Raw genomic sequence first — 56,768 nt, forward strand, 5'->3', positions numbered from 1 at the left:
GGCGGCCATAGCGAGAGGGAAACGCCCGGTCACATTCCGAACCCGGAAGCTAAGACTCTCTGCGCCGATGGTACTGCAAGGGGGACCTTGTGGGAGAGTAGGACACCGCCGGACTTCTTTGTGAAATGGCCGCCCAGCAATGGGCGGCCATTTTTCTTTAACACCACAGGAGGAACTCGTGAGCGAGTCAGATGACGAGAAGCGACCGGAGCGCTCGACTCCGCCTTCATCGCGTCCGCACGGCAATCGGCCGGCGCGATCCGGTGCCGACAAGCGGCCGTTCACCCCTCGCCGCGACTCGAACTCGCGTCCCGACCGCGGGGACAAGGGCGGTCGATCTGATCGAGGTCGCCCCGAGCGGGCGAACTCCGATCGCGGCGGACGCGCTCCCGGCGGTAAGCCGAACGAGCGTCGTCTGTGGACCAAAGACGGGAAGCCTGCGCGCAACGACGCCGCTGCGTCGCGATTCGAGCGTCCGCCCCTTACCGAGGAGGAGTTGCGCGCTCGCGAGCTGCGTTCGGTGCGGACGCGTCACGATGATCCCGAGATCCCGGATGACGTGACGCCCCGCGATCTCGACAAGGTGGCTCGCAATGAGCTGAAGACCCTGAACAAGGAGAACGCCGACGAGGTCGCGCGCCACCTGGTCATGACCGCGCGGCTCATCGACGAGCAGCCCGAGCTGGCCCATGAACACGCGGTCTCGGCATCCCGTCGAGCCGGGCGAATCGCCGTCGTGCGGGAGACCCTCGCGATCACGGCCTACCGCACCGGTGACTTCGCACTCGCTCTGCGCGAGCTGCGAACGTTCCGGCGTATCTCCGGTTCGAACGAGCAACTCGCCCTCATGATCGACAGCGAGCGGGGACTCGGCCGGCCGGAGAAGGCCCTCGAGGTGGGGCGTTCCGTCGAGCGCGGAACACTCTCTGTGGCGACACAGGTGGGGGTGGCGATCGCCATGTCGGGCGCGCGGCTCGACCTCGGCCAGCCCGAGGCGGCGTTGGCCGAGCTCGAGATCCCACAGCTGGATCCGGATGTCGCCTACTCCTACAGCCCCGAGCTGTTCGACGCTTATGCCGAGGTGCTCGAAGAACTGGGTCACGACGAGGAGTCGGCCCTCTGGCGTGACCGTGCCGCTCGCGCGGACCTCGCGCTCAACGGCGACGACGACACCATCGAGGTGATCGCACTCGAAGACGATGACGACACTGCCGACGTGGACGACGAGGAGGATGTCGATGGGACTGTTCCGGGCCAGTAAGGGCGATTTCGTGCAGCCGCTCGACGGGGTCGACGCTGTTCTGGCCGACCTCGACGGAGTCGTCTACCAGGGGCCTCACCCCATTGCGCACGCCGTCGAATCCCTCACTCGCGTCGTCGAGTCGGGTCGCCGCACCGGGTACATCACCAACAACGCCTCGCGCACCGACGTGCAGGTGGCGGAGCACCTCAGCAGCTTCGGGCTTTCCGTGGCGCCGGAGGATGTCGTCACCTCTCCCCAGGCGGCCATGCGTCTTCTGGTGGATCTGGTGTCTCCCGGCGCGACGATTCTCGTCGTGGGGGGCATCGGTCTCGTGAGCGAGGTCGAGAAGGCCGGATTCACCGTGACCCGATCGGCCGCCGACAAGCCGGCAGCCGTGGTGCAGGGGTTCGCGCCCGAGGTGGGGTGGACCCAGTTGGCCGAGGCGAGCTTCGCTCTGAGCGACCCCGATGTGGTGTGGGTGGCCACGAACACCGACTGGACCATTCCCGTCGCCGGCGGCATCGCGCCGGGCAACGGCACCCTGGTCTCCGCCGTTCACACCGCGGTCGGACGGCTTCCCGTGGTGGCCGGCAAGCCCGAGGTGCCGATTTTCGAGGTGGCCAAGGAGCGCTTCGGCGCGCAGAACACCGCCTTCATCGGCGACCGCCTCGACACCGACACTCTCGGGGCCGTGCGGGCCGGCCTCCGGGCCATCCACGTGCTGACCGGCATCGACCGGGCGAAGCAACTGCTCGCGGCTCCGGTGGGGTCACGGCCCGACTTCATCCTCCAGGACCTCCGGCAGCTGTTCGAGCCCTATCCGGTGGCACGGGTGTCGAAAGACGGCTCGGAGACCACCGTGGGGACAGCCGTCGTGAGGATGTCGGGTCACGTGGTGAAGCTCGTCGCGGCAGGGGAGAACCCGGTCGACGTGGTGCGTGCCGGCAGCACCGCGATCTGGAACTCCGGGCTCTCGATCCACGCGCTCGACGTCGATCCGGCGCTCTACAGCTGAGTGACGGTACCCGTGCGGCGTCAGCAGGCCGGGGTACGCTTGACCGGTGAACACCGACGAGCAGGACAACGACGAGGCGCTCGTTCCGCGACTCCGCGTGATCGAGGCTCAGCCGCTCGACCAGCGTGCTGCTGCCTACGCACAGGTGCATGACGAACTGAAGTCCCGCCTCGAGGGTGGGGACGGCACCGCCACGGATGGATAGCATCCGTCTCGATGCCGCCGTGGCCGCACGCGGTCTGGCGCGCTCACGCACCCACGCGGCCCGGCTCATCTCCAACGGGTACGTGCGGGTCGACGGCACTCCTGTGGTGAAGGCGTCGTTTCCCGTGGCCGAGGGCCAGGCGGTGACGGTCGACGCGGTCGACCGCTACGTGAGCCGCGGCGCGAACAAGTTGATCGCCGCCCTCGACGCGTTCAGCGGCGTGCGCGTCGACGGCCGACTCGCGCTCGACGCCGGAGCATCGACGGGCGGCTTCACGCAGGTGCTGCTCGAGCGTGGCGCTCGTCAGGTGATCGCCGCGGATGTGGGGCACGGGCAGCTCGACCCGATCATCGCCCGCGAGGAGCGGGTGGTGAAGGTGGAGGGGTTCAATCTGCGCTACGCCACGCCCGAGACGATGGCCGGCGCATCCGGGATCTCCGAACCCGTCGAGCTCGTGGTGGCCGATCTCTCGTTCATCTCGCTCGGCTTCGTTCTGGAGCCGCTGCAGTCGTTGGCCACGCCCGACGCCGACTTCGTGTACCTCGTGAAACCGCAGTTCGAAGTGGGCCGCACGGGAGTGAAGGAGGGGATCGTGAAGAACCCCGCTCTGCGCGCCGACTCTATCACCAACGTGCTGTGGGCCGCCTACGATCTCGGTTTGTCCACAGCCGGCATCATCCCGTCTCCCATCGCAGGCAACGCGGGTAACCTCGAGTACCTCGTCTGGTTCAACCGGAACGTCGGCCAGCATCCGACAGAATGGTTGGAACGGGTGACCGAGATGACAGGAGCGTGAGGCGTGTCCGCTGAGCGATACATGCTGGTCGTTCTGCACACCGGGCGCCGTGACTCCGTCGTGGCCGCCCAGAGTGTGTGTCAGCAGCTGAGCGATGCCGGGGTGATCCCCGTGATCGCGCCGTTCGACGACGAAGACGGGTTCGAGGCGCTGATCGAGCTGGGGCCGCATGCGGTTCTCGGCGGCGACGTGCAGGCCGACCAGTTGGAGCTCGTGATCGTGCTGGGAGGCGACGGCACGATCCTGCGCGCCGCCGAGGTCGTGCGCGGCACATCCGTTCCGCTGCTCGGCGTGAACCTCGGGCACGTGGGCTTTCTCGCCGAAAGCGATCGCGAAGACCTCACCGAGACGGTGAACCGTGCCCTCGCCCGTGACTACGTGGTGGAGGAGCGGATGACCCTCTCGGTGCGGGTCAAGGTCGACAACGAGGTGGTCTACGAGAGCTGGGCGCTCAACGAGGCCACGGTGGAGAAGGCCAGCCGGGAACGGATGCTCGAGGTCGTCGTGGAGGTCGATGGCCGGCCGCTGTCGAGCTTCGGTTGCGACGGCGTGGTGATGTCGACGCCCACCGGTTCGACCGCCTACTCGTTCTCTGCGGGCGGCCCCGTGGTGTGGCCGAGCCTCGACGCCCTTCTGATGGTGCCATTGAGCCCGCACGCGCTGTTCGCCCGCCCGCTCGTGGTGGGCCCCGACTCGGCGCTCGCGGTGGAGGTGCTCGACCGCACCCAGGGCGGGGCGGTGCTGTGGAGCGACGGCCGGCGCATGTGGGATCTGCCGAAGGGAGCGCGTGTCGTCGTACGCCGCTCGCCGACGCCCGTTCGGCTCGCCCGTCTGCACCAGGCGCCCTTCACCGATCGGCTCGTACGCAAGTTCAACCTCCCGGTCAACGGATGGAGGGGGCCGAGCAACCGTGATTGAGGAACTGTCGATCCGTGACCTCGGAGTGATCGGCGAGGCCGTGCTTCCCCTCGGCCCTGGCTTCACCGCCGTGACGGGGGAGACCGGCGCCGGCAAGACGATGGTGGTCTCCGCCCTCGGGCTGCTCTTCGGTGAGCGCGCCGACACGGGTGCCGTGCGCTCGAGCGCCTCGCAGGCGTGGGTGGAGGGGCGGCTCGTGATCGCCGACGGCGGTGCGGTCGCCGAGCGTGTCCGTGAGCTCGGGGGCGACCTCGACCCCGCGGGTGCCGGAGCGCAGGAGGTCATCCTGTCGCGGTCGGTGTCGACCGAAGGGCGCAGCCGTGCGGTCGTGGGCGGGCGCTCGGCTCCCATCAGCGTGCTCTCCGAGCTGGGCGATCACCTGATCGCGGTGCACGGGCAGTCGGATCAATTGAGGTTGAAGGGTCAGTCTGCTCAGCGCGGCGCCCTGGACAGCTATGCCGGTGCTGAGCTGGCCGCACGGGCCGGCGAGTACCGCAGCCTCTACGATTCGTGGCAGGCGCACGCCGCCGAGCTGGATGCGCTGGTGACGGAGCGCACCGCACGCATCCGCGAGGCGGAGCAATTGCGTGCGGCGATCGACGAGATCACCGCGGTTGCACCCACCGCCGGCGAAGACGAGGAGCTCGCCGAGGTGGCCGGCCGCCTCACGAACCTCGAAGACCTCCGGATCGCGGCCGCTGAGGCGCGCGAGAGCATGTCGAGCGAATCGGGCGACGGGCCCGACACGGTCGGCCTCATCGACCAAGCGCGCCGCAGCCTCGAGCGGGTCGCCCATCACGATGCGGCGCTTGCTCCCATCGTCGAGGCGCTCGCCGAGGCGAGCTTTCTGGTCTCCGACATCTCGACCCAGCTGGCGAGTTACGGCGCTGCTCTCGAGAGCGACGAGCCGGGCGAACTCGACCGGGTGCAGGAACGCCGTGCCTCTCTCACCGTGCTGACACGCAAGTACGGGCCCGAACTGGCCGACGTTCTCGCATTCGCGGCCGAGGCCGAGCCGCGCCTGCTCGAACTCGACTCCGACTCCGACCGCATCGAGCAGCTGTCGGCGTTGCTCGACGACGAGCGCTCCGAGCTCGAACGGCTCGCCGACGTGCTGGGGGAGCTGCGGCGCACGGCCGCCGTGACGCTCGCCGCCGCGGTGAGCGACGAACTCGCCGCCCTGGCCATGCCGAATGCCCGCTTCGTGGTGGATGTCAGCGACCGCGACGAACTCGGATCGAGTGGTCGCGATGTGGTGCAGTTCCTGCTGCGCCCGCACGAGGGCTCCGAGCCCCGTCCGCTCAACAAGGGTGCGTCGGGTGGTGAGCTCTCGCGCGTGATGCTCGCCATCGAGGTGGTGCTCGCGGCAGCGGATCCGGTGCCCACCTTCGTGTTCGACGAGGTCGACGCGGGTGTGGGCGGAGCGTCCGCCATCGAGATCGGCCGGCGGCTCGCGTCGCTCGCCCGCACCTCTCAGGTGATCGTCGTGACTCACCTCGCGCAGGTCGCCGCGTTCGCCACGAACCACCTCCGGGTCGAGAAAGACCTCGACGGACCCGTGACGGCATCGAACGTGGTGCAGCTCACAGGTGACGAGCGTCTCGCCGAGATGGCGCGGCTTCTGTCAGGGCTGCCCGATTCCGAGTCGGGGCTCGCACACGCGGCCGAACTGCTCGCCACGGCGCAGTCGCTCGCCGTTCCACACTGACGCTTCGCGACGTCTTCTCGGGCCGAGACCCGTTGTGCCAGACTGTGGCAACGGGACTCCGCCGAGGAGGGCCCCGGGGGACCTAGGGGCGCACGATGGCACGGATGACGAACAGTCAGCTCCTCGCGTTGGTGGAGCAGCTGCAGGCCGAGAACGAGCAACTGCGCACGGAGGCCCGGAGCGCGGACACGGTGCCCCTGCCCGACCTGGACACGGGAGACGGATCCGCCGCCGCGCCGCTGCGCCGTCGCCGCGGCCGCGGTCGCACCGTGGCTGCCGTGGCCCTCGTAGTGATCGGTCTGCTCCTCACCCCCGTCGCCGTGATGGGCAACTGGGCGAAGAACCAGCTCGCCGACACCGACACCTTCGTGGCGACCTTCGCGCCGCTCGCCCACGACCCGGCGGTCAAGGCCTTCGTGGTGAGCGAGGTGATGACGGTGATCGAGCAGCAGGTGGACTTCGAGACCACGACCAGCGAGGTGTTCGACGCCGTCAGCGACCTCGGCCTGCCGCCCGCGGCCACCACGGCGTTGCAAGCGCTCAAGCGCCCAGCCGCTCTGGGGCTGCAATCGCTCGCCACCACGGTGGTGACGAATTTCGTCGACTCCGAGGCGTTCGAGAACATCTGGGCGCAGGCACTGCGGCTCAGCCACCAGCAACTCGTCGCCGCGATGACGGGCGACCCGGCATCCGCGATCGCCATCTCGGGATCGGGGGAGCTGTCGGTGCAGCTCGGGCCGATCCTCGACGCAGTCAAGTCGGCACTCGCCGACCAGGGGTTCGGGTTCGCCGACGCCATCCCCTCGGTGAACGTGAGCATCACGGTCGCCCAGTCGGACGGCATCGGGCAGCTCACGCTGGTGTACGCCCTCGCCGTCGGGGTGGGCTCGTGGCTGCCCTGGATCGCACTCGCGTTCCTCGCGGCCGGTGTGGCCGTGGCCAAGCGCCGCAAGGTGGCGCTGTTCTGGACCGGTCTGACCCTCGGTGTTCTGATGGTTCTGCTCGGCATCGCCCTACGGATCGGCAACATCGTGACGGTGGCCTCGATCGCGCCCCGGTACGTTCCGATCGACGCCGCAGGGGTGATCTACGATGCCGTGACCGCGCTGATCGCGAGCACGGTGGTGGCGCTGGCCGTGCTCGCGTTCACCGTGATGGTGATCAGCTGGGCGGTCGGCCCGTATCGCCCGGCACCCGCCATCCGTGCTGCCTTCGCCGAAGGGGCTGCTCGACTCCGCCGTGCCGGCGACGAACGGGGGATCGGCACCGGGCGCTTCGGAGCCCGGCTCGCGAAGTACCGCATCGTGGTGCAGGTTCTGGTCGGGGTCGGGGCCGCCGCGGTCATCCTGTTCGTGCGGCCGCTCTCGACGGGACAGATCATCTGGACCGCGGTCGTGGCCGTGGTCGTGCTCCTCCTCGTGGAGCTGCTGCAGCGCCCTGCGCCGGTGGACGTGATCGTGATCGAAGCCGGTGCGGCCTTCGAGGAACCGGATGACTCGGTGCCGATCGACGAGCGCGACCAGCCGACCCGACTCCTCGCCGACGACTCGTTCGCGCGCTGAGCGACACACCGGCTCAGACCACTGTTAGGATGGAATTCCGTGGATGATGCTCATGACGCGGACCGATTCGAATCAACAACTAGCGACACGAAACTGACGAAGCACATCTTCGTCACCGGGGGTGTCGTCTCCTCTCTCGGCAAGGGCCTCACCGCTGCCAGCCTGGGAAACCTGCTCACCGCGCGAGGCCTGCGCGTCGTGATGCAGAAGCTGGATCCCTATCTGAACGTGGATCCGGGAACGATGAACCCGTTCCAGCACGGCGAGGTGTTCGTCACCGACGACGGGGCGGAGACCGACCTCGACATCGGGCACTACGAGCGCTTCCTGGACATCAACCTGAACCAGGCGGCGAACGTCACCACGGGCCAGATCTACTCGAGCGTGATAGCCAAGGAGCGCCGCGGCGAGTACCTCGGCGACACCGTGCAGGTCATCCCGCACATCACCGACGAGATCAAGCGCCGGATGCGGCTTCAAGCGCACGACGCGTCGCGCCCTGACGTCATCATCACCGAGATCGGCGGCACCGTCGGTGACATCGAGTCGCAGCCCTTCATCGAGTCGGCACGCCAGGTGCGTCACGAGCTCGGCCGCAAGAACGTGTTCTTCGTGCACGTCTCCCTGGTGCCGTTCATGAACGCGTCCGGCGAGCAGAAGACGAAGCCCACGCAGCACTCCGTGGCCGCCCTCCGCTCGATCGGTATCCAGCCGGATGCGCTGGTGCTGCGCAGCGACCGTCCCGTCTCCGAAGGCAACAAGCGCAAGATCGCGCTGATGTGCGACGTCGACGAGGGGGCCGTGGTGAACGCGATCGATGTTCCCTCGATCTACGACATCCCCACGATGCTGCACGAGCAGGGTCTCGACGACTACATCATCGACCACCTCGGCCTCGACACGAACGAGGTGGACTGGTCGGGCTGGCAGCCCATTCTCGACGCGGTGCACGAGCCGAAGCACGAGGTGACCATCGGGCTCGTGGGCAAGTACATCGACCTGCCCGACGCCTACCTCTCGGTCACCGAGGCCCTGCGCGCCGGCGGCTTCGCACACCGCGCCAAGGTGACGCTCAAGTGGATCCCTTCCGATGACTGCGAGACCTACGAGGGCGCGGGCCGAGCGCTCTCCGAGGTCGATGGCATCTGCGTGCCCGGCGGCTTCGGGGTGCGTGGCATCGAGGGCAAGCTCGGCGCCCTGCGCTACGCCCGCGAGAACGGCATCCCCGCCCTCGGCCTGTGCCTCGGCCTGCAGTGCATGGTGATCGAATACGCCCGTAACGTGGTGGGCCTGCCGGGCGCCTCGTCGAGCGAGTTCGACCCCGACACCGAGTTCCCGGTGATCGCCACGATGGCCGAGCAGGTCGACATCATCGCCGGGGGAGACCTCGGCGGCACGATGCGCCTCGGTCTCTACGAGGCCGAGCTGGCCGAAGGATCGATCGCCGCAGAGGTCTACGGATCCACGAGCGCCTCCGAGCGGCACCGTCACCGCTACGAGGTGAACAACAAGTACCGTGAGCAGATCGCCGAGGCCGGACTGTGGTTCTCCGGGCTCTCGCCGAACGGGCACCTCGTGGAGTACGTCGAGCTGCCGCGCGACGTGCACCCGTACTACATCGCGACCCAGGCGCACCCGGAGCTGCGCTCGCGGCCCAGTCGCCCGCATCCGCTGTTCAAGGGACTCGTGGGTGCCGCCCTCGACCGCCAGGAAGCCACCCGCCTCTTCCCCGTTCAGGACGCGGACGCCTGACGTGCTCGAGGACGAGGCGGTGCCGGTCGACGTCGACTCCAGCGAGGTGATGTTCGACGGCTACGTGTGGGATGTGCGGCGCGAGTCGTTCGCCTACGGCGGGTCGACATTGCGGCGCGACTTCGTCGACCACCCGGGCGCCGTGGCCGTGTTCGCGATGGACGACGACGACCGCGTTCTGCTGATCAAGCAGTATCGTCATCCGGTGCGCCGTCGTGAGTGGGAACCACCGGCGGGACTGCTCGACATGGAGGCCGAATCGCCCCTCGAGGCCGCGAAGCGCGAGCTGGCCGAGGAGGTGGACCTCGAGGCGGATGACTGGGCGGTGCTGAGCGACTACCTCACGACCCCGGGCGGCAACAACGAGGCCATCCGCATCTACCTCGCCCGAGGGGTGCGCGCCACCGGGTCGACCTTCGACCGCGAGGGCGAGGAGGCCGACATGGAGTCGCGCTGGGTGCCGCTCGACGAGATCGTGGATGCGGTGCTCGCCAGCCGGGTGCAGAACCCGTCGCTCGTGATCGGAGCGCTGGCCGCTCACGTCTCGCGTGCGCGAGGGTGGACGACGCTGCGCGCCGCCGACGATCCGTGGCCGGCCCACCCGAACGGATGACCGAGCCACCGGTGGTGGCCGCGGGGACGCCAGAGGGCGACTCCGAGCAGGGTGGCGCGGTCGCCGCTCCGGATGCGCTCTCCCGCACCATCGACGGCTTCCTGCGCCACATCACCGTGGAGCGAGGGCTCGCCGCGAACACCGTGGCGGCCTACCGGCGCGATCTGCGGCGCTACTCGACGTGGCTGCGGGAGCGGGGGATCACGGATGCGGCGGCCGTGAGCGAGGCCGATATCAGCGGTTTCACGCAGGCGGCTCGGGCTGCCGGGGACACGAGCCTCTCGGCGTCGTCGATCGCGCGCATCCTGTCGACCGTGCGGAGCTTTCACCGGTACCTCGCCGAGGAGGGGCTCGTCGACACGGATGCCGCTCGCGAGGTGAAGCCGCCGAAACTCGGGTTGAGGCTGCCCAAGGCGATCTCGATCGGCGAGATGGAGAGGCTGCTGACCTCGACCGGGGGCGAGGAGCCGATCGCGCTGCGCGACCGTGCGCTGCTCGAGATGCTCTACGCCACGGGCGCGCGCATCTCGGAGCTCGTGGGGCTGAACGTCGACGACGTGCAGGACGGCGACATGATCCGGGTGACGGGAAAGGGCAGCAAGCAGCGCATCGTGCCCGTGGGAAGCTACGCGCGCACGGCGCTCGACGCCTACCTCGTGCGGGTGAGGCCGTTGTTCTCCGCGCGGGGGCGGGCGACGCCGGCGCTGTTCCTCGGCAGCCGGGGGCAGCGGCTCAGCAGGCAGGGCGCGTGGCTCGTGATCCAGGCCGCGGTCGAGCGCGCGGGGCTCACGACGCACATCTCGCCGCACACCTTCCGGCATTCCTTCGCCACCCATCTGCTTCAGGGCGGCGCCGACGTGCGGGTCGTGCAGGATCTACTCGGCCATTCGTCGGTGGCCACCACGCAGCTCTACACGCACGTGACCGCCGACGCCCTCATCGACGTCTACCAGACGGCGCACCCCCGAGCCCGCTGAATCACCGTGTGACATCGCTGTGAGCCCGCCGTACGGCCGGTACAATCAATCAGGTTCGCCGGGATGGCGACCAGGAACGAGGAGTGCTTCGGTGCCGACCAAGGACACGAGAACGGCGAAGAAGAACGTGGCTGAGGAATTGGCCGGGATCGACGTGCCGAAGAACGGTCCCACGGGCCGGCCCCTCCGCGAGTTCCCCGAGCCGGCACCCTTGAAGTCGCACGGGCCGGCGCGCATCATCTCCCTCTGCAATCAGAAGGGCGGCGTGGGCAAGACCACGACCAGCGTGAACGTGGGTGCGGCGCTCGCCGAGTACGGCCGCCGCGTGCTCGCCATCGACTTCGACCCGCAAGGCGCCCTCTCGGCCGGACTCGGCGTGCTCACCCACGACGCGCCCACGATCTACGACCTGCTGATCGGCTCGATCAAGGATCCGGCGGAGGCCATCCAGCACACGAGCACGCCCGGCCTCGACATCATCCCCGCGAACATCGACCTCTCGGCCGCCGAGGTGCACCTCGTGAGCGAGGTGGCCCGTGAGTCGATCCTCGCGCGGGTGCTCCGCAAGGTGAGCGACGACTACGACGTCATCCTGATCGACTGCCAGCCGTCGCTCGGCCTCCTCACCGTGAACGCGCTCACCGCCAGCCACGGCGTGCTGATCCCGCTCGAGTGCGAGTACTTCGCGCTGCGCGGAGTGGCGCTGCTCGTCGAGACGATCGACAAGGTGCGCGACCGGCTCAACCCGGCGCTGGTGCTCGACGGCATCCTGGCCACCATGTACGACCCGCGCACGCTGCACTCGCGTGAGGTGCTCGAGCGCGTGGTGGACACCTTCGGCGACAAGGTCTTCGAGACCGTGATCGGGCGTACCGTGAAGTTCCCGGATGCGACCGTGGCCGGCAAGCCGATCACGCAGTTCGCCCCCGAGCACTCGTCGGCCAAGGCGTACAAGCAGCTGGCCAGAGAACTGGTCGCCCGTGGCGCGATCGCCTGAGCCCGACCTCGTCGCGGTCACGGCCGAGGGCGGCGAGACCGCACCCGGCTTCTCGCTGAGCCTCGACAACTTCGAGGGACCGTTCGACCTGCTGCTCTCGCTCATCACGAAGCACGAGCTCGACATCACCGACATCTCGCTCAGCCGGGTGACGGATGAGTTCATCGGCTACCTCAAGGGGCTCGACTCGGCCGAGGAGCTCGACCGGGCATCCGAGTTCCTCGTGGTGGCGGCGACCTTGCTCGACCTCAAGATCGTGGGGCTGCTGCCCCAGGGTGAACTGGTCGACGCCGAGGATGTCGCCCTGCTCGAAGCCCGTGACCTGCTGTTCGCGCGACTGCTGCAGTACCGCGCCTTCAAAGAGGTGTCGGCCTGGCTCGCCTCGCGCTTCGACGAGGAGTCGACCCGGCGGCCCCGCTCGGTGCGGCTCGAGGAGAAGTACCGGCAGCGCACACCGGAGCTGGTGTGGACACTGACGCCACACGACTTCGCGGCGCTCGCCGCCTTCGCGCTGGCGCCGCGGGAACTGCCCGTGGTGGGGCTGGAGCATCTGCACGCACCGCTCGTGAGCATCCGGGAGCAGGCGGCTCACGTGGTGACCGTGCTGAGGTCGGCGGCCGCGGCGGGCACTCCGGTGACCTTCCGGCAGCTCATCGCGGGGATCGCGGAGAAGGGTGTGGTGATCGCACGCTTTCTCGCCGTGCTCGAGCTGTATCGGCACGCGTCGATCTCGTTCGAGCAGCTGGAGCCGCTGGGAGAGCTCAGCCTCGCGTGGACTGCGGAGCACTGGAGCGAAGAGCAGCTTTCGAGTCTTGGAGCGGATTATGACAACTGAAGCAGAGACGGATGCCCCTCCGATGGAGCACGCATCGACGATGAACGTCGACCGCGCGCTCGAGGCGATCTTCATGATCGCGGACGAGCCGCAGAGCCTCGTGGCCCTCGCCACCGCGCTGGGGCGCCCCGTCGCCGTGGTGCGGCAGGGCATCGAGCGTCTGGTGGAGGACTACGACGGCGTGGCATCCGGGAGTGTGCGGCGCGGCTTCGAGCTGCGCGAGGTGGCCGGCGGATGGCGCCTGTACGTGCGCGGCGAGTGGGACGAGCTGGTGCGCGACTTCGTGCTCACCCAGAACCCCTCGAAGCTCTCGCAGGCGGCTCTCGAGACGCTCTCGGTGATCGCCTACAAGCAGCCGATCTCGCGCGGTGCCGTGGCGAGCATCCGTGCGGTGAACGTGGACTCGGTGGTGCGCACGCTGCTCAGCCGCGGGCTCATCACGGAGGTGTCGACGCAGGCGGAGACCGGCGCCATCCTCTACGGCACCACCGACATGCTGCTCACCCAGCTCGGCATCAACTCGCTCGACGAGCTGCCGAAGATCTCTCCGCTGCTCGAAGACGGTAGCGACGGATTCGACGAGATAGGAACCACCCGATGACCCCTTTCGAGATCCCGCCGTGGGACGACGCTGACAAATCGAACTCCGGCGAGCCGCAGGGCATCCGCCTGCAGAAGGTGATGGCCGCCGCCGGCGTGGCCTCGCGCCGCGTCTCCGAGCAGTTGATCGAGGCCGGGCGCGTGGAGGTGAATGGCGAGGTCGTGACCGAGCTCGGCCGGCGCATCGATCCCGAGACCGACCTCGTGTCGGTCGACGGCACGGCGGTTCAGCTCGATCCCGGCAAGCGCTACGTGATGCTCAACAAGCCCGTGGGCATCGTGAGCTCCCTGGCCGACCAGTACGGCCGGCCCGATCTGCGCCGCTACACCGAGCAGTACGAGGAGCGGCTCTTCAACGTGGGGCGGCTCGATGCCGAGACGAGCGGGCTGCTCATCCTCACCAACGACGGCGACCTCGCGCACGTGCTCGCGCATCCGTCGTTCGGGGTGCTGAAGACCTACATCGCGAAGGTCGAGGGGCGCGTGTCGCCGCAGACCATCTCGACCCTCACCAAGGGGATCGAGCTCGAAGACGGGCCGATCGCCGCCGACAAGGCGCGCCTGCTCGACGTGGAGCGCGAGACCTCGATCGTGGAGATCACGCTGCACTCGGGCCGCAACCGCATCGTGCGGCGCATGCTCGACGAGGTGGGTCACCCTGTGATCGATCTCGTGCGGCGGTCGTTCGGGCCACTCAACCTCGGCACCCTCAAAGCGGGCGGCCTGCGCGACTTGACTAAGGTTGAACTCGGTCAATTGCTGACGCTGTCGCGCGATGCGACGCCCGCCCCGGGAGCTGAGCCGTCGGGCGAGCCAGGAGACGAGCCGGGCGCCGACCCGGCCGAAGACGAGGAGTGAGCGTGGGGGAGAGCCGCCTGACGGGCCCGGTGCGCGTGGTCGGCGTCGGCCTTCTCGGCACCAGCATCGCGTTGGGGCTGCGAGCCCGCGGTGTCGACGTCATCCTCTCCGACGCCTCGCCCACCAATGTGTCGATCGCCATCGACTACGGTGCCGGGCGCTGGGCGGGCGACGCCGACGAGCCGCAGCTGATCGTGGTGTGTGTGCCGCCGGATGTCACGGCCGACGTGATCGTGCGCGAGCTCTCCGCCTACCCGCGAGCGGTGGTGACGGATGTCGCGAGCGTGAAGAAGCCCGTGCTCGACGCCGTCGTGGCCGGCGGAGGCGACGTCACCCGCTATGTGGGGTCGCATCCGCTCGCCGGTCGGGAGAAGGGCGGCCCGATGTCGGGCCGTGCCGACCTCTTCGTGGGGCGGCCATGGGTGGTGGCCGGGCACTCCGGCATCTCGTACCAGACGGCCGCGGCCGTCGACGACCTCATCCTCGATCTCGGCGCGACGCTCGTGGAGATGACCGCGGAGGAGCACGACTCGAGCGTGGCTCTCGTGTCGCACGTGCCCCAGGTGATCTCGACGCTCATGGCCCGACGGCTGACGGATGCGCCCGAGTCCGCCGTGGGGCTCGCCGGCGGCGGCCTGCGCGATGTGACGCGCATCGCGGCGAGCGATCCGGCGCTCTGGGTGCAGATCCTCGGGGCCAACGCCGCGCCCGTCGCCTCCGTGCTGAAGGACTTCCGCGCCGACCTCGACGACTTCATCGCGGCCCTCGACGAACCGGCCGCACCCGGATCTCGCCGCGCGATCGCCGAGGAGCTGAGCGGCGGCAACGCCGGAGTCGCCCGCATCCCGGGCAAGCACGGACAGGACAAGCGCTACACGCAGCTGGTGGTCATGGTCGACGACCGACCGGGCGAACTCGCCCGGCTGCTGGCCGAGATGGGGGAGGAGGGCGTGAACCTCGAAGACCTGCGTCTCGAGCACTCGCCCGGTGCCCAGATCGGCCTCGCCGAGATCGCCGTGCTGCCCGAGGTGGCCGAGAAGCTGGAGGCCGCGCTGGCGGCCCGTGGATGGAGAGTCGCCGGATGAACGCCCCCGCAGATCAAGAACCCACCGCGATGGCGAAGGCCATGGCGGCGGCGAAGGCCGAGGCGGAGTCGGAGGGGCGTGCGCCTGCCGTGCCGATCGTGGTGGCGATCGACGGGCCGGCCGGCAGCGGCAAGTCGAGCGTGTCGCGGGCGGCGGCACGCGCCCTGGGCTTCGCCTACCTCGACACCGGGGCCGCCTACCGCGCCCTCTCGTGGGATCTGCTCGATCGTGGCGTGGATGCATCCGATTCCGCCGCCGTTCTCGCCGCGATCGACGACTTCGACTTCGGCATCGGAACCGACCCCGACGACTACTGGGTGGGAGTGGGCGAGGCCGACGTCACGGAGGCCATCCGGGAGCCCCGTGTGACGGCCGTCGTGAGCCTGGTGGCCCGGGTGCCCGAGGTGCGCGAGTGGCTGAACGACCGGTTCCGCGGTGTGATGGCCACCACCCCGTTCCCGGGCATCGTGGCCGAGGGCCGGGACATCACCACCGTGGTGGCGCCCGGTGCTCCCGTGCGCATCCTGCTCACCGCCTCGGAAGAGGCTAGAATGGGCAGGCGTTCCAAGGAACTGACCGGTGAATCGGCTGCCGACGTCGGACAGGCACTCCGCTCGCGTGACAAGGCTGATTCCCGTGTGGTCGACTTCATGAACGCCGCAGACGGTGTTCTCACCGTCGACTCCACAGAACTCGACTTCGACCAGACCGTCGCCGCGGTGGTGGAGGTCGTCACTTCACGAACTTCACGAACAGCGAGGACATCGCATGGCTGACAGCCAAAATCCCACGGGCCGATCCGACAACGAGCCCGACGACTTCGACGCGCCCGACGACGACCTCGCGGCGCGCCTCGCCGATGTGGATGAGGATCTCGCCGAGCAGCGCGCATCCACTCTGCGTTCCGGGCTCTCCGACTACGAGCTCGACGAGGGCGACCTCGACCTGCTCGAGCTCTCCGACGACTACCCCGACGGGGTGTTCTACATGCCGGCGCTGCCGGTGCTCGCAATCGTGGGCCGGCCGAACGTGGGCAAGTCCGCGCTCGTGAACCGAATCCTCGGCCGCCGTGAGGCCGTGGTGGAGGACAAGCCCGGCGTCACGCGCGACCGCGTCGCCTACAAGGCGGAGTGGGCCGGCCGCCGCTTCACCCTCGTCGACACGGGCGGGTGGGAGCCTGATGCCTCCGGTATCAACGCTGCCGTCGCCGCTCAGGCCGAGGTGGCGATCGACCTCGCCGACGTGGTGCTGTTCGTGGTCGACTCCAACGTGGGCGCCACCGCCACCGACGAGCACGTGGTGAAGCTGCTGCGCCGGGCGAATCGGCCCGTGTTCCTCGCCGCGAACAAGGTGGATGACGCGCGGCAGGAGCCCGCAGCATCCGCTCTCTGGTCGCTCGGTCTCGGCGAGCCCTACCCGGTCTCCGCCCTGCACGGGCGCGGCGTGGCCGACCTGCTCGACCTCATCATGCAGAAGATGCCCGAGGTGTCGAACGTCGCCAAGCAGGAAGTGGGCGGGCCTCGGCGCGTGGCTATCCTGGGTCGGCCGAACGTGGGCAAGTCGTCGCTGCTCAACAAGGCCGCGGGCGAGGAGCGCGTCGTCGTGAACGAGCTCGCGGGCACCACGCGCGACCCGGTCGACGAGCAGATCGAGCTGGGCGGCAAGGTGTGGACGTTCGTCGACACCGCCGGCATCCGCAAACGGGTGCATCTGTCGCAGGGCGCCGACTTCTACGCCTCGCTGCGCACGTCGGCCGCGCTCGAGAAGGCCGAAGTGGCCGTGGTGGTGCTGGATGTCACCGAGCCGATCTCCGTGCAAGACCTGCGCATCATCGATCTCGTGCTCGAATCGGGCCGCGCGCTCGTGCTGGCCTTCAACAAGTGGGATCTGCTCGACGACGAGCGTCGTCGCTACCTCGAGCGGGAGATCGAACAGGATCTCGCGCACGTCACGTGGGCGCCGCGCGTGAACATCTCGGCGCGCACCGGGCGGCACCTCGAGAAGCTGGTTCCGGCGCTCGAGCTGGCGCTGGATTCGTGGGATACGCGCATCCCCACCGGCAAGTTCAACGCGTTCCTGGCCGAGCTCACGGCGGCGCATCCGCACCCCGTGCGCGGTGGCAAGCAGCCGCGCATCCTGTTCGGAACGCAGGCGGCCTCTCGTCCGCCGACCTTCGTGCTGTTCACCACCGGGTTCCTCGACCCGGGCTACCGGCGCTACGTGCAGCGGCGGCTGCGCGAGATCTACGGCTTCGAAGGGTCACCGATCGTGGTCAACATGCGGGTGCGCGAGAAGCGCAAGCGCTGACGAAGGGGCGGGGCGACCAGCCTTCGGGTTGCCGGCCGCCCCGCGTCTGCGTGCGCAGGGTCAGGCCTGCGACTCCGCCAGCCGGCGGGACTCGAGCCACGCCTCTGTGGTGCCGACGATGTCGGCGGCTGCGCGGTCTACATCGGTGGCGTTGCTCAATGCCCACTGTTCGAGCACGCCGACCGATCCTCCGGCGATGAACGCGGCGGCGGATTCGGGATCGACATCCTGGGCCAGACCGAATCGGCGCCAGTTCGCAACGGCGACATCCGCGTGACGGAGCAGGCGCTGGTGGAGTTCACGTCGGAAGCCGGCATCCACCCTCGTGCTGAACATCATGCGGTAGGCGCGGCGGTGCTCGAGGATGTGGGCGAGGATCGCGCGCACCGAGTCGTAGTAGGAGGCGGTGATGGCTTCGACCGATGCACTCTGCTGGCCCGCGTCGAGCTGGTCGAGGTCGGCCAGCTGATCGAGGATGCTGCCGAAGGAGTCTCCGGCGAACGCGTAGATGTCGGCGTAGTGACCGTAGAACGTGGTGCGATGCACGCCGGCTGTACGGCAGAGCTCGGAGATGCTGATCTCTGTGAGATCGTGCTCGTCGAGCAGTACGAAGAGGGCGGTCGTCAAGGCTTCGTGGGTTCTGGCCGCTCGGGGTTCGGTCAGATTGACGGACGCGCCCTGGCGCCGCGTGGGGGCGGCGGATAAGGCGGGTGACTGGGGCATGCCTAATTATGCATTGGTCACCATTAGGAAATGCCGAGTTTCGGGACTGTGAGTCCCAAACTTTTTTTCCGCTTTTTTCTCATCTTCGCGGGCGCGGTGGGTGAAAGGTGGGTGAGAGCGCTGCGGGGGCCGTTCGGGTCATCCCCGCAGCGCGTCTCTGCAGCGATTCTATGCATCTGCATCGAGCAGTTTCGGGCCTCGGACGATTCCGTTACGGCACTGTGACGGAGCGCGCCCGCGTCAGCGAGAGCTCTCGGAAGGCGCTATCATGGACAAGTTGTCTGGAGCGGTTCGCTTCTCCGGATGATGGCCACGGGCTGTGGCGCAGCTTGGTAGCGCACTTGACTGGGGGTCAAGGGGTCGCAGGTTCAAATCCTGTCAGCCCGACAGAAATGCAGGAGGAGGGTCGCCCCGGTGGGCGGCCCTCCTCCTGCATTCATGGCGGAGTAGTAGGACACGAAGCTGCTCGTGGGCCCACGCCGCGCAGGGGCTCCGGCGCTGAACGACCGGCTGTATGGCCGCAATCGGACCAGGGGCACAAGTTACAGCGGGAACTATTCAAGGCCCAAGTCATTTTGGAGGCAGTGCCGGTGGCTACGGATTGCGGGCCGGATCCAGTGCAATGACTGGCGTCGACTATCGCTGGAGGCGGTTGAATAGCGCGTGATCGTTTTTGGTGTACTGGTGGCCCTAGGGGGGATTGCCCTTATTGTTTTTCGGCGTCCGCTTTCGAAAGTAATTGCTGAGGAACCGCTCGATCTAGATCACCGCTACCAAAGGACTCAGCGTCTAGGTCCACCTCGGGTCTGTTTGTCTTCTTCGGCTGTGCTCTGTTGCTGATGAGCGGGATAGTTTTCGCAGTTGCTCTTGTCCACGTTGTCACGTAGGACACCTGCTCGCGGTCGTCTGATCCGGTGATGGCTGCGCACAGTTGGACTTTGCGACGCTGGACAAGGTCGGGCAAGTGATCCCTGCAGCATGGGGCCTACTCAAGGGTGACATCACGGTCACCGCACCAACCAGCACTGAATTCACGATCATGAAAGACAACGGAGGTGGGCAATGAAAAGTTGGCGATCATGGGCGTACGTGGCTGCAATCGCAGTTGCCGGTGGAATCGCTGATTTGCTTATCCCGAGTTGGGGAATGTGGCCTCTCGTCGTTGTTTCGATCGTCGCGTTGCCCGCCACAATTCTCGGTCTCCCGCTGCTGATTCTCTTGACGTATGTCTGGAGCAGAGGCAGCAACGTGGAATTGTCAGTGACTTTGCTGGGTCCTTTGACCGCTCTTCTGCTTTACGCAGGGTGCGGAATCGTCCAAGTGCTGATCTACAGAATTTATCGACCCAATCAGAAGTAGCAGCTGAAATGCGAGACCATCGGTGATGACTAGGTCAGTTGATGCCGATCAAGTTCGGGGACACCCTCGATGTGGGCTACCGTGCCGTCCAGCAGGTGAATGAATACGAGGTTGAGTAGGCGGAGCCAAATCGTGAATCACCTAGATCTAAGGGGGAATGTGCCACAGGGAGCCGTGCCGCGCACGATCACGATCGTGCGATGGACGTTGTGGTTATCGGTGGGCGCGGTCGCTATCGGCGCGATCAACTTTGCACTCGTCCTGGACTGGCCGAGTTTGAATTCGGCGCAAGTCATCTTCCGGACCGTCGAGGTCGCGGTATTCACAGCGATTTTGATAGTACTGAGGCTACTTCCACTCTGGTTGATGCATCGTGGTAGCAGGCTCACGGCCCCCATCGTCTCCCTCTACGCTCTCGCGCAGGTCATAAACGCCGTGCGCTACCCCGACCTGGTCACAGTCATCATCGCCATCGTGTTCTTGTTTCCTGTTGTTCTCATCTGGTTGCCCAGTTCACGCGTCTACCTACTCTCGGTCAGGAGCGAGCGCGCAACCGTTGCAGGAGTGACAGCTGAACCAACACCCAAATGAGGCACAGATAACTGTGACCGCCAGTGCGGGGCTGCCCTATGCAGGTACGGTCAGGGTCGCGCTGCGAGCGTCGCGGAAGGGGTCGAGGCCGGTCGCGGCTACCGAGAGGTCCCAGAGGCGGTCGGCGGCATCCGCGTCGATCGCCCACCGCTTGACGCCACCCGTCGCCGGGTCGCTGTGGTCGTCGGCGACCACGCCCTTGATCGACGAGTCTTCGCAGTAGACGCCGCCGCGGTCGAGCAGCTCTGGTGCTGTTGCCGCCCAGAGCCCGGTCGCAGCACCCTCCGCCGCGGTTTTGAAGAGCGGATTGGGATTGCCTTCGGCATCGACCCAGCCGCGTTGCAGGAGTTCTTCCGTGGGCATGTGGCGCTGCAGATCGGTCATGATGCCGCCGGGGTGCACCGAGTAGGCGTGGATGCCGCGGCTCGCCGCGCGAGCATCGAGCCCCACCGCGAAGAGCGCGTTCGCGGTCTTCGCCTGCCCGTAGGCGACCCAGGGGTCGTAGGTGGCCGACTCGAAGTTGATGTCATCGAACAGCACGGGGGAGCGGTAATGGCCCACGGAGGAGTACGAGACGACTCGCGCACCCTCGCTGAGCAGGTCGGCGATGCCACCGACCAGGGCGAAGTGGCCGAGGTGGTTGGTGCCGAATTGGGACTCCCAGCCCTGGGGCGTCAGCTGGAACGGCGTGGCCATGATGCCGGCGACATCGATGACGAGGTCGATGGAGGAGGCTGCCTCGCGAACTCCCGCCGTGAAGGCGGCCACCGAGTCGAGGTCGCCGAGATCCATCGCGGCCACCTCGACCCCGGGAAGTTCTTCGAGTGCTGCTTCTGCGACCTCGACGCGACGAGCGGGCACGGTGACGCTCACGCCGGCGGTCGCGAGGGCCCGCACGGTCTCGATGCCGAGCCCCGAGTAGCCGCCCGTCACGATGGCTCTCCTGCCCGCGAGGTCTCGCCCGGAAATGACGTCGGCAGCGGTGCTGCGATAGCCGAATTCTGTCTCGAGGGGCTGTTGGCGGGCGATCATCTCATGCGTTGTCGTCATGCTGAGAAGCCTACGAGTCGCAGTGAATTCGAAGTCAAGGGGCGGGGGATCTCCCTCCGTGACGTACCTCGAAGCTCCGATGGGCGTCGATCTTCAGAACCATACCGTACGTAAGGTATGGTTACTGCATGAGACCGAGTTCCCGAACCGACATTCTCGACGCCGCCCTACGGGTGGTCGACGCCGCCGGCAGCGCTGACATCACGTATCAGTCGGTTGCGACCGAGGCCGGCCTGACCAAGGCGGGGCTGATGTATCACTTCCCGTCGAGGGACGCGATGATGGTCGCGATCATCGAGCACGTCGTGTCGAGGTGGCAAGCCGAACTCCGGGTGGTGCTCGGGGTGCCGCTGGAGGAGTCGACGCTCACCGAGCGTGTGCGCGCCTTCGTGCTCTTCGCGGGCGAGGGGGGTGTGACGCAGGGCGAGTTCGTCGTGTTCGCCGAAGCCGTGCGTCGCCCGGAGCTGTCGCGACCCTGGCTGGAGTATCTGCAGACGTGGTTCGGCTTCGGCGACGGCGTCGACGCCACGTCGCTGCTCCTGGTCTGGCTCGCGGCGAACGGTCTGTGGGTCGCCGAGGCGACCGGCATCCTCACGGTCGATGCGCCGCAGCGACAGGCCCTGCTGTCCGCACTCATCGCTCTCACGAACGCCGACCCGAAGTCGATCTGAAGGGATCACCATGTTCACGATCACCCCCGCATCCCACGCCGACATCCCCGAGACGGCCGCCGTGCTCGCCTCAGCCTTCGTGGGCGATACGGTCATGAGCACTCTCGTGCACGGCGACGATCGGCAACGCCGGCTGACCGGCCTGTTCGCCGCCTTGATGAGGTCCGGTGCGCTGAGGACCGGGCGGGTCGATGTGGCTCGCCGGGACTCCGACGGCCTCATTCTCGGCGCCGCGATCTGGGATGCCCCACGTCACCGTGCCACGCTCGCGGCTCAGCTGCGTGAACTGCCCGGGTTCGTTCGCGCACTGGGTGTGCGAGGGCTGGTGTCCGCCGCTCGCCTTCAGGCGGTGTTGGCCCGCCACCGTCCCTCGGAGCCGCACTGGTACCTGGCCGAGATCGGTGTCAGCGAGCAGGCGCGCGGAGCGGGGGTGGGGTCGGCGCTCCTGACCTCGCGGCTCCGGAAGATCGACGCCCTGGAGCAGCCGGTCTACCTCGAGTCATCGAACGAGCGCAACCGGGCCCTCTACCGTCGACACGGCTTCACCCGCATGCGAACCATCGCCGGGATCGCGTCGGCGGCGCCGGCGGCGATGTGGCGCGAAGGGCGACAGAATCCCGTGGTGGCCGCCGGGCACTGAATGCGGGCCGGGTGCCGATCGCGCCGAGGGTCGAGAGCGATCGGCACGTGCGATACGCTCCCCCCATCGCGCGCGATGGCCGCGCACGGGAACGGAGAGATCTCATGTGCACGAGTTTTCAGTTGCGCGCGACCGATGGCTCGGTGGCTGTCGGCCGCACCATGGAGTTCCCCGACATGCTCGGAGCGAAACTCACCGTGCTGCCCCGCGGTCTGACGCTGACCTCGGAGTCGCCCACCGGCCCCGGCGTGAGCTGGACCACCCGGTATGGCGCCGTCGGCATGAACGCGATCGGTGACCCCCAGCTGCTCACCGACGGCCTGAACGAGAAGGGCCTGTACGTGGGCGCTCTCTACATGCCGGGCTTCGCGTCCTATGAAGAGCCGGCTTCGGATGCGGCGCAGAACCTCGCCGTGCTGGATGCGGTGGCCTACGTGCTCACCCAGGCGGCGACCGTGGCCGAGGCCTTCGCGCTGCTCGCCGCTGTGACGGTCTGGGGTCCCGTGAACCCGCTCATCCAGGGCGTCCCGCCGCTTCACCTTGTGCTGCACGACGCCACCGGTGCCAGCGGGGTCGCCGAGTTCGAAGACGCTGCGCAGAAGCACCGCGACAATCCCCTGGGCGTCGCCACCAACGCGCCGTACCTCGACTGGCACTACGACAACGTGCGCAACTACCTCCCGCAGCTGCACGCCGCCAATCCCGAGCCGGTGGAGATCCGTGGCATCCGCTTCGCTCCTCTCTCACAGGGGCAGGGTTTCGTGGGGCTGCCGGGCGATTCCGGCAGCGCCGGGCGGTTTCTCCGCGCCGCGGCCTACGTGATGACGATGCTGCCGGCGGCGGATGCCACTGCACTCGAGCACCTCTGCCTGCACGCGCTGAACAACTTCGACATCCCCATCGGCATGATGACCGGCACGAATGCGGCCGGTGTCGAGCAGGACGATCAGACCAAGTGGTCGAGCATCGCGAGCCTGTCCACGTTGCGTTACATCGTGCGCCTGCAGTCCAACCCGCAGCCGCTCGCGATCGACCTGGCTCAGACCGATTTCGGCGGATCCGAGCCGCGTCAGGTCGAGCTGGTCGCCGCGGGGTTCGCGCTGATCACCGTCTGAGCAGGGATTCCTCGAACGGTGCGGGATCGAAGGTGCCGTTCTGCTGTCGGAACGACGCCGCGGTTCCCGGCCAGATCAGGGCGAGGCGACGGCTGACCGGATCGAGGTACCAGCTCGAACACCGGCCGGTCGTCCAGACCGTGGTCGCGGCCCGGCGGTCGATCTCCTCGACGTAGCGGTGTTCGGCTTCGGCGCTCACCTCGATCGTCGAGCCGGTCGAGGCGCCGTGAGCGAGCGCACCTGCGACGTACCCGATCTGCGACTCGATCACGTGGATCGCCGAGTTGTGGCCGAGGGTGGCGTTCGGGCCGTTCAGCACGAACAGATTCGGGAAGCCGTGCACGACCGTCGAGGCATAGGCGCGCATGCCGTCGCGCCAGTGCTCAGCGAGCGTCTCACCGTCGCGGCCCACGACCATGGCCGCATAGGGCGGACGGGATGCGGTGAACCCGGTGGCGAACACGAGCACGTCGAGTTCGTAGGAGGCGCCGCTCGCCGCCCGAACCCGGCGACCCGAGGCCGACTCCAGAGCGGAGGGTTCGAGGGTGACGTTCGGCCTGGCGAAGGCGGGGAAGTAGTCGTCGGAGATCACCACGCGCTTGCAGCCGATCTCGTAGTCGGGCGTGAGAATCTCGCGCAGCCCGGCATCCGGCACCTGGGAGTCGCGGTGGGCGTTCGCCAGTGCGTGCAGAGCGGCGTGCGCCTCCGTGGCGATCGTGCGGGCATCGAACCCACGCTCCGCCGCGGCGAAGAGGTCGTCGCGGTACTGGCGGAGCGCCACGGGGTCGCGGTCGAAGGCGTCGATCTCGTCGGGTGTGTAGGCGCGGTCGTCGCGTGGGATGACCCACGCCGGGGTGCGCTGGAAGACCACGAGCTGCTCAGCTTCTGCGGCGACCTGCGGGATGATCTGCGCGGCGGAGGAACCCGTGCCGACCACGCCCACGCGCGCGCCGCGCAGATCGAGGCCCTCGGGCCATCGGGCGGAGTGGAACGCCGTGCCGGTGAACCCATCGACGGGATCGGCGACCGGCTCGGCGAGCCTCCCCGCGGCGACGACGACGCTGCGGGCGACATAGCGGCCGCGCCTGGTGTCGATGCTCCAGGCGCCGTCCGCCCACTCGACCGAGCGCACCTCGGTGCCGAGCCGGAGGTGTGGCTCCAGACCCTCGTCGGCCACGGTGGCTCGCAGGTAGTCGAGGATCTCACCGCCCGGCGCGAAGAGCCGCGACCAGTCGGCCTTCTGCCGGAACGAGTAGCTGTAGAGGTGCGCGGGCACGTCGCAGGCCACACCCGGGTAGCGGTTGTCGCGCCACGTTCCGCCTACCTCGGAGGCCCGTTCGAGGATGACGAACGAGCGATGGCCCTCGCGCGCCAGTCGCGCGCCCATGCCGATACCGGCGAAGCCCGCACCGAGCACGGCGACCTCGACGGTCTCGACGGGATCGACTGTCTCGACGGGATCGACCTCGATGGTCGGCGCGCCCGTCACACCCGCTCCGACAGCTCGAGGGCGCGGTAGGGCCGCGACGACGTGGCGGGCATCGGAACAACCGTCTCGTACGAGGTGCTGCGCTGCCGCACACCACGACCGAGATCGCGGGCGAGCTGCTCGACGTCCGACCGGCGGATGGCACGCCCGGCCTCGGCGCCGACCGTGGGGAAGAGGATGCCCGGGTCGAGCAGCCCGCCGATGTCGTCGGCCCCGCTGGCGAGCAGCAGCGCCGTGGCCCGCAGGCCGTGCTTCGGCCAGGCCGCCTGGTGGTGATCGATGCGGCCGTCGAGGAGGAGCCGGCTCACCGCGTGCACGGCCCGCGACTCGTCGAGCCCGGCGGGCGGTCGGGTGTCGATGCCGGGCGTGTCGACCGGCACGTGAGGCATGAGGATGAACTCGCGGAACCCGCCCGTCTCGTCCTGGATGCGAGCCAGGGTGCGGAGATGCGCCACGATCTGCGCGGGAGACTCCACATGCCCGTAGACCATCGTCGCCGTCGACGGCAGGCCGTGGCGGTGCGCGGCGGTGATAACCCTGATCCACTCCGCCGCGGGCATGTCGGTGCCACCGCTCAGCTGCGCACGGACCGTGTCGTCCAGGATGCGGGCTCCCGTGCCGGGCACGGAGGCGACCCCGCTCTCGCGCAGGGCGATGAGGTGCTCGTCGAGCGACTGGCCCGCCTGTGCGGCACCGGCGAGGATCTCCGCCGGCCGGAACGCGTGCAGGTGCAGCCCCCTCGACGAGATCGCGCGGGCCAGCAGGAAAGGCGTCTCCGCGGCCAGGTGCGGGGCGAACGCGCCCTGGGCGCACACCTCCGTCATGCCCCGGGACACCGCCTCGTCGGCGATGGCGGCGACATCCTCCAGCGAGAGGTCGACGCCGAGCCGCGCGAGGTCGAGGTTGCGGTTCGCCACGAAGGTGACCGCGTCGCCCACCCGGCGCGAGCGGATGCCGTCGGCCACGGCGGAGAGAGCGTCGAGATCGCGGCCGCGCGTTGAGAGGAGGGTGACGTAGTCCGCGTCGGAGAGCGCCGCGGGGGAGCCCTCGGCGCGCGAGATCAGCGCGGCCATACTGGTCGATGACACACCGGCGCGCGACGATCGCGACTCCTCGTCGGGCACGGATGCCGTATGCGGCCTGACCGGCGCGCTCTCATCCGCGAGCCCCGTGGTGGGTTCGGCAAGTGCTCTCACCTGGGGCAGGAGACGGTCGTCGATCCAGTGCTCGTCGCTCTGCACGTAGCGCGGGTGCGCCGTGAGCCGCTCGTGCAGGGTGAAACCCGCCTCCGCGGTGAGCCGGGCCAGCGTCTCGATCTGCGGCCAGGCGCGCTCGGGGTTCACGTGGTCGGGGGTGAGGGGGCTCACTCCGCCCCAGTCGTCGATGCCCGCCCGCACCAGCAGCCCGAGTTCGGCGGCATCGGTGAGGTTCGGGGGGACCTGGATGCTCGCATCCGGCCCCAGCACCACCCGCGCCACGGCGACGCTCGCGATGTAGTCGCCGAGGCCGAGGTCGTCGTCGTTCTGCATCGCGGTGCCGGGCTTCGACCGGAAGTTCTGCACGATCGTCTCCTGGATGTGCCCGAACCGCTCGTCGCTCTCGCGGATGGCGAGCAGCGACTCGGCCCGGTCGCGCAGGGTCTCGCCGATGCCGAGCAGCACGCCCGTGCTGAACGGGATGCGGGAGCGCCCCGCATCCTCGAGCACCTGGAGGCGCACCGCGGGATCCTTGTCGGGCGATCCGTAGTGCGGCTGCCCCTTCTCCGACCAGAGCGTGCGCGACGTGGTCTCGAGCATCATGCCCATCGAGGGCGCGACGGGGCGCAGGCGCTGCATCTCGGCCCAGCTCATGACGCCGGGGTTCAGGTGCGGCAGCAGACCGGTCTCGTCGAGAACACGCTGCGCCATGTCGCGGATGTAGTCGAGGGTCGACTCGTAGCCGTGCTCGGCGAGCCACTCCCGGGCGATCTCCCAGCGCTCCTCGGGGCGGTCGCCGAGAGTGAAGAGCGCCTCCTTGCAGCCGAGCGCGGCACCCTGGCGGGCGATGGCCAGGATCTCGTCGGCCGACATGAAGGGCGCCTTGCCCTTCGCCTTCAGCTTGCCCGGGGTGTCGACGAAGATGCAGTAGTGGCAGCGGTCGCGGCAGAGCGTCGTGATGGGGAGGAACACCTTCTTCGAGAAGGTGATGACCCCGGGTCGCCCGCGCCGTGCGAGCCCTTCGTCGCGCAGGGAGGAGGCCAGCGCGAGCAGACGGTCGAGTTCATCGCCGCGGGCGGAGAACAGCGACTCGATCTCGTCGAGCGTCAGCGGCCGGCGTGACTCGGCGAGTGCCAGAGCGTGAGCGGTGAGGTCGTGGGTCATCGGGGCTTTCCTGGGCGTCCGACTAGTCGGAACGTCTTCGCGTCGTCACGGAAGGGAAAGCCCAAATCCAGGCTCTAACTGCTGAGTGAGCCCACTCTAACTCTCCGCAGGCGGTCGATGCGACGACGAGCGAAATCGTTAACATCGGCGTACGTTCGATCGCGCCGCCGGCGTCGCCCCCGCATCCGCTTCGAGCAAGACCGGCGAGATGGAGGTGCATGGTGACTGACATGAAGACCGGGGGTGGAAGCATCCGGAGCCTGGTGCCCGCTCGGATGGACCGGCTGCCCTGGACGCGGTTCCACTGGATGGTGGTGTTCGGCCTCGGGGTGTCGTGGGTGCTCGACGGGCTCGAGATCCAGATCATCGCCTCGAACGGCTTCCAGCAGTCGCTCGGCATGGACTCGGCTCAGGTGGGTCTCGCCGGCACGATCTATCTCGTGGGCCAGGTGGTGGGAGCGCTCGTGTTCGGCCGGCTCTCCGACAAGTGGGGCCGCAAGAAGCTCTTCATCATCACCCTCGCCATCTATCTCGTGGGATCGGCGCTCGCCGGCCTCTCGCCGAACATGGAGTTCCTGTTCGCGATGCGGTTCGTTGCGGGTCTCGGTATCGGCGGCGAGTATGCGGCCATCAACTCGGCCATCGACGAGCTGATCCCGAGCCACTACCGTGGCCGCGTCGACATCGCCATCAACGGGACGTACTGGGGCGGTGCAGCCCTCGGGTCGGTTGCGAACCTGTTCTTCCTGAACCCCGACAACTTCGCCGAGAACATCGGATGGCGGCTCGCCTTCTTCATCGGCCCGGTGATCGGCCTGATCATGATCTACATGCGCCGGCACATCCCGGAGAGCCCGCGCTGGCTGATGACCCACGGCAAAGAGGACGTGGCCGAGAAGACGGTCGACGACATCGAGGCGCAGGTCGAGAAGGCCACCGGCACGAAGCTCGACCCCGTGCCCGACGACCAGGCGATCGAGGTGAAACCGCTCGACCGCATCCCGTTCAAGACCATCGCCAGCGTGCTCATCCGCGACTACCCGAATCGCACGATCGTCGGTCTGACCATGATGATCACGCAGTCGTTCCTCTACAACGCCATCTTCTTCACCTACGCGCTGGCGCTGCAGAACTTCTACGGCGTCGAGAACGACGCGGTGCAGTACTTCTTCTTCCCGTTCGCCATCGGCAACCTGCTCGGGCCGCTCGTGCTGGGGCATCTGTTCGACACCATCGGGCGGCGCAAGATGATCTTGGCCACCTACGGGCTGGCCGGAATCATCCTCACGGTCTCGGGCTTCCTCTTCCAGGCCGACGTGCTGAACGCCACCACCCAGACGGTGTTCTGGTGCGTCTCGTTCTTCTTCGCCAGCGCGGGGGCGTCGTCGGCGTACCTCACGGTGAGCGAGCTGTTCCCGCTCGAGATGCGGTCGCAGGTGATCTCGTACTTCTTCTCGATCGGGCAGATCGTGGGTTCAATCGCGCCGCTGCTGTTCGCGTCGCTGATCGGCGACGGTGCCGACCGTGGACCGATCACGATCGGCTACATCGGAGCGGGACTCCTGATGCTGGTGGGTGGGATCGTGGCATTCATCTTCGGGGTGAATGCGGAGCGCAAACCGCTCGAGGCGATCACCAGTCCGCTCTCGGCCGTCTCGCCGGGGAAAGTGAAGGTCGAGGGGGAGCGCACCACCCGCGATCGGTCGCGGAGCAGCTAGGGGGGGGTCTCTCGACCGGGCCGCGCCGAATCCTCGGCGTGAGCCCGGGCTCCGTGCCAGGATCGGGTATGCCCGATCGACTGATGCTGCTCGACACCGCCTCGCTGTACTTTCGCGCCTTCTACGGGGTGCCGGACTCGATCCGGCGTTCCGACGGCACGCCCGTGAATGCGGTGCGGGGTCTGCTCGATATGATCGCGCGTCTCGTCGTAGAGTTCGACGCCGCACTTCTGGTGGCGTGCTGGGACGATGATTGGCGGCCGCAGTGGCGAGTCGACCTCATCCCGAGCTACAAGGCGCACCGGGTGGCCGAGGTGGTGTCGGATGCCGCCGACGTGGAGGTGGTGCCCGATCTGCTCGAGGCCCAGATCCCGCTCATCCGCGAGGTGCTGCGACTGGCCGGGATCGCGGTGGTCGGGGTGGCCGAGCACGAGGCCGACGACGTGATCGGCAGCTACGCGACCGGCGCCGCGCATCCGGTCGACATCGTGACAGGAGACCGCGATCTCTTCCAGCTCGTCGACGACGCCCACGACGTGCGGGTGGTCTCTACCACGAGAGGCATGAAGAATCTCGAGGTGCTCACGGACGCGGTCGTGGTGGCGAAGTACCGGGTGCTGCCGGAGCAGTATGCCGACTTCGCAACCCTGCGGGGCGACACGAGCGACGGGCTGCCCGGTGTCGCCGGCATCGGCGAGAAGACCGCCTCCGGGCTGCTGGGGGAGCACGGCAGTCTCGACGCCTTGCGAGCGGCTGCTGCCGACCCTGCGAGCTCGGTGTCGTCGTCCGTGCGCGCGAAGCTCGAGGCCGCGGCCGCCTACCTCGACGTGGCGCCGCGAGTGGTGGCGGTGGTGCGCGATCTCGACCTGCCGTCGCTCGAGCAGGTGGGTGCGCGGCTGGCGCCGGTGACGGGTGCCGATCGCATCGAGCTCGAACGGCTCGCGTCGGAGTGGAACCTCGGCGGCTCGGTCGGGCGTCTCCTGGCCGCGCTCGACACGCGCGGCTGATCGGTCAGTCGCTCGCAGGGCGGTGCTGCGCTGCGCCGAGGAGTGCCCCGAACACGTGGCTGAGAGGCTCCGTGAGATCGTCGGCGGTGGCGGATGCCACGGGCTCGGCTACGGCGGAGGCGCGCAGCATCACCACGCCCAGCATCGTGGCGATGGCGAGCTGAGCCCGCAGGAGCACATGCTCGGTCGCGGGGTCGTCGGCACTCCAGCCCGCCGCGGCGGCGAGCCTCTCGGTGAAGTGTTCCAGCGTTCTGCGGCGGATGCGATCGGCGTTCTCATCGCCCGACGAGCGCAGCAGGAGCAGCAGCTGTAGCGGGTCGTCACCGTTCGGCGCGTTCACGACGTGCATGATCAGTCGCTCGATCACGGCCTCGATCGTGGCGGGCCGGGTGGGCTGCTGGGCGTCGAGCTCGCTCGAGGTGCGCAGCATGCAGGCCTCGAAGAGACCGTCTTTCGACACGAAGATGCGGTTGATCAATGCGACGTTCACGCCCACGTCGGCAGCGATCTGGCGAACGGTCGTGGCGCGATATCCCTCGGTGGCGAAGCGTCGTCGGGCGGCACGCACCAGGGCGCGTGTCGTGGCCTCGGCATCGCGTCCGGAGCGGATCAGCTCATCGTCGGCCGTCTCGTCGATCTGGTTGCTCATGTCTCTTTCGATCGCGAAGGCACCGCGCGGGCGCGGAACCGCCATCATCCTGTTCCTCTCCCTGGGCGGGCTCTCCTTCGCTGTTCTGCAGTCGCTCGTCGCGCCGACACTCGGCACCATCGGTGGGGTTCTGGGTTTCCGCCGGGGTGGGTGTGCTCGCGATCCTCGCGGCGCTCGCTGCCCCGTCGCTCCGTGCCCGCCGACGCGAGGCGGCGGCCGCCGGCGTCACCGACTTCGCCGAGCGGGAGCATCCCGCTGCATCACGTGCTTCATCGCCCGAGTGACCGGGCGCTGCGATCGGCACCCGGTCGGGCTCAGGCGGGGATGTCGCGCGCGGCCGTACCCGTGAGCCCGCTGCGGGCACGTCGTCGCTCGCTCACGATGAAGGCGATCAGCAGCACGATGCCGGTGCCGATCACGAGGAAGGTGCTGAGTGAGCTGAGGATCGACAGAGGGTTCGACGCGGCGGGGTACTCGCCGTGCAGGAAGATCGTGGGATCCGTCGACGCGTGGATCAGGATCGGCCAGATGAGGTTGCCCGTCACCCGCAGTGCGAGGTACATGCAGAGCCCGAAGAAGAAGGTGTACACGACCTGCAGCGCCGTGGTGCCGACGCCCTGATCGCTCGTGAACACGTTTCCGGCGTGCAGCGCGGCGAAGACGCCCGCGGACACGAGGCCCACCGCGATCTCCGGATGCCCCGCCTTGCGCATCAGGTTCACCACGAAGCCGCGGGTGACCACTTCTTCGGCGAAACCCACGCAGAGGCCGGTGAAGAGCCAGGACAGGATGACCGGAGCGCCCGCTGCGGCGAAGTCGAGGCTCGCGAAGCTCGCGGCGTTGATGGCCAGCACCACGGCGACACCCACCCACATCCAGCCGCGGCCCCGGATGGTCTGGGGCGCGAACAGCTCGCGAAGCCAGCCGGTCGAGATGGCGAACGCCACGAGGAGAATGCTGGTGAGGAGGATGGGCAGCGCGATGTCGAAGAAGATCTGGGGCCCGCTGCCGTCGTCGCCCCGCACCCCGCTCTGCTCGGGGAACACGGCGTCGACGAGAAGGCCCATCAGCTGGTACACGCCGTAGTAGACGACCGCGACGAGGAGGGCCTTCCACCAGCCCCCACGCTCCCAGAACCGCGTCCAGCCGGATGACGTGGTGTGCTCGGGCATGGCTTCTCCGTTCCGCGGGGCGATGCGGCTCACCCTAATGGAACGGGTGAGATCTCACACGTCGCTCAGCTCCGCGGCGGCGATGCTCCGTGTCGTCGTCGGGGCGGCCGGCTTCGAGTCGCTCTCGGCGTGCACGAACTTGCCACCCATGAGCAGCGAGGCCACGGCGCCGATCACCGACATGATCGCCGCCGCGATGAACACGATCACGAGTCCCGAGTGGAAGGGGTCGGAGATCAGCTGGGGGAAGAACGTCTGGCCGGTGAGCGCCGCCGCATCCGCCGGATGCAGCGCGTCGAGGGCGCCCGTGGGGCCGAGGATCGACTCGATGGGGTTGTAGCCGAGGAAGGCGGCGAAGAGGCTGCCGACCGGGGGAGTGGCCGCCACCTGGCTCGCGACATCCGTGGCCACACCGTGTGAGGTGAGGCCTGCGTACAGCGCGTTCGGGAGGGTGGTGGCGAGGCCCGCGATCATCAGCGAGAAGAAGATGCCGATCGAGAGCGAGTTGCCGGCGTTCTGGAACGTGCCGGTCATGCCGGATGCCGCACCGCGCTGCGTGGCGGGAACCGAGTTCATGATGGCCGTGCGGTTCGGGGCGGCGAACATCCCCGATCCCACCCCGTTCAGGAACGTGATCACGGCGAACAGCCAGTAGTCGAAGTTCACCGGGATGAGAAGCAGAGCCACGAAGGTGGCGGCCACGAGCAGGAGCCCCGATGTGGCGAAGGTGCGGGCGCCGAACCGGTCGGACAGGGTGCCGGAGATCGGGCCCGAGACTAGGAAGCCGATGGTGAGCGGCAGCAGGTAGATTCCGGCCCAGAACGGCGTGCTCTCGTAGGAGTAGCCGTGCAGCGGCAGCCAGATGCCCTGCAGCCAGATGATCAGCATGAACTGCAGACCGCCCCGGCTGATCGAGGCGAGGAGGCCGGCCAGGTTGCCCCAGGCGAAGGCCCGGATGGCGAACAACCGCACGTTGAAGAGCGGCTCCTTCACTCTCAGCTCGATGAACACGAACGCGATGAGCACGACGATGCCGCCGATGATGGCGCCGAGCACCCAGGGGTTCAGCCAACCGGTCGAGCTGTCGCCGTAGGGCTGGATTCCGTAGGTGATGCCCGTGAGAACGGCGATGAGACCGACGGCGAAGAGGATGTTCCCCGTCCAGTCGATCGTGCCGCGGGTCTTCGTTCCCACCTCGTGAAGAGACTTGTACGACCAGATCGTGCCGAGCACACCGAAGGGTACGGTCACCAGGAAGATCGCCCGCCAGTCGACGGCGGCGAGCAGCCCGCCGATGATGAGGCCGAGGAAGGTTCCCGCGATGGCGGCGATCTGGTTGATGCCGATGGCCATGCCGCGCTTGTTCGCGGGGAAGGCATCCGTGAGGATGGCGGTGGAGTTGGCCATGATCATCGATCCGCCCACCGCCTGCACCACGCGCCAGCCGATCAGCCAGAGCGCTCCGCCACCCGAGGTGAACGGATCGAACACGAGGGCGATGGCGGCGACCGAGAAGATCACGAAACCGAGGTTGTAGATCTTCACCCGGCCGACCATGTCGCCCAGGCGCCCGAACGTCATGACGAGCACGGCGGTGACCAGGATGTAGCCCATGAGCATCCAGAGCAGATAGCTCACATTGCCCGGTTCCAGCGGGTCGAGCTGGATGCCTGTGAAGATGGCCGGCAGCGAGATGAGCACGATCGAGCCGTTGATGGTGGCCATCAGCATGCCGAGCGTCGTGTTGCTCAGGGCGACCCACTTGTAGCGCGGGTGATCCCGGTTGAACATGCCGGTCCGTTCGCGCACGGCCTTCTCTGCCACTGGTCCTCCGAAGTCATTAGTTGTCGTTAACTAACTATAACGAGATGCGGGAGATGATCTCGATCTCCGATTCGTGATTTCCGTGTGCGCGGAAATACGATTGCGTTCGTGACGCAGATACGGATCAGAGAGGCCGCGCACTTCCTCGGGGTGAGCGACGACACGGTGCGGCGATGGATCGACCTCGGGCTGCTGGAGAGCGGGAAAGACGACGCGGGGCGCGGGGTCGTCGACGGGCTCGCCATGGCGCAGCTCGCACGCAAGAACGCCGTGCTGCCCGCCGACCCTTCTGACATCGGGCGCTCGGCGCGCAACCGGCTCGTGGGCATCGTCACGGAGATCACCCAGGACACCGTGATGGCCCAGGTGGAGCTGCAGTGCGGACCCCACCGGATCGTGTCGCTGATGAGCAGTGAAGCCGTGCGCGAACTGGGGCTCGAGCCCGGTTCCGTCGCCATCGCGGTCGTGAAAGCCACCACCGTGATCATCGAGACACCCGTGGGGAAGGCCTGAGAATGCGACGACGCACGACGATCGCGACCGCGGCGATGGCCGCAGCCATGACCCTCGCGCTCGCCGCCTGTGCGAGCGGCGGCGCGAGCAGCGACGCGCCCGCCACCACCGCGGCGCCCTCCCCGAGCGCGGCGGCGCTGGAGGGCTCCATCACCGTGTACGCCGCCGCATCCCTCACATCGACTTTCACCGAGCTCGCCACCCGGTTCGAGGCCGCCCACCCCGGAGTCACGGTCGAGCTGAACTTCGCCGGCTCCTCCGACCTCGTGACCCAGATCACCGAGGGCGCTCCGGCCGACGTGTTCGCCTCGGCCGATGAGAAGAACATGGCCAAGCTCACGGATGTCGGGCTGATCGATGCGGCCGTGCCCGTCGACTTCGCCACCAACGTGCTGCAGATCGCGGTGCCGCCCACCAACCCGGCGGGGGTCGCATCCTTCGCCGACCTGGCGGAGCCCGACACCAAGGTGGTGATCTGCGCCGCCCAGGTTCCCTGCGGCGCCGCCACGGTGAAGGTCGAGGAGGCCACCGGCGTCACCCTCTCTCCCGTGAGCGAGGAGTCATCCGTCACCGACGTGCTCGGCAAGGTCGCGAGCGGCGAAGCGGATGCGGGTCTCGTGTACGTGACGGATGTCGCCGCCGCGGGCGACACCGTCCGAGGCATCGCCTTCGACGAGTCGGGCGAGGCCGTGAACGTCTATCCGATCGCGCCGGTCACGGCCACGAAGAACCCGGATGCCGCGCAGGCGTTCATCGACTTCGTGACGGGCGGCGTCGGCCAGGGTGTTCTCGCGGCCGCCGGCTTCGGTACTCCGTAGCGGACTGCAGCCCGGCCGTCATGTCCTCCCGCAGAAGCTCTCCCTACGCCGGGGTACCCGGCTGGGTCGTGGCCGTCGCGATCGTCGGTGCGTCGTTCGTGGTGCTGCCGCTGGTCGCGATGATCACCCGGGTGAACTGGGGGGAGTTCATCCCGCTGATCACCTCGGAGTCGTCGGTCGATGCCCTCTGGCTGAGCCTGCGCACCTCGCTCGCCGCCACGGCGCTCTGCGTGGTGCTGGGCGTGCCGATGGCGATCGTGCTGGCGCGCACCGAGTTCTGGGGCCAGAAGATCCTGCGCTCCCTGGTGCTGCTGCCCCTGGTGCTGCCCCCGGTGGTGGGCGGCATCGCCCTGCTCTACACCTTCGGCCGCCGTGGGTTGCTCGGCCAGAGCTTCGAGGCGTTCGGCGTCACCATCGCGTTCTCCACCACCGCCGTGGTGCTCGCGCAGACCTTCGTGGCGCTGCCGTTCCTCGTGCTGAGCCTCGAGGGCGCGCTGCGCACGGTCGGCACGCGCTACGAGGCGGTGGGGGCGACACTCGGTGCCCGGCCCACCACGGTGCTGCGCCGCATCACACTGCCCCTCGTGCTCCCCGCCCTGATCTCAGGGGCGGTGCTGTCGTTCGCCCGTGCCCTCGGCGAGTTCGGGGCCACTCTCACCTTCGCGGGGTCGCTGCAGGGTGTCACCCGCACACTGCCCCTCGAGATCTACCTGCAGCGGGAGACGGATCCGGATGCCGCGGTCGCGCTCTCCCTCGTGCTGGTGGTGGTGGCCGTCATCGTGGTGGCGATCGCCCACCAGGCCGGCGAGCGGAACGGCGTGGGCTTCGGCCGGAGGCGGGACTCGTGAGCCTCTCGTTCGAGGCGGCCGTGCGCAGCCGCGGCTTCGACGTGGAACTCGCCGTCGAGGCGGGGGAGACGGTGGCGATCCTCGGCCCGAACGGCGCCGGCAAATCGACCCTGCTCACTCTCATCGCAGGGCTTCTCACGCCCGACACCGGATCGGCGCAGCTCGGCGAACGCGTGCTCTTCGATGTGCCGTCGACGGGGCGTGGCCGCTGGCTGCCCCCGCATCGGCGGGGCGTCTCGCTGCTGGCCCAGGACGCCCTGCTCTTCCCGCACCTCAGCGTGCTCGACAACGTGGCCTTCGGGCCTCGGAGCACAGGGATGCCGCGCGCCGCTGCTCTCGCCCGGGCCGCGACCTGGCTCGAGCGGGTCGACGCCTCCCACCTCGGCGCCCGGAGGCCCGCGCAGCTCTCGGGCGGGCAGGCGCAGCGCATCGCCGTGGCGCGCGCGCTCGCATCCGAACCCGCTCTGCTGCTGCTCGACGAGCCCCTGGCGGCCCTCGACGTCTCGGTGGCGCCCGCCGTGCGCCGGATGCTGCGCGACGTGCTGGCCGACCGCACCGCGATCATCGTGACCCACGATGTGCTCGACGCCTTCACGCTCGCCGATCGGGTCGTGATTCTCGAGGCGGGGAGGGTGGTCGACGCCGGCGCGACGCGGCAGGTGCTCGACCGGCCCGCCACCCCGTTCGCGGCCGGCCTCGCGTCACTCAACCTGATCACGGGCACCGCCGAGCGGGAGGGCGTGCGCAGCTCGGCCGGTGACCTCATCGGTGTGCGGTTCGAGCGGGCAGTGGCGGCCGGTGCCCGCGCGGGTGCGGCCGTGCGCCCGGCGCGCGTGAGCGTGTGGGCCCACGAACCCCACGCGCTCGCGGCGGCACAGAACGTGCTCTCCGGGGTCGTCACCGATCTCGAACCACGGGGTGACATCGTGCGCGTGCGCTCGGCGGAGCTCGCTGCGGATGTCACCCCGGGCGCGGTCGCCGAACTCGACCTGGTGCCCGGGTCGCCGGTCTGGTTCAGTTTCGCCGCCGACGACACCGTCGCCTACGCGCTTTAGACTCGACCGCCTTCAGGCTCGGCCGATGCGGCTCGCCGGTGCCGGCTACTTCATGTACTGGCCGACGTAGGAGTACTTGACGAAGACCTCGGCCGCGAGGCCCGCTTCGTCGAGCACGCCCTGCACGGCCGTGAGCATGTACTTCGAGTCCCAGCCCATGTAGAGGTAGTGCGTGTCGTCGAGCTGGTCCCAGTGGCCCGTCCAGGCCGGGGCTTCGTAGATGGGACCGCCGCGATGAGCGCTGAAGGCCACCACGTCGGTGCGGGAGTCGGCCCAGAGCCGCTTGAAGATGCGGTTGAAGAGGTACTTGATGTCGTAGACCTCCCAGTGCTCGCCGCGGTACTCCACGTACTCGAACTCACGCTCCCAGTTGCGCGGCCAGCCGCGGCGCTGGATGGCGTCGAGGATCGGGGTGAGACCGTCGTCATCGATGCCAGTGACCGACGGCCGGGCCCACACGCGCAGGAAGATCTCGGTGAGCCGCACGGTGCGCGCGGCGATCGCCGCCGTGCTCCAGGCATCGATGCCCGCGATCTCGTGGGTGATCGGCACCTCGCTCAGCGCGTAGAGCGTGCGTTTGGCCGGGAACGACTGGTCGAAGGCGCGGTCGGCCAGCGGGCGCTCCAACAGCGCCAGATTGCCCAGGGTCTCGGCGAGGGCGCGGTGGCTGTTCTGCTCGTCGTCGCTGTAGTCGGACCAGAGCCGGATGCCGTCGCCGCTCCAGGTGTCGCCGGGCGATGGCGGCACCACGTGCTCGACGTCGAGCACGCTCGGGTCGACGCCCGCGAGGCGGCCGAGCACATAGGAGGTGTGTGGGAGGTCGCTGAACTTCAGTCCCACCTTCACGCGCTCGTCGGAGGGGGTGATGCGCGACATCGCGTGCACGAGGTTCGCCGGCCCCTCCTCGCGGGCCCGGCAGAGCCGGGCCACGAGCCGCTCGTTGCCGAGGCCCACGACGGTGCGGCGCAGCTGCAGCGACTGCAGCTGTTCGAACACCTCGATCAGCGCTTCTTTCGTGACCTCGCCGCGCGCGAAGTCGAAGTACACCCGCATCGCGAGCGGGAACATGCCGCGGCCGAAGGTGCCGAGGAACGCGAGCTGGCGGGCGACCTGCGGATCGGGTTCGCGAGAGGGATCGAGCAGTGCGCTGTAGGCGGCGGAGTACTCCCGCCACTCGGCGGCCTGCGCGCGCAACGTGGTGAACTCCAGGCGGGGGAACTGCTGCCGGAATGCGTCGTAGACACCGCGTTCGCCCGTGACGGCCACCTCGCGGCCCGTGGTCATCACGAGGTAGTGCCGCCAGAAGCTCGCGATGAACTCGCCGGTGTTCTGCTCGATCGGCAGCCAGTATTCGTTCTCGATTTCGTTCTGCTCGTCGTGCGAGAGGCCCATCAGAACGTAGTTGTGGATGAGCTCGTGGTCGAGCAGCGGAGCGCCTGTGGAGTTGAGGCTCTCGAAGATCTGCTGGGCGTTGGCATGGGCGCCGAGCGTGATCGACACGTGCTCGAGCTTCTGCAGGCCGCGCCAGATGCGCGGCACCTCCTCGGCCCGGATCTGGCTGCGGAAGAAGGCGTAGTTGTCGTCGAAGCGCGAGTCGCGGAGCGCGGCATCGCCCTCGCGGCGGTCGAGCACCACGGCCTCGAAGACCTCGGCCCAAGCGCGGTGGGGGCGGAGCTTGGTGCGCGTGCTGTCGTTCTCGCGCACGAGTACCCGGGCGAGTTCGGCGTCGAGTTCGGCCAGGCCAGCGACATCCGGGTTCTGCCGCACCGTGTGGTGCAGGGCCGCGATGAGCAGCATCAGGGTGGTGATTCGCTGCTGGCCGTCGATGAGCACGAGGTCGGCGGCATCTGCTTCGCCCCCGGTGGGCGGGGCGGTGTTCGCGGTGGACAGGATCGAGCCGATGAAGTGGGTGTGGCCCGCATCCGTGTCGCCGACGGCGCGGATGTCGCCGAGCAGCTGTTCGCACCCGCCGATGTCCCAGCGGTACTGGCGTTGATAGACGGGTACCACGATCGTCGTCGCCGGAGCGGAGAGCCAGGCGATCGTGTTGACTGCGATCGCGTCGACATTCGTGGCACTGACCATGGGTTCTCGCTTCGCCTTTCGGGTCGCCGGAGGGACGCAGCCGCCGAGTCTAGCGGATGCGGCTGGCTGCCGAACGGGGTCCGCCGCCCGAGCGTGCCGGTTTGGTCGGGGAACCGGCGTGACCTTAGTCCCCTCTCAGCAGCTCGAATGTAGGCTTACCTAAGTTCGGACCTGTTAAAACGTGCTGGTCCACGACGAAAGGGCATGACTCACCTCATGGGTTACATCAAATCCGCCGCTCTCGAAGAGACCGGCTATGTGGTTCTCGACCGCTACAACAAGGTAATCGACCCCAAAGAATGGCTCGACATCGAGTACAACGACTGGAAGTCGTCGGGTGACACCCGCTTCGCTCCTCTCGCCAGTGCCTTCGGTGACATCGAGTGCAACGGGTTCTGGAACCACAAGCCGCCGCGCACCGACAAGGACGGCGTGTGGATCGACTCGCAGACCGCGATCGCTCCCACCCTCACCGAGCGCGCGCAGGAGCCCGGCGCCAACGTGGGTCGCTGCCGCGTGATCGAGCTGCAGCCCAACACCTACGCCGACTGCCTCTACAACCTCCACCAGGACGACAACAACCGTCTCAACCCCGACGGCACCGGCTGGGTGGTGCGCGGCTTCTTCAACCTCACCGACGACACCGACAGCTACTTCGTGCTGCGCGACAACCGCACCGACCCCGACGGTGAGGTGCGCATCGCCCTTCCCGCGGGCGCGCAGCTCGTGATCGACACGCAACGTCTGTGGCACGCCGCCGCCCACTACGGCACCGAGCCCCGCTACTGCCTCATCACCTCGTGGGAGTCGGGCCCCGAGCTCGACGCCTACATCGAGAAGTACAACGGCGTGAACCACGTCGAGAGCGTCGAGGTGCCCCAGGACGTGCTCGACGCCGGCCAGGCCGAGCAGACCCGCCGCATCGCCGCCCGTGCCGCCGCGCTCGCTGCGCGCGGTCAGGCCGAGAACGCGGTGATGAGCGAGGCGTAGGCCTTCTGTTCCGCCTGACGGATGCCCCGGTCGAGCTCTCGGCCGGGGCATCCGTCGTCTCAGGTCGCGCAATCCTGCCTCGGCTGTGCGAGGAAGGCCCATTCCTGCGGCCTGAGGCGAGTCTCTCCGGACTGAGCCGCGTCAGCAGCCGGCGCCGATGACCTCGGAGTCGACGGGCCAGCGGATGTCGAGCACGTCGCCCGGTTGCACGTTGAGCGGGTCGCTGCACGGGAAGTTGACGCGCACCACATCGATGGTCTGCAGTTTGAAGCGCGAGGCGATGGCGAGCACCTGGTCGTTCTGCATGACGGTGTAGGTGAACTCGTAGTCGTTGAGCTGGCTCGCGGGGCCCACGGCGAACTCCTGGGGGCCCGTGTCCTCGACCAGGGGCGTGTTGGCGGTGTTGCCCCCGTCGGTCTCGCCGCCCATCGCGTTCGGCGGTGTGGGCGGAGGCGGCGGCTCGGGCGTCGGCGTCTCGGTGGGGGTGGGAGTCGGCGTGGGAGTCGGCGTGGGCGTGGGGGTCGGTGTGGCCGTCGGCGTCGGCGTCTTGGTGGGAGCCTCGGCACCGCCGGTGCGGTCGGTGGGGGGCGTGCAGGCCGTGAGCACTGCGATCGTCAGTGCGACCACTGCCGCCAGTCGCACACCGCGGGAGAAATGCTGCACGTCGTCGACGCTAGCCCCCCGACCCTTGGGACTGCCACTCCCAAACCCGGGCGCGGGCATCCGCCGCCCGCGGTGGTACGTGCGTGCGTGCGTGGGCTGAGTTGCCACACGATGTGGCAACTCGGTTCGGAACGGATGCGCCGAGTTGCCGCTTCATGTGGCTTGGCGGGGCGAGTTGCCACATCATGTGGCAATTCGACGAGCGAGCGGACCGGTCAACCGCCTAAGAGCATTCTCATCGGCCGATCCGCCCGCCGGGCGGCCACGGCATCGATAATGAGCAGATGTCTCCACGCTCCCGGCCGGTGCGGCTCTCGGTGCGCGTGCGCATCCTGGCCACATTGCTGATCGTCGCGGGGCTGGGCATGGCGGTGGCCGGATCCACGGCCTATCTCGTGCAGCGCGACCGCGTGCTGACGTCGGTCGATGAGCGTCTGGTCGCGCTCGCGGGCGACGCCGCAGAAGTGGCCGCGGACTCGGGGAGTGCGGCATCCGCGACCCTCGACACCGTGATGACGGATGTCGTGCAGCGCGTGCGCCCCGGATCGAACGAGTCGGCCCTGGGCATCGTCGACGGCCGACCGGCGCTCTCGCCCGGCGGTACGGTGGCCTTCCGGCTCGACCGCGACCAGCAGCTGGTGGACCGGGTGGTTTCCGAGACCGCCGACGGCGAGGTGGTGCGCGGAACCCTGGCGACGCCCGGTGAGCGGGCTCTGCGCTACATCGCGGTGCCCATAGCGTCACCGTCCGTGCCGGGGCAGGCGGATGCCCGCACCGCCGTCTTCGTGATCGCCGTCGACGTGGCATCCGAGCTCGCGCCTCTGACCGACGCCTTCACGACCTACGCGGCCATCGCCGCACTCGCGCTCGCCGTGGTGGGGGTGGTGGGCTGGTTCGTGGCGGGCCGGCTACTGCGACCCATCCGCTCGCTCACCGCGGCCGCGACGCGTATCACGGCCTCCGATCTCGCCGAGCGCATCCCGGTCACGGGGCGCGACGACATCTCGCAGCTCACCGTCACCGTCAATGGGATGCTCGACCGCCTGGAGGTCGCCCTCACCGCCCAGCGGCAGCTGCTCGATGACGTGGGACACGAACTGAAGACGCCGGTCACGATCGTGCGGGGGCACCTCGAACTGATGGATGCGGGCGATCCGCTCGACGTGGCCACGACCCGCGAACTGGCGATCGATGAGCTCGACCGCATGAGCGGGCTCGTCTCCGACATCGCCCGCCTGGCCGAGGCCGGACGCCCGGGTGCCCTCGTGCGGGCGCCCGTCGACGTGGCCGAACTGACCGACCGCATCCGGGCGAAGGCGGTGGCGCTCGCCGATCGGCAGTGGGTGATCGTGGAGCGGGCCGAGGGTGTGGGCGTGCTCGACGCCGACCGCATCACCCAGGCGATGCTGCAGCTCGCCGCGAATGCGGTGTCGCATGGTTCGGCCACGTCGGCGGGAGGGGCTGCAGCCACGGTGACGGGAACGGGTGGGGCCGGCTCGGCGGGTGGGGCGGGCTCGAAGGGTATGGCCGGCTCGACGGGCGAGGCAGGCGGGCGGATCGAGCTGGGGAGCAACTGGGCCGCGGATGCATCCGGCGACCTGCGGCTCTGGGTGCGCGACTTCGGGCCCGGGGTTCCGCCGGATGCGCGCGTGCGGGTGTTCGAACGGTTCCAGCGCGGACCGGAGCACGGCCGGGGCAGCGGGGGATCGGGTCTCGGCCTGGCGATCGTGTCGAGCATCGCGGAGGCCCACGGCGGCCGCGTCGAGCTGGAGGCGCCGGTGGACGGGGGAGCGCTGTTCCGCATCGTGATCCCCGCGGCAGAGGGAAGGGAAGGTTCAGCATGACCGGCATCCTGATCGCGGAGGACGAGGAGCGCATCAGCTCCTTCATCGAGAAGGGCCTGAAGGCGGCCGGCTTTCAGGCGACCGTCGTGCGCACCGGCCCCGACGCTCTCGAGCTCGCGCGCACCGGTGTGTTCGACCTGGTGGTGCTCGACATCGGGCTGCCGGGACTCGACGGCCTCGAGGTCATGCGCCGACTCCGTGCAGAAGGGGCGAAGACCCCGGTGATCATCCTCACGGCCCGGAGTGCGGTGGAGGATGTGCTCGCGAGCCTCGAGGGCGGGGCGAACGACTACATGGCCAAGCCGTTCCGCTTCGACGAACTGCTGGCGCGCATCCGGTTGCGGCTGAACGATGCGTCGAGTGCGGTGGAGACGGTGCTCGCCGCCGGGGATCTCGAGCTGGATCTGCGGGGCCGGCGAGCGAGCGTGGAGGGGCGAACCGTCGACCTCTCGGCGCGGGAGTTCGCGCTGGCGGAGGAGCTGCTGCGGCATCAGGGCCAGGTGCTGAGCCGCGAGCAGCTGCTGAGCCGGGTGTGGGGGTTCGATTTCGATCCGGGATCGAACGTGGTCGACGTGTACGTGGGCTACCTGCGGCAGAAGTTCGGTGCAGCCCGCATCGAGACGGTGCGCGGGATGGGCTACCGCCTGGTCTGACGGGCCGTCCGCGGCGTGCCGCGCCTATCGGGTTGCCACATGTTGTGGCAACCCGCGCGGAGGTGCCACAAGAGGTGGCAACTCGGTGGGCGGGGCCTGTGGGGCTTCCCGTCGAGTTGCCACTAGTTGTTGGCTGGAGCTTCGTTTCCCACAAGATGTGGCAACCCGCGCGGAGGTGCCACAGGAGGTGGCAACTCGGTGTGCGGGCCTGTGGGGCTACCTGTCGAGTTGCCACTTGTTGTTGGCTGGAGCTTCGGGTTGCCACTTGTTGTGGCAACCCGCATGGAGGTGCCACAAGAGGTGACAACTCGGTGGGCGGGGCCTGTGGGGCTTCCCGTCGAGTTGCCACTAGTTGTTGGCTGGAGCTTCGGGTTTGCCACAAGATGTGGCAAACCGCGCGGAGGTGCCACAAGAGGTGGCAACTCGGTGGGCGGGGCCTGTGGGGCTACCTGTCGAGTTGCCACTAGTTGTTGGCTGGAGCCTCGGGTTGCCACAAGATGTGGCAACCCGAGGGAGGGCTACCGGTGGTTCGGGCCGTCGTCGTGGCCGCCGCGGCCGGAGTCGCTGGAGCCCGAGTCGCTTCCGCCTCCGCGGTGGCCCGAGTCATCGGTGCCGGTGTGGTGGCCCGAATCGTCGGTGGCCGTGTGGTGGCCTGAGTCGTCGGTGCCGGATGCATCCCGGCCGGTCCCGGCGCCGGGGTTGTCGTCGGGGTGCGGGTTGTCGTCCACCCCCGGGGCCGGGGGTGCCACCGGGGTGGGGCCGCCCGATGGCGCCACAGGCGCCGGCGCCGGCGCTGCAGGGGCTGCCGGATCGGTGGGGGCCGAGGGCAGAGGGGTCGGAGTCGCGGAGGCGTCGTCGTTGCCGGGTCGGAGTCCGCCCTTGTCGTCGACGACCGACGGAACCGGCGACGGCGTGCTCGACGAGCTGCCGGATGCGGGGAACGATGCAGCGGTTGCAGCGGCCACGCCCGCCCCGCCTGCCAGTACGACGGCGGCCACGGCGGCGGTGACGAGGACCTTGGATCGGGTTGTGCGGAGAACGGACATGATCATCCCTTGTTCGGGGCCGCACGCGCGGCGGCCGGTGATCGGCGGAATGCCTTGGATCAACCGTCCGTCCTGGCTCTAAGACCACGGGAAGCCCCGGATGAGAGGTCTCTTAGGCGGGAGGGGACGCGACTCAGTCGTGCCCGCTGCCCCCGCTGGTGCCCGATCCTCCGCTCGAGCCGCTGCCGCCCGATCCGCTTCCGCCCCCGCGATCGCCGCCGTGGTCGTCGACCGGCACCGGCGTCGGCGCGGGCACCTCGACGGGCCCGGCGGGCGTGGGCACCCCCGTCGGCTCGCCCGTGGCCGGTGGCGTCGGCGCCCCGGAGGTGGTGGGGGCGGTGGCTCCCGGCGACAGGATCACCGCGGGCACACCCACGGGCTGCCCCGCCTCATCCGGAACCGAACCGGCCGCGAGGAGCGCTCCTCCCGTCACCACGACGGCGGCGACCGCTGCGACAGCCCCGGCGGCGAGCCACCAGCGGCGCTTCGGAGTGGGCGAATCCATCGTCGTGTGCCGTTCTCTCGTCGTCCGCGTCTCGGACCGTGCATCCATTCTGCGCCGCCACGCCGCCTGAATGAGTGCCGCCTGATGAGAAAGCTCTTAGACGGATGCCGCCCGCTCCGACCCGCGCAGCACCAGACGCGTGGGCAGAACCGTCACGGCGGGTTCGGGAGCCGTGCCCGCGATACGGGCGAGCACCGCTTCGGCGGCGGCCTCGCCCATGCGCACCACGTCCTGCGCCACCACGGCGATCGCGGGGCGCACGAGCGTGGCCGACTCGAAGTCGTCGAAGCCGATCAACGGCAGGCGCTCGCCCGCGCGGGTGAAGGCCTCGATCGCACCGATCGATGACCGGTTGTTGGCCGCGAACACCGCATCGACGCGTCCCTCGCCGAGCAGCGAGCCCACGACGGATGCCGCTTCCGCCGCCGTGTGGGCGGTCGTGACCACGAGACGGTCGTCGTCGTCGCTCGGTGCGAGTGCTCTCCGGTAGCCCGCGAGCCGCTCGCGCATCGTGTAGAGCTCGAGCGAGTCGCCGAGGAAGAGCACGTTCCGGGCACCCTGCCGCACGAGCTCTCGGGTGGCCGCCTCGGCCCCGCCGGCGTTGTCGGCCAGGATCGTGTCGGCGCGGACCGCCGTCTCGGCGTCCGAAGTCGCTTCGCCCTCCTGCAACGGGCGGTCGATCGCCACGAGCGGCACCACGGAGGCGGACGGCGCGGCCCACCCACCCGTGTCCTGGCGCGGCGGCACCACGATCAAGCCGTCGACGCGCTGCGCGATGAGCCGGTCGACGAGGAGCCGGTGGCGTGCCGCATCCTCCTCCGAACTCACGGTCATGAGCAGGTAGCCGTTGGCGCTGCACACCCGCTCGACCGAGCGCGCGATCACCGACCAGTAGGGGTTCGCGAGATCGCTGATCACGAGCCCGATCACCTTCGCCGATCGCCCGGGCCGGATGCTCGCCGCCGCCAGGTTGTGCCGGTAGCCGAGCGAGACGATGGCATCGCGGATGCGCGCGGACAGCTCGGGGTCGATGTTCGTGGCGCCGTTCACGTGGCGTGACACAGTCTTGAGGCTCACGCCGGCTGCGGCGGCGACATCCTTCATCGTGGGCGGGCGAGAGGACATGTCGATCATTGTGGCCGTCGCCGTGACGTCCTGGCCGAAGGCTGGCCGAAGGGACTGCTGAGAGCTCGCGGTTCTCCGCGACGCCGGCCACCGAGCAGAAGCATCAGGCCTCCGCGAAGATCCCGGCCGCCAGAGGGAGGATGTCCGCCATCACCTCCGGGGTGGGGCGGCGGCCCGAGATGATGGCGGCGGCCGACGCGGATGCCACGTGCGCGGCCACCGTGGGCGACACCCCGTGCGAGAGCGCGAAGAGCAGCCCGGCGGTCGAGGCGTCGCCGGCGCCGTTGGTGGTGGCCACCCGCTCGAGCGGGAAGGGGCGCACGCGCAGGGAGATGTCGGCCCATTCCGCGGCGAGGGGGGCGAGCATCCGTCCCCCTCGGGAGAGGCGTTCAGCGCCCGCGGTGCGCAGGAGGAGGCCTTCGGAGCCCGCCGAGATCGCCACGACCGCAGCGCCCCAGGCCAGGAGCAGCTCGGCGTACTCGGCGGCGGCGCGTGCCGGCGGCATGGCGGCGACGTCGAATCCGGGTATGTCGCCGTGCCCCAGCACCGATCCGCCGAGGGCCGAGGTGAGGTCGTCGAGACTCGGGCTGATCACGTCGACGAACGGGAGGGTGCGCTGCAGGATGCCGGCCCAGTCGAGAGCTCCGACATCCGAGTCGGGGTCGACCACCGCGAGGTCGAGGGAGGTCGTCGCGCCCGCATCCCGCGCGCGGCGGAGCACGTTCTCGAGGGGCGCGCCGCCGTCGGCGACGATGCCCGGGAGGAGCGGCGGATAGCCGAGGTGCAGCAGGTCGGCGTCGCCGGTGTCGAGGTGCTCGCCCGTGAAGACGCTGTTGGCGCCGGTGTGGTGCCAGAAGGTGCGGTCGTGACCGGCGGGCTCGAGCACGAGGCTGTAGGAGGTGGCGAGCTGCGGAGAGATGTGCAGGTCGGCGCTGAGGCCCGGGTAGCGGGCGATGGTGTCGGCCACGATGCGGCCGAGCTCGTCGTCGCCGACGGTGGAGTGCACGCTGAGGGTGGCGCCGAGGTCGGCGAGGGCTGTGCCGGTGTTGGCCACGCAGCCGCCGAGCTTGATGCCGAGCGGGCCGATGCCGATGAGGCGGCCCGGGTCGAGGCGGGCGCCGGGGCCGAGTTCGGGGGTCAGGTCGAGGCAGATGTGTCCCGCCACCACGATGCGCGTCACGACAAGGTCTCCTCTGTGGAATCGAAGGTCTGTGAAATCGAAGCCGGGGATTCCGGCTAGACAACGTTGTCTCACTGGTATTACTGTGGCACATCGAGAGGGGTTCAGGAAACCCCGGAGCGGAATCCATCACCTCCGCGTTTGTCAGTCCGTGCCCGACCCCGTCACCACTCAGGAGCATCCGCAATGACGTTGTACCGCCTCAACCGCCTTTTCAATCCCACGTCCGGCCGGGCCCTCGACGTCGCCGTCGACCACGGATTCTTCGGGGAGCGCTCGTTCATCACGGGCATCGAGAACATGGACAAGGTGGTGCGCACCCTGGTCGAGGCCGGCCCCGATGCGGTTCAGCTCACCCTCGGGCAGGCTCGTCGCCTGCAGAGCTACCCCGGCAAGCAGAAGCCGGGTCTCGTTCTGCGCACCGACATCGCCAACGTCTACAACAACCCGCTCGACTCGGTGGTCTACAGCCACCACGTGCCGCACGCCGTCGAAGAGGCCGTGCGCCTCGACGCCGTGGCGCTCTGCGTGAACCTCATGGACCTGCCGGGTCACCCTGAGGTGCGGGAGGCCAACATCCGCTCGATCATGGCGCTGCGCAAGGAGGCCACACGCTACGGCATGCCCCTCATGGTGGAGCCGCTCGTGATGCAGGACAACGAGAAGGCGGGCGGTGGCTACATGGTGAACGGCGACATCGACAAGATCGTCACGCTCGTGCGCCAGGGCGTCGAACTCGGCGCCGACCTCATCAAGAGCGATCCGAGTGACGACATCAGCGAGTACGGCCGCGTGATCGAGGTCGCAGGCGACATCCCGGTGCTCGTCCGCGGCGGCGGACGTGTCGACGACCGCACGCTGCTCGAGCGCACGGTCGCGGTGCTGGATGCGGGCGCCAAGGGCATCGTGTACGGCCGCAATGTGGTGCAGCACGAGAACCCGGCCGGCATCACGGCCGCCCTGATGGCGGTGCTGCACGATGGCGCCGATGTCGACCAGGCCCTCACGATCCTCGCCGAGTCGGATGCAGCCCGTGCGGAGGTCTCCGCATGAGCGCCGCCCCCGCATCCGGTACCACCCTCGCTGCACCCGCGAAGGCCGAGACCGTCAACGTCGCCATCATCGGCGGCGGACTGATGGGACGCGAGATCGCGGCCGCCATCCAGCGCTGGCCCGCCCTCATCGACCACCCGGTGCGCCCCCGCCTCACCGCGGTGTGCGACATCAACCCCGCCGCTCTCGAGTGGTTCGACGAGATCGACACCGTGGTCACGAAGACCACCGACTACGCCGACCTCCTCACCGACGACAGCGTCGACGTGATCTACGTGGCCGTGCGCCACGACCTGCACGAGAAGATCTACAGCGACGTGATCGCCGCCGGCAAGAGTCTGCTGGCCGAGAAGCCGTTCGGCATCGACTCGGCGGCGGCGCAAGCCGTTCTCGGGGTCATGGCCGAGCATCCGGAGTCGTTCGTGCGCTGCTCGAGCGAGATGCCGTTCTTCCCCGGTGCGCAACTGGCCATCGACTACGTGAAGTCGGGCGCGCTCGGCACGATCGTGGAGGCGCGCAACAGCTTCCTGCACTCGAGCGACATCGATGTGAACAAGCCCATCAACTGGAAGCGCCAGACCCAGTTCTGCGGTGAGGCCGGCGTTCTCAACGACCTCGGCATGCATACCTGGCACGTGCCGCTACGCCTCGGCTGGAAGCCGGAGTCGGTCTACGGCGTGCTGCAGAACATCGTGCCGACGCGGCCGGGGCCGGATGGCACTCCCGTGCCGTGCGACACCTGGGACAACGCCGTGCTGCACGCCTGGTCGCGCCACGAGGGCGTCGCCTTCCCGCTCACGATCGAGACCAAGCGCATCGACCCGGGCCAGAAGAACACGTGGGAGTTCGAAGCCCTCGGGCTCGACGGTGGAGTGCGTTTCAGCACGAAGAACCCGAAGTCGGTCGAGGTGTTCACCTGGGCGGTCATTCCCGGTGGCGGACGCGAGCAGATCTGGCAGCAGATCGATGCGGGCAGCCAGTCGGTGTGGCCCACCGTGACCGGGCCGAACTTCGAGTCGGGCTTCTCCGACTCGATCCTGCAGATGTGGGCGGTGTTCCTGGCCGAGCGGCACGGTTCTCTCGGAGACCGCTTCGGCGCTGCACGCCCCGAGGAGGCGGCGCTCACGCACGAGATCTACCGGGCCGCCATCCTCTCGAACGAGGAGCACCGCGCGGTCGCCCTGTAGCCCGCCCGCTCCCGCTCCCCGGTGCGTGTCGTGCGACATCCGTCAGTATTTGCGCGTTGTTGCCTGTTTTCGCGCCAAAACTGACGGATGTGCGGTGGGTGCTGTGCGAGATCCGTCAGTATTTGCGCGTTGTTGCCTGTTTTCGAACAAAAAGTGACGGATGTGCGGCGCCGGCGAGCGGGCGGGCGCGCGCTCAGACCGGGGTGCGACAGGACTCGCGCTCGATGAGGGTCACGGGCAGCACGGTGCGGCGGCGCAGCCGGCGCTCGGGGTGCGCGGCGCGCTCCACCAGCCGTTCGGCAGCGAGCCGCCCGAGGGCCGCGGGGTCGTGCGCCACCACCGTGATCGACGGCGTCAGCACATCCGCCAGCGGGAAGTCGCCGAAGCCCACCAGGGGGAGCGGATGCGCCTTCAGCGCCGGCACCGCGGCCATCGTGCAGCGGGCGTCCGCCGAGAAGACGGCCGTCGCACCGTCGGGTCGGGCGAGCGCCTCCAGCGCCGCGGCGGCAACGGGCCGCGTGGTCGCTCCGAAGTGCACCAGCGAGGCATCGAACGGGAGCCCCGCGTCGGCGAGCGCCGACCGGTAGCCCTCGAGCCGCTCCACGATCGTGGGAGTATCGGCCGACTCCGCCAGGAACCCGATGCGGGTGTGCCCGTGCCCGATCAGGTGGGTAGTCGCGGAGTGGGCGCCACCGCGGTCGTCGTGGATGAAGGTGTCGGCCACGAGCCGGCCCGGCGCGCGGTCGACGAAAGCGATCGGAATGCGCGCCGCCCACGGCTCGAGGTAGGCGTGGTCGGTGGTGGTGGGTGCCACCACCAGCCCCGACAGCTGGCGTCGCAGCACCGATTCGAGCACCGCCCGTTCGCGGGCCGGATCGTGCCCGAGGCTGATCACGAGGGTCGAGAGGTCTTCGGCCAGCGCCCGCTCCTCGACGGCGTTCACGATCGCGGCGAAGAACGGATCGACGATGTCGGGAACGGCCACCCCGACCACCGGGGAGCGACCCGAACGGAAGGTGGTGGCCAGCGCGTTCGGAACGTAGGCGAGCTCCTGCATCGACTCCTCGACCCGCAGTCGCGTCTCTGGAGAGACGTGCGGGTCGTCGTTGAGCACCCGCGACACGGTCTTCGGGCTCACGCCCGCCGCGACCGCGACCTCGCGCATCGTCGCCATGTCGTCTCCAGACGGTCGTGATGAGCAGGAACAGGAAAGAGCAGAACGACGGATGCCGCCCACCCGACGCCCCGGGCAACCGGAGCAGGCGGCATCCGGAGTCGTCAGCGGGCGGTGAAGCCGCCGTCGATCGGCAGCGAGACGCCCGAGATCATGCTGGCGGCGTCGCTCAGGAGGAACACGACGGGTGCCGCGATCTCGTCTTCGGTGGCCCAGCGGCCGAGCGGCATCGCCTCGAGGAAAGGACCGGCGATCTCGGGGCGACCCCAGTACCAGGCCGACATCGGGGTCATGATCACGGTCGGGTTCACGCTGTTCACGCGGATGCCGTACTGGCCGAGCTCCAGCGCCGAGACGCGGGTGATGTTGTCGAGCGCGGCCTTCGACGAGCCGTAGGAGATGTGACCCACGAGCGCCACGAGACCGGCCTGGCTGGAGATGTTGACGATCGAGCCGCCCTTCTCCTGGCGGATCATCTCGCGCGAGGCGTACTTGGTGACGAGCAGGGAGCCGCGGGCGTTGATGCTGATGACCTTGTCGAACACGTCGATGTCGGTGTCCATCGGGGTGGCGATCTCGCCGCCGTAGCCGCCCGAGTTCACGACACCCCAGATGTCGCGGCCCTCGATGGCGTCGCGGATGGCGTCTTCGCTCTCGAGATCGAAGGGAAGCGGGGTGGCGCCGGTCTCGGCGGCCACCTTCTCGAGCTGCTCGGCGTTGCGGCCGGCGGCGAGCACGGTGGCATTGGCCTCGACGAGGTGGCGCACGGTGGCGCCGCCGATGCCACCGGATGCGCCGGTGACGAGGATGGTGCGGCCGTTGAAGTCAGTCATGGGTTCTTCCGTTCGGATGAGGGACGGCGCAGCATCGCGGCGTCGTGGGGCGGCACCATCCTAACTGCGGAATCCCGCGGATGACACCTGTGTCATGAAAATCTGTGACACCGGTGTCACGCAGGTTGACACGAGGCATCACGGATGCGTACCGTTGGCGCGGCGGACCGCTCTGGCCGGCCACAGCACGGCCCGTCGATGGCGACCCAGGAGGAGAGCGTGGACAGCGTGAGTGATGAGCAGCCCGAGGCGCGCCCGGTCGAACTGGATGAGCTGGTGGAACGGTGCCGTCGTCTCATCTCGACGGGGGAGCGCCGCATCCTCGGTATCGTCGGTACGCCCGGCGCCGGCAAATCGACCCTCTGCGCCGCGCTGATCGCGGAGCTCGGCGGCGACGCGGTGCTCGTGGGCCACGACGGTTTCCACTTCGCCAACCAGGAGCTCGAGCGGCTCGGCCGACGCGAGCGCAAGGGCGCCCCCGACACCTTCGACGTCGACGGCTACGTCGCCCTGCTCGGCCGTCTGGCGCGCGCGGATGCCCCCGTCGTGTACGCCCCCGTCTTCGACAGGGCGCTCGAGGAGTCGATCGGCAGTGCCGTTCCCGTCGACTCCCGTATCCCGCTGGTGATCACCGAGGGCAACTACCTCTTGAGCGACGAGCACGGCTGGGGTGCGGTGCGGGAGCACCTCGCCGAGTCGTGGTACCTCGACGTGGCTCCGGATGTGCGGCACGACCGGCTGGTTCGCCGCCGCATCTCGTTCGGCCACGCAGCCGATGCCTCGGAGGACTGGGTGAGCGGCGTCGACGAGAAGAACGCCGAGTTCGTCGATGCCACCCGCACGAACGCCGACCACCTGATCCACCTCACGACCGTGCTCTGAGCGGACGCCCACCGTCTCACCGTCTGCCCGTCTCACCGTCTGCCCGCCCTCACCATCCGCCCCGCCTCACCCCCTCACTGGAGAGAACGATGACCGACCTCACCGCCCACACCCTGGGCTCCCTCGACCCGTCCGTCGCGGTGCCCTCCTACGACCGGGATGCCGTCACTCCTGGCGTGGTGCACTTCGGCGTCGGCGCCTTCCACCGCGCGCACGAGGCGATGTACCTCGACCGCATCCTCGCGGCCGGGGCCACCGACTGGGGCCTCACCGGCGTCGGCACGCTCGCCGGCGACGCCGCGATGCGCGACGCGCTCACCGCGCAGAACGAGCTCTACACCCTCGTCACTACCGCCCCTTCCGGCGACGTCGAAGCGCGCGTGATCGGTTCGATCGTGAACTACGTCTTCGCCCCCGAGCATCCGGATGCCGTGCTCGCCGCCCTCGCCGATCCCGCCACCCGCATCGCCTCGCTCACCATCACCGAGGGCGGCTACGGCATCAACGACGCCACCGGTGCCTTCGAGCCGCGCGACCCGGCCACCCTCGCCGATCTCGAAGGGCTGCCGCAGGGCGCTCTGCCCACGAGCGCGCTCGGCTTCCTCGCCGTGGGCCTCCGCGCCCGGCGCGATGCGGGGCAGGTGCCGTTCACGGTGATGTCGTGTGACAACATCCAGGGCAACGGCAGGGTCGCCCGCGCGGCCGTGCGGGCGTTCGCCGAGCGCATCGACCCCGAGCTGGCTACCTGGATCGCAGCCGAGGTGAGCTTCCCGAACTCGATGGTCGATCGCATCACGCCCGCCACGACCGACGAGGCACGGGCTCGGGTGGCGCGCGACTTCGGCATCGACGACCGCTGGCCGGTGCTCTCCGAGTCCTACGTTCAGTGGGTTCTCGAAGACGACTTCACCGCGGGCCGGCCCGCGTTCGACGAGGTCGGAGTGCAGCTCGTGCCCGACGTGGAACCTTATGAGCTCATGAAGCTGCGGCTGCTCAACGCCTCGCACCAGGCGATGAGCTACCTCGGGCTGCTCTCGGGCGCCGTGTACGTGCACGAGGTCTGTCGGGATGACCTCTTCGCCGAATTCCTGCTCGGCTACATGAACGAGGAGGCCCGCCCCACGCTCGACCCCGTGCCGGGCGTGGGCCTCGACGACTACTGCGCCCAGCTCATGCAGCGGTTCGGCAGCGAGGCCATCAAGGACACGCTCATGCGGCAGATCGTCGACGGCTCCGACCGTATTCCGAAGTTCCTGCTGCCCGTCGTGCGCGAGCAGCTGCGCACCGGAGGCGCCATCGGTCGCTCGGCACTCGTGCTGGCGGCCTGGAGCCGCTTCATCGAGGGCGTGGCCGATGACGGCAGCGCTCTCGAGCCGGTCGACAAGCGCCTCGACGAGCTGCGTGCGGCCGTGGCGGCCGAGGCGGATGCCCCGGGCGCCTTCCTCGACTACGCCCCGGTCTTCGGTGACCTCGGCACCGACGAGCGTCTGCGCACCGCCTTCGTGGCCGCCCGCGCGCAGCTCGCCGCGCTGGGCGCCCGCGGTGCCCTGGAGGCCCTCCGCGGCTGACGGCAGCCCGGCTGCCCGCCGTATCGCATAAGAAAACGGGGGTTCGTCGACACTATGTCGATATGACCCCGTTTTCTTATGCGGTTCGGCAGCCACCGGCCGGTGGGCACTGCACCAATCGGTCCGAGCGGGAGGCTGTCCATCGCATCCGGAACGGCGGAAGTCGGAGCGAACGACGGAGCGGCCGTCCTTCGTTTCCGCGATTTGGCCACAACCCCGTCGTTTCGGGAGGCATGCGGGCGGGGCCGCGGGGCTCAGGCCGGCGCGAGGCGGAAGCCGCCGCCCGGCTGCGGCACCACGCGCAGCTGGTACAGTCCGTCGACCACGAGGTCGGCGTCGAGCTCGTCGGCATCGTGCGTTCCCGCGATGCCGACGGTGGCGCACCCCGCGGCCTTCGCTGCGGCCAGGCCCGCCGGTGCGTCTTCGAACACCACGCAGTCGGCCGGGTCGAGCCCCAGTCGGGCGGCCGCGGTGAGGAACGGCTCCGGATGCGGCTTGCCGTTCGTGACGTCGTCGAACGTCACGAACACCGACGGTGCCGACAGGCCGGCGGCACCCACGCGGTTTCCGGCGATCAGCCGGGTGCCGCTCGTGACGATCGCGCGCGACGAATCGGGCAGCGAACCGAGCAGATCGGCGGCACCGTGCAGCGCGACCACATCGTCGAGTTCGGCGGCCTCGATCTCGATCACGCGCCGCAGTGCCTCGTCGGCCAGCTCGGCGGGAAACAGCGCCGCGATCACCTTGGCGGCGGGCTGTCCGTGTCCGGCGGCCACCAGGTCGAGCTCGAGGCCGAACTCGCGGCCGAGCTGCTGCCACGCGCGGTTCACGGCGGGTGTGGAGTCGATGAGCGTGCCGTCGAGGTCGAACAGGCCTCCGGCGAAGGTGCGCCCGAAGACGGGGGAGTCGGTGGGGAGTGGGCGCCCGAGCCCGAGGCTGCGCCGCACGGTGGCGAGCTGTTGGGTGGTGGAGAGCGAGGCATCCACCACGATGTGGGGCACGAGGGGTGCGCTGTCGGCCGGCGGGTCGACCACGTGGGCATCGCGATCGGCCGAGCGGATGCGTCGCCGTTCGGCGAGAAGTTCGGGCGTGGCCCGCAGCCACACCACGACCGGGGGCTCACCGGTCGCCTCCACGAGCTGCTCCCACTCGGCACCGCCGGTGAGCTCGGCGGTGAAGGGCGCGACCAGAACGGCATCGAGGCCGACCGCCGCCTGATCGGCCACGGCGGCCCGCAGTGCCGCATAGCGGGCGGGCCGCACGAGGGGCCGTAGCGCGGGGTCGTTCCAGTGCGCCCCGCCGGCGAGCTCGGCACCGAGGCCTTCCAGCAGGGGGTTGGTGAGCGTGTCGAGGTCGAGGAACGCGGCCCCGAGCGAACGGGCCAGTTCGAGGCCCAGGGTGCTCTTGCCGCTCCCGGCGGCACCCGTGACGACGATGTTCATGCGACTCCCGGAGATGCTGGATCCGAGTTACCGAATCGAGATGTAGTGACGACTTGACAACGTTGTCGTCGTGCGTCCAGTATAGGCGGACGAAGGAACAAGGGCGTCCGAGCCGCGGCCGCCCTGACGAAATGACAACGCTGTCAAAGGAGGTGGCGAAGATGCCCCACACCGCACCCGCTCGCACCACCGCCCCGGCAGCGTCCGTCGGCATCCACATCGGAGCCCGCGCATGAGCCGCCGCCCCGGAATCAAGGATGTCGCGGCCAGCGCCGGCGTCAGCATCAAGACCGTGTCCCGCGTGGTGAACGAGGAGATGGCGGTGCACCCCGAGACCCGGGCGCGCGTGCTCCACGCCATCCAGGCGCTCGGCTACGTGCCCAACACCGCCGCCCGCTCGCTCAAGTCGGGCACCAACGGCGCCATCGGCATCGTCATCGACTCCCTCGCCGACACCTTCTTCGCCGCTCTCGTGAGCGCCATCGAGCGCCGCGCGCTGGCCGAGGGCCTGAGCGTTCTCGTGGCCTCCACGAACCTCGACCCCGAGCGCGAGCGCGAGCTGCTGCTCAGCTTCGTGGCAGGGCACCAGGTCGCCGGCGTGATCTTCGCCCCTGTGGCGGCCGAACACCCCTACCTCGCCCCGTTCCGCAGCTCGACGCCGCTCGTCGCCGTCGACCGCTCGCGCGCCGGTATCGACAGCGTGGTGGTCGACGACCGCGGATCGGCCGCCCTCGCGGTGCAGCAGCTGGTCGACCTCGGTCACCGCCGCATCGCGTTCTTCGACCAGGACGAGCGGTTCTCCACCATCCACCGCCGCATGTCGGGATACCTCGACGTGCTGAACGCCGCCGACATCGACTTCGACTCCGAGCTCGTGGCCGTGAACATCGACGGGAGCCTCGACTACCGCAGCGAGATCGACCGGGTGCTCGGGCTCGACGACCCGGCCACCGCGTTCTTCGCCTCCAACGCGCGCGCCGCCATCGAGCTCACCACGGTGCTGCACCGCACCGGCCGGCAGCACACCCCGATGATCTCGTTCGGCGACTTCTCGTTCGCCGATGTGATCCAGCCCGGTGTGAGCTGCATCGACCAGGATCCCTTCCTCATCGGCAACGCCGCGATCGAGCGCCTGCTCGCCCTGCGTGAATCACCGTCTGCCGAGCCCCAGGAGTGGATCGTGCCGACCGCGCTGCTGCAGCGCGGCTCGGGCGAGGTCGCGCCATTCCGATCCGCTGTCCCGCTGCCCGCCCTTGCCGAAGGAGGCTCCCGATGAAACCGGTCGCACTGGCCCCCAATCTGATCGACCACTTCTACCTCGGCGGAGACCGCATCGCGGCACTCCGCGGTATCGAGCAGACTTCCGACCACCAGCCAGAGGAGTGGCTCGCCGCCACCGTCTCGCGCGCCGACGAGGGCGACATCGGCCTCGCGAAGACCGAAGACGGAGCGCTGCTGCGCGACC

The 56,768-nt window shown here is 68.9% G+C and carries 53 protein-coding genes, 1 tRNA gene and 1 rRNA gene (1 of these 55 running past the window's edge); 39 read left to right on the forward strand and 16 right to left on the reverse strand.

Annotated features, from left to right (window positions below; all coding sequences use genetic code 11):
- The 18 genes from rrf to der all read left to right on the forward strand — a co-directional run.
- Positions 1-114 (forward strand): 5S ribosomal RNA (gene rrf / locus EPO52_RS13290); the annotation flags it as partial.
- A gap of 64 nt (positions 115-178) precedes the next feature.
- Complete coding sequence (locus EPO52_RS13295) at positions 179-1,261, forward strand: hypothetical protein (RefSeq protein ID WP_290807257.1); 1,083 nt, start codon at positions 179-181, stop codon at positions 1,259-1,261.
- Positions 1,239-2,258, forward strand: coding sequence for an HAD-IIA family hydrolase (locus tag EPO52_RS13300; RefSeq protein WP_290807260.1), 1,020 nt, complete (start codon positions 1,239-1,241; stop codon positions 2,256-2,258). Before EPO52_RS13295 ends, EPO52_RS13300 begins: the two co-directional genes overlap by 23 nt.
- 46 nt (positions 2,259-2,304) lie before the next feature.
- Positions 2,305-2,463, forward strand: a complete 159-nt coding sequence (locus EPO52_RS13305) for a hypothetical protein (protein WP_290807262.1) — start codon at positions 2,305-2,307, stop codon at positions 2,461-2,463.
- A complete protein-coding gene (locus tag EPO52_RS13310; protein ID WP_290807264.1) occupies positions 2,456-3,259 on the forward strand; it encodes a TlyA family RNA methyltransferase in 804 nt (267 codons plus the stop codon). The genes EPO52_RS13305 and EPO52_RS13310 overlap by 8 nt, the downstream gene beginning before the upstream one ends.
- A 21-nt stretch (positions 3,260-3,280) precedes the next feature.
- Complete coding sequence (locus EPO52_RS13315; RefSeq protein ID WP_290807378.1) at positions 3,281-4,177, forward strand: NAD kinase; 897 nt, start codon at positions 3,281-3,283, stop codon at positions 4,175-4,177.
- Complete coding sequence (recN, locus tag EPO52_RS13320; RefSeq protein ID WP_290807266.1) at positions 4,170-5,885, forward strand: DNA repair protein RecN; 1,716 nt, start codon at positions 4,170-4,172, stop codon at positions 5,883-5,885. Before EPO52_RS13315 ends, recN begins: the two co-directional genes overlap by 8 nt.
- Positions 5,886-5,989: 104 nt before the next feature.
- Positions 5,990-7,447 carry a hypothetical protein gene (locus EPO52_RS13325; protein ID WP_290807268.1) on the forward strand — a complete coding sequence of 486 codons (1,458 nt, stop codon included), beginning with the start codon at positions 5,990-5,992 and terminating at the stop codon, positions 7,445-7,447.
- A gap of 39 nt (positions 7,448-7,486) precedes the next feature.
- Complete coding sequence (locus EPO52_RS13330) at positions 7,487-9,199, forward strand: CTP synthase (RefSeq protein WP_290807270.1); 1,713 nt, start codon at positions 7,487-7,489, stop codon at positions 9,197-9,199.
- A gap of 49 nt (positions 9,200-9,248) precedes the next feature.
- Positions 9,249-9,812: an NUDIX hydrolase gene (locus tag EPO52_RS13335; protein ID WP_290807380.1), complete on the forward strand. Its 564-nt coding sequence runs from the start codon at positions 9,249-9,251 to the stop codon at positions 9,810-9,812.
- Positions 9,809-10,789: a site-specific tyrosine recombinase XerD gene (xerD, locus tag EPO52_RS13340; RefSeq protein WP_290807272.1), complete on the forward strand. Its 981-nt coding sequence runs from the start codon at positions 9,809-9,811 to the stop codon at positions 10,787-10,789. Before EPO52_RS13335 ends, xerD begins: the two co-directional genes overlap by 4 nt.
- A gap of 139 nt (positions 10,790-10,928) precedes the next feature.
- Positions 10,929-11,786, forward strand: coding sequence for a ParA family protein (locus EPO52_RS13345; RefSeq protein ID WP_290807381.1), 858 nt, complete (start codon positions 10,929-10,931; stop codon positions 11,784-11,786).
- Positions 11,770-12,621: a ScpA family protein gene (locus EPO52_RS13350; protein WP_290807274.1), complete on the forward strand. Its 852-nt coding sequence runs from the start codon at positions 11,770-11,772 to the stop codon at positions 12,619-12,621. The genes EPO52_RS13345 and EPO52_RS13350 overlap by 17 nt, the downstream gene beginning before the upstream one ends.
- Complete coding sequence (gene scpB, locus EPO52_RS13355) at positions 12,611-13,222, forward strand: SMC-Scp complex subunit ScpB (protein WP_290807276.1); 612 nt, start codon at positions 12,611-12,613, stop codon at positions 13,220-13,222. Before EPO52_RS13350 ends, scpB begins: the two co-directional genes overlap by 11 nt.
- On the forward strand, positions 13,219-14,079 hold the full coding sequence (locus EPO52_RS13360) for a pseudouridine synthase (RefSeq protein ID WP_290807278.1): 861 nt from the start codon (positions 13,219-13,221) through the stop codon (positions 14,077-14,079). Before scpB ends, EPO52_RS13360 begins: the two co-directional genes overlap by 4 nt.
- Positions 14,076-15,164, forward strand: coding sequence for a prephenate dehydrogenase (locus tag EPO52_RS13365; RefSeq protein WP_290807280.1), 1,089 nt, complete (start codon positions 14,076-14,078; stop codon positions 15,162-15,164). Before EPO52_RS13360 ends, EPO52_RS13365 begins: the two co-directional genes overlap by 4 nt.
- Positions 15,165-15,205: 41 nt before the next feature.
- Entirely contained in the window at positions 15,206-15,940 is a 735-nt protein-coding gene (gene cmk, locus EPO52_RS13370; RefSeq protein ID WP_290807383.1) for a (d)CMP kinase, read from the forward strand.
- Entirely contained in the window at positions 15,933-17,471 is a 1,539-nt protein-coding gene (gene der / locus EPO52_RS13375; RefSeq protein WP_290807282.1) for a ribosome biogenesis GTPase Der, read from the forward strand. Before cmk ends, der begins: the two co-directional genes overlap by 8 nt.
- 60 nt (positions 17,472-17,531) lie before the next feature.
- Here the strand turns inward: der and EPO52_RS13380 are convergent, their stop codons facing one another.
- Entirely contained in the window at positions 17,532-18,098 is a 567-nt protein-coding gene (locus tag EPO52_RS13380) for a TetR/AcrR family transcriptional regulator (RefSeq protein ID WP_290807284.1), read from the reverse strand.
- A gap of 409 nt (positions 18,099-18,507) precedes the next feature.
- Between EPO52_RS13380 and EPO52_RS13385 the strand changes: the two genes are divergently transcribed.
- Both EPO52_RS13385 and EPO52_RS13390 read left to right on the forward strand, forming a co-directional pair.
- Positions 18,508-18,581 (forward strand) — tRNA-Pro (locus EPO52_RS13385).
- 1,146 nt (positions 18,582-19,727) lie between these two features.
- Positions 19,728-20,144 (forward strand): hypothetical protein, encoded by a 417-nt coding sequence (locus EPO52_RS13390; protein ID WP_290807286.1) that lies wholly within the window; start codon positions 19,728-19,730, stop codon positions 20,142-20,144.
- A 36-nt stretch (positions 20,145-20,180) separates the two neighbouring features.
- Here EPO52_RS13390 and EPO52_RS13395 read toward each other — a convergent pair whose 3' ends face one another.
- Positions 20,181-21,194 carry an oxidoreductase gene (locus tag EPO52_RS13395; RefSeq protein WP_290807288.1) on the reverse strand — a complete coding sequence of 338 codons (1,014 nt, stop codon included), beginning with the start codon at positions 21,192-21,194 and terminating at the stop codon, positions 20,181-20,183.
- Positions 21,195-21,322: 128 nt separating this feature from the next.
- Between EPO52_RS13395 and EPO52_RS13400 the strand changes: the two genes are divergently transcribed.
- The 3 genes from EPO52_RS13400 (at position 21,323) to EPO52_RS13410 (ending at position 23,620) form a co-directional block, all read left to right on the forward strand.
- Complete coding sequence (locus tag EPO52_RS13400; protein WP_290807290.1) at positions 21,323-21,865, forward strand: TetR family transcriptional regulator; 543 nt, start codon at positions 21,323-21,325, stop codon at positions 21,863-21,865.
- 10 nt (positions 21,866-21,875) lie between these two features.
- Complete coding sequence (locus EPO52_RS13405) at positions 21,876-22,505, forward strand: GNAT family N-acetyltransferase (protein ID WP_290807292.1); 630 nt, start codon at positions 21,876-21,878, stop codon at positions 22,503-22,505.
- A 104-nt stretch (positions 22,506-22,609) separates the two neighbouring features.
- Positions 22,610-23,620, forward strand: coding sequence for a linear amide C-N hydrolase (locus EPO52_RS13410; RefSeq protein ID WP_290807294.1), 1,011 nt, complete (start codon positions 22,610-22,612; stop codon positions 23,618-23,620).
- On the opposite strand, the gene EPO52_RS13415 is transcribed toward EPO52_RS13410, so the two are convergent.
- Both EPO52_RS13415 and cofG read right to left on the reverse strand, forming a co-directional pair.
- Positions 23,610-25,109 (reverse strand): NAD(P)/FAD-dependent oxidoreductase, encoded by a 1,500-nt coding sequence (locus EPO52_RS13415; protein ID WP_290807296.1) that lies wholly within the window; start codon positions 25,107-25,109, stop codon positions 23,610-23,612. The genes EPO52_RS13410 and EPO52_RS13415 overlap by 11 nt on opposite strands.
- Entirely contained in the window at positions 25,106-27,469 is a 2,364-nt protein-coding gene (gene cofG / locus EPO52_RS13420) for a 7,8-didemethyl-8-hydroxy-5-deazariboflavin synthase CofG (RefSeq protein ID WP_290807298.1), read from the reverse strand. Before cofG ends, EPO52_RS13415 begins: the two co-directional genes overlap by 4 nt.
- Before the next feature lie 218 nt (positions 27,470-27,687).
- Between cofG and EPO52_RS13425 the strand changes: the two genes are divergently transcribed.
- Complete coding sequence (locus EPO52_RS13425; protein ID WP_290807300.1) at positions 27,688-29,187, forward strand: MFS transporter; 1,500 nt, start codon at positions 27,688-27,690, stop codon at positions 29,185-29,187.
- Positions 29,188-29,255: 68 nt separating this feature from the next.
- Positions 29,256-30,194, forward strand: a complete 939-nt coding sequence (locus EPO52_RS13430; protein ID WP_290807302.1) for a 5'-3' exonuclease — start codon at positions 29,256-29,258, stop codon at positions 30,192-30,194.
- A 4-nt stretch (positions 30,195-30,198) separates the two neighbouring features.
- Here EPO52_RS13430 and EPO52_RS13435 read toward each other — a convergent pair whose 3' ends face one another.
- A complete protein-coding gene (locus EPO52_RS13435) occupies positions 30,199-30,843 on the reverse strand; it encodes a TetR/AcrR family transcriptional regulator (protein ID WP_290807303.1) in 645 nt (214 codons plus the stop codon).
- A gap of 122 nt (positions 30,844-30,965) precedes the next feature.
- On the opposite strand from EPO52_RS13435, the gene EPO52_RS13440 reads away from it, so the two are divergent.
- The gene (locus EPO52_RS13440; protein WP_290807305.1) at positions 30,966-31,127 is read left to right on the forward strand and encodes a hypothetical protein; all 162 of its coding nucleotides are present in this window, start codon (positions 30,966-30,968) and stop codon (positions 31,125-31,127) included.
- Between the two features lie 30 nt (positions 31,128-31,157).
- On the opposite strand, the gene EPO52_RS13445 is transcribed toward EPO52_RS13440, so the two are convergent.
- Both EPO52_RS13445 and EPO52_RS13450 read right to left on the reverse strand, forming a co-directional pair.
- Positions 31,158-32,015 carry a CPBP family intramembrane glutamic endopeptidase gene (locus EPO52_RS13445; RefSeq protein ID WP_290807307.1) on the reverse strand — a complete coding sequence of 286 codons (858 nt, stop codon included), beginning with the start codon at positions 32,013-32,015 and terminating at the stop codon, positions 31,158-31,160.
- A 54-nt stretch (positions 32,016-32,069) separates the two neighbouring features.
- On the reverse strand, positions 32,070-33,839 hold the full coding sequence (locus tag EPO52_RS13450; RefSeq protein ID WP_290807309.1) for an MFS transporter: 1,770 nt from the start codon (positions 33,837-33,839) through the stop codon (positions 32,070-32,072).
- Between the two features lie 108 nt (positions 33,840-33,947).
- Between EPO52_RS13450 and EPO52_RS13455 the strand changes: the two genes are divergently transcribed.
- Genes EPO52_RS13455 through EPO52_RS13470 form a run of 4 tightly spaced genes read left to right on the forward strand, consistent with a single transcriptional unit; the run spans position 33,948 to position 37,073 of the window.
- The gene (locus tag EPO52_RS13455; RefSeq protein WP_290807311.1) at positions 33,948-34,352 is read left to right on the forward strand and encodes a TOBE domain-containing protein; all 405 of its coding nucleotides are present in this window, start codon (positions 33,948-33,950) and stop codon (positions 34,350-34,352) included.
- Positions 34,353-34,354: 2 nt separating this feature from the next.
- Complete coding sequence (modA, locus tag EPO52_RS13460; RefSeq protein WP_290807313.1) at positions 34,355-35,170, forward strand: molybdate ABC transporter substrate-binding protein; 816 nt, start codon at positions 34,355-34,357, stop codon at positions 35,168-35,170.
- 20 nt (positions 35,171-35,190) lie between these two features.
- Positions 35,191-36,018: an ABC transporter permease gene (locus EPO52_RS13465; protein ID WP_290807315.1), complete on the forward strand. Its 828-nt coding sequence runs from the start codon at positions 35,191-35,193 to the stop codon at positions 36,016-36,018.
- Positions 36,015-37,073 carry an ABC transporter ATP-binding protein gene (locus EPO52_RS13470; protein WP_290807318.1) on the forward strand — a complete coding sequence of 353 codons (1,059 nt, stop codon included), beginning with the start codon at positions 36,015-36,017 and terminating at the stop codon, positions 37,071-37,073. The genes EPO52_RS13465 and EPO52_RS13470 overlap by 4 nt, the downstream gene beginning before the upstream one ends.
- A gap of 45 nt (positions 37,074-37,118) precedes the next feature.
- On the opposite strand, the gene EPO52_RS13475 is transcribed toward EPO52_RS13470, so the two are convergent.
- Positions 37,119-39,158 carry a DUF262 domain-containing protein gene (locus EPO52_RS13475; RefSeq protein WP_290807320.1) on the reverse strand — a complete coding sequence of 680 codons (2,040 nt, stop codon included), beginning with the start codon at positions 39,156-39,158 and terminating at the stop codon, positions 37,119-37,121.
- A gap of 216 nt (positions 39,159-39,374) precedes the next feature.
- Here EPO52_RS13475 and EPO52_RS13480 point away from each other — a divergent pair, with 216 nt between their 5' ends.
- On the forward strand, positions 39,375-40,148 hold the full coding sequence (locus EPO52_RS13480; protein ID WP_290807331.1) for a hypothetical protein: 774 nt from the start codon (positions 39,375-39,377) through the stop codon (positions 40,146-40,148).
- A 141-nt stretch (positions 40,149-40,289) separates the two neighbouring features.
- Here EPO52_RS13480 and EPO52_RS13485 read toward each other — a convergent pair whose 3' ends face one another.
- On the reverse strand, positions 40,290-40,811 hold the full coding sequence (locus EPO52_RS13485) for a hypothetical protein (protein ID WP_290807333.1): 522 nt from the start codon (positions 40,809-40,811) through the stop codon (positions 40,290-40,292).
- A 284-nt stretch (positions 40,812-41,095) separates the two neighbouring features.
- On the opposite strand from EPO52_RS13485, the gene EPO52_RS13490 reads away from it, so the two are divergent.
- Both EPO52_RS13490 and EPO52_RS13495 read left to right on the forward strand, forming a co-directional pair.
- A complete protein-coding gene (locus tag EPO52_RS13490; RefSeq protein WP_290807335.1) occupies positions 41,096-42,655 on the forward strand; it encodes a HAMP domain-containing sensor histidine kinase in 1,560 nt (519 codons plus the stop codon).
- Positions 42,652-43,308 (forward strand): response regulator transcription factor, encoded by a 657-nt coding sequence (locus EPO52_RS13495; protein WP_290807337.1) that lies wholly within the window; start codon positions 42,652-42,654, stop codon positions 43,306-43,308. Before EPO52_RS13490 ends, EPO52_RS13495 begins: the two co-directional genes overlap by 4 nt.
- Positions 43,309-43,826: 518 nt before the next feature.
- Here the strand turns inward: EPO52_RS13495 and EPO52_RS13500 are convergent.
- The 4 genes from EPO52_RS13500 to EPO52_RS13515 all read right to left on the reverse strand — a co-directional run bounded on the left by EPO52_RS13500 (position 43,827) and on the right by EPO52_RS13515 (position 47,164).
- Positions 43,827-44,354 (reverse strand): hypothetical protein, encoded by a 528-nt coding sequence (locus EPO52_RS13500; protein ID WP_290807339.1) that lies wholly within the window; start codon positions 44,352-44,354, stop codon positions 43,827-43,829.
- A 133-nt stretch (positions 44,355-44,487) separates the two neighbouring features.
- Positions 44,488-44,859 carry a hypothetical protein gene (locus EPO52_RS13505; protein WP_290807341.1) on the reverse strand — a complete coding sequence of 124 codons (372 nt, stop codon included), beginning with the start codon at positions 44,857-44,859 and terminating at the stop codon, positions 44,488-44,490.
- Between the two features lie 96 nt (positions 44,860-44,955).
- A complete protein-coding gene (locus EPO52_RS13510) occupies positions 44,956-45,984 on the reverse strand; it encodes a LacI family DNA-binding transcriptional regulator (RefSeq protein WP_290807343.1) in 1,029 nt (342 codons plus the stop codon).
- Positions 45,985-46,087: 103 nt separating this feature from the next.
- Positions 46,088-47,164, reverse strand: coding sequence for a PfkB family carbohydrate kinase (locus tag EPO52_RS13515; RefSeq protein ID WP_290807345.1), 1,077 nt, complete (start codon positions 47,162-47,164; stop codon positions 46,088-46,090).
- A gap of 186 nt (positions 47,165-47,350) precedes the next feature.
- Between EPO52_RS13515 and EPO52_RS13520 the strand changes: the two genes are divergently transcribed.
- Together EPO52_RS13520 and EPO52_RS13525 are read left to right on the forward strand one after the other, a co-directional pair.
- Positions 47,351-48,217, forward strand: coding sequence for an aldolase (locus EPO52_RS13520; RefSeq protein WP_290807348.1), 867 nt, complete (start codon positions 47,351-47,353; stop codon positions 48,215-48,217).
- Positions 48,214-49,404 carry a Gfo/Idh/MocA family oxidoreductase gene (locus EPO52_RS13525; RefSeq protein ID WP_290807350.1) on the forward strand — a complete coding sequence of 397 codons (1,191 nt, stop codon included), beginning with the start codon at positions 48,214-48,216 and terminating at the stop codon, positions 49,402-49,404. The genes EPO52_RS13520 and EPO52_RS13525 overlap by 4 nt, the downstream gene beginning before the upstream one ends.
- Before the next feature lie 193 nt (positions 49,405-49,597).
- Here the strand turns inward: EPO52_RS13525 and EPO52_RS13530 are convergent, their stop codons facing one another.
- Positions 49,598-50,578, reverse strand: coding sequence for a LacI family DNA-binding transcriptional regulator (locus tag EPO52_RS13530; RefSeq protein WP_290807352.1), 981 nt, complete (start codon positions 50,576-50,578; stop codon positions 49,598-49,600).
- A gap of 104 nt (positions 50,579-50,682) precedes the next feature.
- Positions 50,683-51,411 (reverse strand): SDR family oxidoreductase, encoded by a 729-nt coding sequence (locus tag EPO52_RS13535; RefSeq protein WP_290807354.1) that lies wholly within the window; start codon positions 51,409-51,411, stop codon positions 50,683-50,685.
- 219 nt (positions 51,412-51,630) lie between these two features.
- On the opposite strand from EPO52_RS13535, the gene EPO52_RS13540 reads away from it, so the two are divergent.
- Together EPO52_RS13540 and EPO52_RS13545 are read left to right on the forward strand one after the other, a co-directional pair.
- Positions 51,631-52,293 carry a nucleoside/nucleotide kinase family protein gene (locus EPO52_RS13540; RefSeq protein WP_290807356.1) on the forward strand — a complete coding sequence of 221 codons (663 nt, stop codon included), beginning with the start codon at positions 51,631-51,633 and terminating at the stop codon, positions 52,291-52,293.
- 89 nt (positions 52,294-52,382) lie between these two features.
- Complete coding sequence (locus EPO52_RS13545) at positions 52,383-53,861, forward strand: mannitol dehydrogenase family protein (protein WP_290807358.1); 1,479 nt, start codon at positions 52,383-52,385, stop codon at positions 53,859-53,861.
- Between the two features lie 254 nt (positions 53,862-54,115).
- Here the strand turns inward: EPO52_RS13545 and EPO52_RS13550 are convergent, their stop codons facing one another.
- The gene (locus tag EPO52_RS13550; RefSeq protein WP_290807360.1) at positions 54,116-55,303 is read right to left on the reverse strand and encodes an HAD-IA family hydrolase; all 1,188 of its coding nucleotides are present in this window, start codon (positions 55,301-55,303) and stop codon (positions 54,116-54,118) included.
- 232 nt (positions 55,304-55,535) lie between these two features.
- Between EPO52_RS13550 and EPO52_RS13555 the strand changes: the two genes are divergently transcribed.
- Both EPO52_RS13555 and EPO52_RS13560 read left to right on the forward strand, forming a co-directional pair.
- Positions 55,536-56,579: a LacI family DNA-binding transcriptional regulator gene (locus tag EPO52_RS13555; protein WP_290807362.1), complete on the forward strand. Its 1,044-nt coding sequence runs from the start codon at positions 55,536-55,538 to the stop codon at positions 56,577-56,579.
- On the forward strand, positions 56,576-56,768 hold the beginning of the coding sequence (locus tag EPO52_RS13560) for a hypothetical protein (protein ID WP_290807364.1). Its footprint extends 857 nt past the window's final position; only the first 193 of its 1,050 coding nucleotides appear in the window; it begins with the start codon at positions 56,576-56,578; the stop codon falls past the right edge of the window. Before EPO52_RS13555 ends, EPO52_RS13560 begins: the two co-directional genes overlap by 4 nt.

The organism is Herbiconiux sp. (genome assembly GCF_004297105.1).
Lineage (GTDB): Bacteria > Actinomycetota > Actinomycetes > Actinomycetales > Microbacteriaceae > Herbiconiux.

Excerpts from the sequence above, each read along its gene's own strand:
- EPO52_RS13300 (WP_290807260.1), top strand. The coding sequence starts at position 1,239 with ATGGGACTGTTCCGGGCCAGTAAGGGCGATTTCGTGCAGCCGCTCGAC.
- EPO52_RS13310 (WP_290807264.1), top strand. The coding sequence starts at position 2,456 with ATGGATAGCATCCGTCTCGATGCCGCCGTGGCCGCACGCGGTCTGGCG.
- EPO52_RS13315 (WP_290807378.1), top strand. The coding sequence starts at position 3,281 with ATGCTGGTCGTTCTGCACACCGGGCGCCGTGACTCCGTCGTGGCCGCC.
- EPO52_RS13325 (WP_290807268.1), top strand. The coding sequence starts at position 5,990 with ATGACGAACAGTCAGCTCCTCGCGTTGGTGGAGCAGCTGCAGGCCGAG.
- EPO52_RS13335 (WP_290807380.1), top strand. The coding sequence starts at position 9,249 with ATGTTCGACGGCTACGTGTGGGATGTGCGGCGCGAGTCGTTCGCCTAC.
- xerD (WP_290807272.1), top strand. The coding sequence starts at position 9,809 with ATGACCGAGCCACCGGTGGTGGCCGCGGGGACGCCAGAGGGCGACTCC.
- scpB (WP_290807276.1), top strand. The coding sequence starts at position 12,611 with ATGACAACTGAAGCAGAGACGGATGCCCCTCCGATGGAGCACGCATCG.
- EPO52_RS13360 (WP_290807278.1), top strand. The coding sequence starts at position 13,219 with ATGACCCCTTTCGAGATCCCGCCGTGGGACGACGCTGACAAATCGAAC.
- cmk (WP_290807383.1), top strand. The coding sequence starts at position 15,206 with ATGGCGGCGGCGAAGGCCGAGGCGGAGTCGGAGGGGCGTGCGCCTGCC.
- der (WP_290807282.1), top strand. The coding sequence starts at position 15,933 with ATGGCTGACAGCCAAAATCCCACGGGCCGATCCGACAACGAGCCCGAC.
- EPO52_RS13395 (WP_290807288.1), bottom strand. The coding sequence starts at position 21,194 with ATGACGACAACGCATGAGATGATCGCCCGCCAACAGCCCCTCGAGACA.
- EPO52_RS13400 (WP_290807290.1), top strand. The coding sequence starts at position 21,323 with ATGAGACCGAGTTCCCGAACCGACATTCTCGACGCCGCCCTACGGGTG.
- EPO52_RS13405 (WP_290807292.1), top strand. The coding sequence starts at position 21,876 with ATGTTCACGATCACCCCCGCATCCCACGCCGACATCCCCGAGACGGCC.
- EPO52_RS13410 (WP_290807294.1), top strand. The coding sequence starts at position 22,610 with ATGTGCACGAGTTTTCAGTTGCGCGCGACCGATGGCTCGGTGGCTGTC.
- cofG (WP_290807298.1), bottom strand. The coding sequence starts at position 27,469 with ATGACCCACGACCTCACCGCTCACGCTCTGGCACTCGCCGAGTCACGC.
- EPO52_RS13425 (WP_290807300.1), top strand. The coding sequence starts at position 27,688 with ATGGTGACTGACATGAAGACCGGGGGTGGAAGCATCCGGAGCCTGGTG.
- EPO52_RS13430 (WP_290807302.1), top strand. The coding sequence starts at position 29,256 with ATGCCCGATCGACTGATGCTGCTCGACACCGCCTCGCTGTACTTTCGC.
- EPO52_RS13435 (WP_290807303.1), bottom strand. The coding sequence starts at position 30,843 with ATGAGCAACCAGATCGACGAGACGGCCGACGATGAGCTGATCCGCTCC.
- EPO52_RS13445 (WP_290807307.1), bottom strand. The coding sequence starts at position 32,015 with ATGCCCGAGCACACCACGTCATCCGGCTGGACGCGGTTCTGGGAGCGT.
- modA (WP_290807313.1), top strand. The coding sequence starts at position 34,355 with ATGCGACGACGCACGACGATCGCGACCGCGGCGATGGCCGCAGCCATG.
- EPO52_RS13465 (WP_290807315.1), top strand. The coding sequence starts at position 35,191 with ATGTCCTCCCGCAGAAGCTCTCCCTACGCCGGGGTACCCGGCTGGGTC.
- EPO52_RS13475 (WP_290807320.1), bottom strand. The coding sequence starts at position 39,158 with ATGGTCAGTGCCACGAATGTCGACGCGATCGCAGTCAACACGATCGCC.
- EPO52_RS13480 (WP_290807331.1), top strand. The coding sequence starts at position 39,375 with ATGGGTTACATCAAATCCGCCGCTCTCGAAGAGACCGGCTATGTGGTT.
- EPO52_RS13490 (WP_290807335.1), top strand. The coding sequence starts at position 41,096 with ATGTCTCCACGCTCCCGGCCGGTGCGGCTCTCGGTGCGCGTGCGCATC.
- EPO52_RS13495 (WP_290807337.1), top strand. The coding sequence starts at position 42,652 with ATGACCGGCATCCTGATCGCGGAGGACGAGGAGCGCATCAGCTCCTTC.
- EPO52_RS13500 (WP_290807339.1), bottom strand. The coding sequence starts at position 44,354 with ATGTCCGTTCTCCGCACAACCCGATCCAAGGTCCTCGTCACCGCCGCC.
- EPO52_RS13505 (WP_290807341.1), bottom strand. The coding sequence starts at position 44,859 with ATGGATTCGCCCACTCCGAAGCGCCGCTGGTGGCTCGCCGCCGGGGCT.
- EPO52_RS13510 (WP_290807343.1), bottom strand. The coding sequence starts at position 45,984 with ATGTCCTCTCGCCCGCCCACGATGAAGGATGTCGCCGCCGCAGCCGGC.
- EPO52_RS13520 (WP_290807348.1), top strand. The coding sequence starts at position 47,351 with ATGACGTTGTACCGCCTCAACCGCCTTTTCAATCCCACGTCCGGCCGG.
- EPO52_RS13525 (WP_290807350.1), top strand. The coding sequence starts at position 48,214 with ATGAGCGCCGCCCCCGCATCCGGTACCACCCTCGCTGCACCCGCGAAG.
- EPO52_RS13530 (WP_290807352.1), bottom strand. The coding sequence starts at position 50,578 with ATGGCGACGATGCGCGAGGTCGCGGTCGCGGCGGGCGTGAGCCCGAAG.
- EPO52_RS13535 (WP_290807354.1), bottom strand. The coding sequence starts at position 51,411 with ATGACTGACTTCAACGGCCGCACCATCCTCGTCACCGGCGCATCCGGT.
- EPO52_RS13545 (WP_290807358.1), top strand. The coding sequence starts at position 52,383 with ATGACCGACCTCACCGCCCACACCCTGGGCTCCCTCGACCCGTCCGTC.
- EPO52_RS13550 (WP_290807360.1), bottom strand. The coding sequence starts at position 55,303 with ATGAACATCGTCGTCACGGGTGCCGCCGGGAGCGGCAAGAGCACCCTG.
- EPO52_RS13555 (WP_290807362.1), top strand. The coding sequence starts at position 55,536 with ATGAGCCGCCGCCCCGGAATCAAGGATGTCGCGGCCAGCGCCGGCGTC.